The sequence below is a fragment of the Nostoc commune NIES-4072 genome (genome assembly GCF_003113895.1).
Taxonomy (GTDB): domain Bacteria; phylum Cyanobacteriota; class Cyanobacteriia; order Cyanobacteriales; family Nostocaceae; genus Nostoc; species Nostoc commune.
Genome location: NZ_BDUD01000001.1, coordinates 4,103,513 through 4,161,183, shown reverse-complemented (window position 1 = coordinate 4,161,183; position 57,671 = coordinate 4,103,513). Strand labels below are relative to the sequence as shown.

The 57,671-nt window shown below is 41.1% G+C and carries 52 protein-coding genes, 1 pseudogene and 1 riboswitch (1 of these 54 cut by a window edge); of the genes and pseudogenes, 24 read left to right on the top strand and 29 right to left on the bottom strand.

Features of this window, described 5'->3' with window-relative positions:
- The 9 genes and pseudogenes from CDC33_RS18315 to CDC33_RS18275 all read right to left on the bottom strand — a co-directional run.
- Positions 1–812: the 5' portion of a galactose oxidase early set domain-containing protein gene (locus CDC33_RS18315; RefSeq protein ID WP_109009692.1), read on the bottom strand. 448 nt of this gene lie to the left of the window's left edge; the window shows 812 of its 1,260 coding nt (coding positions 1–812); its start codon is at positions 810–812; its stop codon lies beyond the left edge, outside the window.
- Positions 813–1,060: 248 nt separating this feature from the next.
- A complete protein-coding gene (locus tag CDC33_RS18310) occupies positions 1,061–2,068 on the bottom strand; it encodes a sugar phosphate isomerase/epimerase family protein (protein ID WP_109009691.1) in 1,008 nt (335 codons plus the stop codon).
- 95 nt (positions 2,069–2,163) lie between these two features.
- Complete coding sequence (locus tag CDC33_RS18305) at positions 2,164–2,568, bottom strand: DUF4904 domain-containing protein (protein WP_109009690.1); 405 nt, start codon at positions 2,566–2,568, stop codon at positions 2,164–2,166.
- Between the two features lie 34 nt (positions 2,569–2,602).
- Positions 2,603–2,995, bottom strand: a complete 393-nt coding sequence (locus CDC33_RS18300; RefSeq protein WP_109009689.1) for a YybH family protein — start codon at positions 2,993–2,995, stop codon at positions 2,603–2,605.
- Positions 2,996–3,212: 217 nt separating this feature from the next.
- Positions 3,213–4,298, bottom strand: a complete 1,086-nt coding sequence (gene iolE, locus CDC33_RS18295) for a myo-inosose-2 dehydratase (protein ID WP_109012626.1) — start codon at positions 4,296–4,298, stop codon at positions 3,213–3,215.
- Positions 4,299–5,109: 811 nt separating this feature from the next.
- Positions 5,110–5,778, bottom strand: coding sequence for a pentapeptide repeat-containing protein (locus CDC33_RS18290; protein ID WP_109009688.1), 669 nt, complete (start codon positions 5,776–5,778; stop codon positions 5,110–5,112).
- 54 nt (positions 5,779–5,832) lie between these two features.
- Positions 5,833–6,030, bottom strand: coding sequence for a ferritin-like domain-containing protein (locus CDC33_RS18285; protein WP_244919266.1), 198 nt, complete (start codon positions 6,028–6,030; stop codon positions 5,833–5,835).
- A 167-nt stretch (positions 6,031–6,197) separates the two neighbouring features.
- Positions 6,198–7,757, bottom strand: coding sequence for a GMC family oxidoreductase (locus CDC33_RS18280; protein WP_244919265.1), 1,560 nt, complete (start codon positions 7,755–7,757; stop codon positions 6,198–6,200).
- Positions 7,758–8,162: 405 nt separating this feature from the next.
- Positions 8,163–8,365: pseudogene (locus CDC33_RS18275) on the bottom strand (IS1 family transposase); the annotation flags it as partial.
- 410 nt (positions 8,366–8,775) lie between these two features.
- On the opposite strand from CDC33_RS18275, the gene CDC33_RS18270 reads away from it, so the two are divergent.
- The 3 genes from CDC33_RS18270 (at position 8,776) to CDC33_RS18260 (ending at position 12,819) form a co-directional block, all read left to right on the top strand.
- Positions 8,776–10,626 carry a tetratricopeptide repeat protein gene (locus tag CDC33_RS18270; RefSeq protein WP_109009686.1) on the top strand — a complete coding sequence of 617 codons (1,851 nt, stop codon included), beginning with the start codon at positions 8,776–8,778 and terminating at the stop codon, positions 10,624–10,626.
- A 341-nt stretch (positions 10,627–10,967) separates the two neighbouring features.
- A riboswitch (TPP riboswitch) is annotated at positions 10,968–11,064 on the top strand.
- 7 nt (positions 11,065–11,071) lie between these two features.
- Positions 11,072–12,445: a phosphomethylpyrimidine synthase gene (gene thiC, locus CDC33_RS18265; RefSeq protein WP_109009685.1), complete on the top strand. Its 1,374-nt coding sequence runs from the start codon at positions 11,072–11,074 to the stop codon at positions 12,443–12,445.
- 65 nt (positions 12,446–12,510) lie between these two features.
- Positions 12,511–12,819: a hypothetical protein gene (locus CDC33_RS18260; RefSeq protein WP_109009684.1), complete on the top strand. Its 309-nt coding sequence runs from the start codon at positions 12,511–12,513 to the stop codon at positions 12,817–12,819.
- Between the two features lie 346 nt (positions 12,820–13,165).
- Here the strand turns inward: CDC33_RS18260 and CDC33_RS18255 are convergent, their stop codons facing one another.
- On the bottom strand, positions 13,166–15,154 hold the full coding sequence (locus CDC33_RS18255; RefSeq protein ID WP_109009683.1) for a S8 family serine peptidase: 1,989 nt from the start codon (positions 15,152–15,154) through the stop codon (positions 13,166–13,168).
- Positions 15,155–15,607: 453 nt separating this feature from the next.
- Between CDC33_RS18255 and CDC33_RS18250 the strand changes: the two genes are divergently transcribed.
- Positions 15,608–16,228 (top strand): hypothetical protein, encoded by a 621-nt coding sequence (locus CDC33_RS18250; protein WP_244919264.1) that lies wholly within the window; start codon positions 15,608–15,610, stop codon positions 16,226–16,228.
- Between the two features lie 153 nt (positions 16,229–16,381).
- The gene (locus CDC33_RS18245; RefSeq protein ID WP_109009681.1) at positions 16,382–16,741 is read left to right on the top strand and encodes a Rieske (2Fe-2S) protein; all 360 of its coding nucleotides are present in this window, start codon (positions 16,382–16,384) and stop codon (positions 16,739–16,741) included.
- A gap of 512 nt (positions 16,742–17,253) precedes the next feature.
- Here CDC33_RS18245 and CDC33_RS18240 read toward each other — a convergent pair.
- On the bottom strand, positions 17,254–17,787 hold the full coding sequence (locus CDC33_RS18240; RefSeq protein ID WP_109009680.1) for an Hsp20/alpha crystallin family protein: 534 nt from the start codon (positions 17,785–17,787) through the stop codon (positions 17,254–17,256).
- 500 nt (positions 17,788–18,287) lie between these two features.
- Between CDC33_RS18240 and CDC33_RS18235 the strand changes: the two genes are divergently transcribed.
- From CDC33_RS18235 to CDC33_RS18215, 5 genes are all read left to right on the top strand, one after another.
- Complete coding sequence (locus CDC33_RS18235; protein ID WP_219930044.1) at positions 18,288–18,509, top strand: hypothetical protein; 222 nt, start codon at positions 18,288–18,290, stop codon at positions 18,507–18,509.
- Positions 18,510–18,626: 117 nt separating this feature from the next.
- A complete protein-coding gene (locus tag CDC33_RS18230; protein ID WP_109009679.1) occupies positions 18,627–19,979 on the top strand; it encodes a histidine phosphatase family protein in 1,353 nt (450 codons plus the stop codon).
- Between the two features lie 254 nt (positions 19,980–20,233).
- Entirely contained in the window at positions 20,234–21,556 is a 1,323-nt protein-coding gene (locus CDC33_RS18225) for a dihydroorotase (RefSeq protein ID WP_109009678.1), read from the top strand.
- Between the two features lie 319 nt (positions 21,557–21,875).
- Positions 21,876–23,078 carry an FtsW/RodA/SpoVE family cell cycle protein gene (locus CDC33_RS18220; RefSeq protein ID WP_109009677.1) on the top strand — a complete coding sequence of 401 codons (1,203 nt, stop codon included), beginning with the start codon at positions 21,876–21,878 and terminating at the stop codon, positions 23,076–23,078.
- 483 nt (positions 23,079–23,561) lie between these two features.
- Positions 23,562–27,830 carry a DUF4347 domain-containing protein gene (locus CDC33_RS18215; RefSeq protein WP_244919263.1) on the top strand — a complete coding sequence of 1,423 codons (4,269 nt, stop codon included), beginning with the start codon at positions 23,562–23,564 and terminating at the stop codon, positions 27,828–27,830.
- Positions 27,831–28,020: 190 nt separating this feature from the next.
- On the opposite strand, the gene rpiA is transcribed toward CDC33_RS18215, so the two are convergent.
- Positions 28,021–28,731: a ribose-5-phosphate isomerase RpiA gene (gene rpiA / locus CDC33_RS18210; RefSeq protein WP_109009676.1), complete on the bottom strand. Its 711-nt coding sequence runs from the start codon at positions 28,729–28,731 to the stop codon at positions 28,021–28,023.
- Positions 28,732–28,922: 191 nt separating this feature from the next.
- Here rpiA and CDC33_RS18205 point away from each other — a divergent pair, with 191 nt between their 5' ends.
- Both CDC33_RS18205 and CDC33_RS18200 read left to right on the top strand, forming a co-directional pair.
- On the top strand, positions 28,923–29,402 hold the full coding sequence (locus CDC33_RS18205) for a hypothetical protein (protein WP_109009675.1): 480 nt from the start codon (positions 28,923–28,925) through the stop codon (positions 29,400–29,402).
- Positions 29,403–29,555: 153 nt separating this feature from the next.
- Positions 29,556–30,236 carry an S-layer homology domain-containing protein gene (locus tag CDC33_RS18200; protein WP_181374223.1) on the top strand — a complete coding sequence of 227 codons (681 nt, stop codon included), beginning with the start codon at positions 29,556–29,558 and terminating at the stop codon, positions 30,234–30,236.
- Positions 30,237–30,266: 30 nt separating this feature from the next.
- Here CDC33_RS18200 and CDC33_RS18195 read toward each other — a convergent pair whose 3' ends face one another.
- Entirely contained in the window at positions 30,267–31,526 is a 1,260-nt protein-coding gene (locus tag CDC33_RS18195; protein WP_109009674.1) for a hypothetical protein, read from the bottom strand.
- Positions 31,527–32,003: 477 nt separating this feature from the next.
- On the opposite strand from CDC33_RS18195, the gene CDC33_RS41690 reads away from it, so the two are divergent.
- From CDC33_RS41690 to CDC33_RS18180, 3 genes are all read left to right on the top strand, one after another.
- Positions 32,004–32,612: a hypothetical protein gene (locus CDC33_RS41690; RefSeq protein ID WP_369694314.1), complete on the top strand. Its 609-nt coding sequence runs from the start codon at positions 32,004–32,006 to the stop codon at positions 32,610–32,612.
- 295 nt (positions 32,613–32,907) lie between these two features.
- Entirely contained in the window at positions 32,908–33,879 is a 972-nt protein-coding gene (locus CDC33_RS18185; RefSeq protein ID WP_109009672.1) for a DsbA family protein, read from the top strand.
- A gap of 509 nt (positions 33,880–34,388) precedes the next feature.
- Positions 34,389–35,009 carry a CP12 domain-containing protein gene (locus tag CDC33_RS18180; protein ID WP_181374222.1) on the top strand — a complete coding sequence of 207 codons (621 nt, stop codon included), beginning with the start codon at positions 34,389–34,391 and terminating at the stop codon, positions 35,007–35,009.
- Between the two features lie 265 nt (positions 35,010–35,274).
- Here the strand turns inward: CDC33_RS18180 and CDC33_RS18175 are convergent, their stop codons facing one another.
- The 5 genes from CDC33_RS18175 to CDC33_RS18155 form a co-directional block, all read right to left on the bottom strand.
- A complete protein-coding gene (locus CDC33_RS18175) occupies positions 35,275–36,390 on the bottom strand; it encodes an LptF/LptG family permease (RefSeq protein WP_109009671.1) in 1,116 nt (371 codons plus the stop codon).
- Positions 36,391–36,608: 218 nt separating this feature from the next.
- Positions 36,609–37,337 (bottom strand): LPS export ABC transporter ATP-binding protein, encoded by a 729-nt coding sequence (lptB, locus tag CDC33_RS18170; protein WP_109009670.1) that lies wholly within the window; start codon positions 37,335–37,337, stop codon positions 36,609–36,611.
- Between the two features lie 30 nt (positions 37,338–37,367).
- Positions 37,368–37,865: an LptA/OstA family protein gene (locus tag CDC33_RS18165; protein ID WP_109009669.1), complete on the bottom strand. Its 498-nt coding sequence runs from the start codon at positions 37,863–37,865 to the stop codon at positions 37,368–37,370.
- Positions 37,866–38,215: 350 nt separating this feature from the next.
- Positions 38,216–38,608, bottom strand: a complete 393-nt coding sequence (locus CDC33_RS18160) for a DUF309 domain-containing protein (RefSeq protein WP_109009668.1) — start codon at positions 38,606–38,608, stop codon at positions 38,216–38,218.
- Entirely contained in the window at positions 38,605–38,970 is a 366-nt protein-coding gene (locus tag CDC33_RS18155) for a ferredoxin thioredoxin reductase catalytic beta subunit (protein WP_109012622.1), read from the bottom strand. Before CDC33_RS18155 ends, CDC33_RS18160 begins: the two co-directional genes overlap by 4 nt.
- Before the next feature lie 577 nt (positions 38,971–39,547).
- Here CDC33_RS18155 and CDC33_RS18150 point away from each other — a divergent pair.
- Positions 39,548–39,826 carry a PEP-CTERM sorting domain-containing protein gene (locus CDC33_RS18150; protein WP_109009667.1) on the top strand — a complete coding sequence of 93 codons (279 nt, stop codon included), beginning with the start codon at positions 39,548–39,550 and terminating at the stop codon, positions 39,824–39,826.
- A 146-nt stretch (positions 39,827–39,972) separates the two neighbouring features.
- Here CDC33_RS18150 and CDC33_RS18145 read toward each other — a convergent pair whose 3' ends face one another.
- From CDC33_RS18145 to CDC33_RS18135, 3 genes are all read right to left on the bottom strand, one after another.
- On the bottom strand, positions 39,973–41,160 hold the full coding sequence (locus tag CDC33_RS18145; RefSeq protein ID WP_109009666.1) for a DUF58 domain-containing protein: 1,188 nt from the start codon (positions 41,158–41,160) through the stop codon (positions 39,973–39,975).
- A 63-nt stretch (positions 41,161–41,223) separates the two neighbouring features.
- Complete coding sequence (locus CDC33_RS18140) at positions 41,224–41,469, bottom strand: ribbon-helix-helix domain-containing protein (RefSeq protein WP_109009665.1); 246 nt, start codon at positions 41,467–41,469, stop codon at positions 41,224–41,226.
- 139 nt (positions 41,470–41,608) lie between these two features.
- Entirely contained in the window at positions 41,609–42,196 is a 588-nt protein-coding gene (locus tag CDC33_RS18135; RefSeq protein WP_109009664.1) for a Uma2 family endonuclease, read from the bottom strand.
- A gap of 134 nt (positions 42,197–42,330) precedes the next feature.
- Here CDC33_RS18135 and CDC33_RS18130 point away from each other — a divergent pair, with 134 nt between their 5' ends.
- The 3 genes from CDC33_RS18130 to CDC33_RS18120 all read left to right on the top strand — a co-directional run bounded on the left by CDC33_RS18130 (position 42,331) and on the right by CDC33_RS18120 (position 43,696).
- Positions 42,331–42,774: a DUF29 domain-containing protein gene (locus CDC33_RS18130; RefSeq protein WP_109009663.1), complete on the top strand. Its 444-nt coding sequence runs from the start codon at positions 42,331–42,333 to the stop codon at positions 42,772–42,774.
- A 260-nt stretch (positions 42,775–43,034) separates the two neighbouring features.
- Complete coding sequence (locus CDC33_RS18125) at positions 43,035–43,328, top strand: DUF433 domain-containing protein (protein WP_109009662.1); 294 nt, start codon at positions 43,035–43,037, stop codon at positions 43,326–43,328.
- Positions 43,325–43,696, top strand: coding sequence for a DUF5615 family PIN-like protein (locus CDC33_RS18120; RefSeq protein ID WP_109009661.1), 372 nt, complete (start codon positions 43,325–43,327; stop codon positions 43,694–43,696). The genes CDC33_RS18125 and CDC33_RS18120 overlap by 4 nt, the downstream gene beginning before the upstream one ends.
- 30 nt (positions 43,697–43,726) lie before the next feature.
- Here the strand turns inward: CDC33_RS18120 and CDC33_RS18115 are convergent, their stop codons facing one another.
- The 3 genes from CDC33_RS18115 to typA form a co-directional block, all read right to left on the bottom strand.
- The gene (locus CDC33_RS18115; RefSeq protein ID WP_109009660.1) at positions 43,727–43,987 is read right to left on the bottom strand and encodes a hypothetical protein; all 261 of its coding nucleotides are present in this window, start codon (positions 43,985–43,987) and stop codon (positions 43,727–43,729) included.
- A 145-nt stretch (positions 43,988–44,132) separates the two neighbouring features.
- Positions 44,133–44,363 carry a YgiT-type zinc finger protein gene (locus CDC33_RS18110; RefSeq protein ID WP_244919262.1) on the bottom strand — a complete coding sequence of 77 codons (231 nt, stop codon included), beginning with the start codon at positions 44,361–44,363 and terminating at the stop codon, positions 44,133–44,135.
- Positions 44,364–44,709: 346 nt separating this feature from the next.
- Positions 44,710–46,500, bottom strand: coding sequence for a translational GTPase TypA (gene typA / locus CDC33_RS18105; RefSeq protein WP_109009659.1), 1,791 nt, complete (start codon positions 46,498–46,500; stop codon positions 44,710–44,712).
- Between the two features lie 711 nt (positions 46,501–47,211).
- Here typA and CDC33_RS18100 point away from each other — a divergent pair.
- Together CDC33_RS18100 and CDC33_RS18095 are read left to right on the top strand one after the other, a co-directional pair.
- Positions 47,212–47,883 (top strand): hypothetical protein, encoded by a 672-nt coding sequence (locus CDC33_RS18100; protein ID WP_219930043.1) that lies wholly within the window; start codon positions 47,212–47,214, stop codon positions 47,881–47,883.
- Positions 47,884–48,218: 335 nt separating this feature from the next.
- Positions 48,219–49,271 carry a hemerythrin domain-containing protein gene (locus CDC33_RS18095; RefSeq protein ID WP_109009658.1) on the top strand — a complete coding sequence of 351 codons (1,053 nt, stop codon included), beginning with the start codon at positions 48,219–48,221 and terminating at the stop codon, positions 49,269–49,271.
- 81 nt (positions 49,272–49,352) lie between these two features.
- On the opposite strand, the gene CDC33_RS18090 is transcribed toward CDC33_RS18095, so the two are convergent.
- Positions 49,353–50,537 carry a M20 family metallopeptidase gene (locus CDC33_RS18090; RefSeq protein ID WP_109009657.1) on the bottom strand — a complete coding sequence of 395 codons (1,185 nt, stop codon included), beginning with the start codon at positions 50,535–50,537 and terminating at the stop codon, positions 49,353–49,355.
- 173 nt (positions 50,538–50,710) lie between these two features.
- Positions 50,711–51,274 carry a pentapeptide repeat-containing protein gene (locus CDC33_RS18085; protein ID WP_109009656.1) on the bottom strand — a complete coding sequence of 188 codons (564 nt, stop codon included), beginning with the start codon at positions 51,272–51,274 and terminating at the stop codon, positions 50,711–50,713.
- Between the two features lie 1,021 nt (positions 51,275–52,295).
- On the opposite strand from CDC33_RS18085, the gene CDC33_RS18080 reads away from it, so the two are divergent.
- The 3 genes from CDC33_RS18080 (at position 52,296) to CDC33_RS18070 (ending at position 55,372) form a co-directional block, all read left to right on the top strand.
- Positions 52,296–52,988, top strand: a complete 693-nt coding sequence (locus CDC33_RS18080; protein WP_244919261.1) for a hypothetical protein — start codon at positions 52,296–52,298, stop codon at positions 52,986–52,988.
- 325 nt (positions 52,989–53,313) lie between these two features.
- On the top strand, positions 53,314–54,081 hold the full coding sequence (locus CDC33_RS18075) for a DUF1350 family protein (protein ID WP_109009654.1): 768 nt from the start codon (positions 53,314–53,316) through the stop codon (positions 54,079–54,081).
- Positions 54,082–54,235: 154 nt separating this feature from the next.
- Positions 54,236–55,372 (top strand): PP2C family protein-serine/threonine phosphatase, encoded by a 1,137-nt coding sequence (locus CDC33_RS18070; RefSeq protein WP_109009653.1) that lies wholly within the window; start codon positions 54,236–54,238, stop codon positions 55,370–55,372.
- Here the strand turns inward: CDC33_RS18070 and CDC33_RS18065 are convergent, their stop codons facing one another.
- The 3 genes from CDC33_RS18065 to CDC33_RS18055 form a co-directional block, all read right to left on the bottom strand.
- Entirely contained in the window at positions 55,373–55,699 is a 327-nt protein-coding gene (locus CDC33_RS18065) for an STAS domain-containing protein (protein WP_109009652.1), read from the bottom strand. It abuts the gene before it with no gap.
- A 669-nt stretch (positions 55,700–56,368) separates the two neighbouring features.
- On the bottom strand, positions 56,369–57,043 hold the full coding sequence (gene grpE, locus CDC33_RS18060) for a nucleotide exchange factor GrpE (protein ID WP_181374062.1): 675 nt from the start codon (positions 57,041–57,043) through the stop codon (positions 56,369–56,371).
- A gap of 106 nt (positions 57,044–57,149) precedes the next feature.
- Positions 57,150–57,641, bottom strand: coding sequence for a Dps family protein (locus CDC33_RS18055; protein WP_109009651.1), 492 nt, complete (start codon positions 57,639–57,641; stop codon positions 57,150–57,152).
- Between the last annotated feature and the right edge of the window lie 30 nt (positions 57,642–57,671).

The following is a 57,671-nucleotide window of genomic DNA, read 5'->3' as shown; positions in this document are numbered from 1 at the left end:
AATTCCTTTACCTTCTCACCTGATTTGTCTGTCAGTTTAGGAAACTTATAATAATATTTCAGAGGATCTCGCTGGATATCAACATGAAGTGTGCCATCTTTTTCCCGTGCTGTTCGATTGGCATTTCCGCCAATAATCAAAATACGAGCATCCGGTAACAAAATTGCCCCATTATGATAAAGCCTGGGCAATTTAGCCGGATTCATAGATATTTTCCCATCAGCTAGGGAAATTAAACTAGGATACCAACGTCCTTCTTTGAGTTGTCCGGCAGCAGACCACTTACCTGTTTTCCAATCATAAAGGTTGACCTGTCTAGAGCCTGTAAAAGCTCCTCCAGGATAGTATCGTCCAGTACCACCCACAAAAAGAATATTACCATCGGCTAATTGCAAATGACCCGAACAAAATAAATCGTTGATTTCTGCATATTGCTGGACTGGTGGCGAAGCAATGCGTTCAAATTTCCCAGTTTCAGGATCTAAAAGGGCAGTATTGTTGATGACATCATAATCTGTGACATTGACTCCTTCTATAAAGGTGGGATTGGGTTCTCCATTGTTAATAACTACGGTATTGCGAAAACTACTACCACTGACGCTCAACACCTTGCCATTGGGAAGAAGTAAAGTATGGACAGATTGCATCAAATTTTCTTTAGCTGCCAGAGGGATGGTTTCCCATTCACCCATTTCTTCTTTAGGGCCGATTATTGACTGAGCGATCGCCTGTTCCCAGCCACAGATAGTAATAGCTACAGCCAAAATAAAAGCCAGAAAAACTGAGACGATCCGATTTTTATTAAATAGCATAAGAATCGAGAAATCTTAAGTACCCGCGCGAAATGAATTGCCCAAGATAGAAGAGGTTAAATGATATTTAAATGAAAAATCTTTTATTTATTATTTAACCCTTTATATTCCCTATGATGGCAAGGAAAAGATAAATAATCGGATTCACAAGTAATGAAAGTCAGTATCTAAATATTTGACGATTGCTCAAAAAAGATAAATCTTTCGATAATTTGGACAGAAATATCTAAGTAATTTAGGATAACTACTTAACATAAATACTTGAGTTTATCCAATTCTGTTCGAGTAACTTTGATGGCTTCGTTGGCAATATCATAGGCACTTGGATATTTGTTTTCAGGATCTTCTCCAGGAATCCAAAACTTACGCCGAGTCAAACGAAGTGAGTTAATAAAAGCAGGAATAGCATTGAAAATTTCTACCGCGATCGGGCCATCATAGACTTGTAAAATTGGTTCTAAAAATGATTGCCAAGGAATCCAGCTTGTATGAAGTGCCCCGCGATCGGGAGGAGAGACTTGTACATAATGAAGTCTTTCTTGTTCGGCAAGATATGCCACTTGTTCTTTGAATATCTCAGCCCCATCACCATCAATAATTTCGTGAGCGCTATCAATCACTACTCCTACTTGTTTACTATCAACTCCATCTAAAAACTCAATTAATTGCGATAATTTGTTAGGGCCAGGGGTTTCCCAATGAGTAATTGGTTCAATTGCTAATTTAACATTTTGTTGCTCTGCGTATTGACCTAACTCATCAAATATTGTCTGAGCATTGCGATAGCGAATTGCTAAATGTTCCTGAAGTTGATCGCTCCAAATTGGAACATTAAAGTCAGTAGTTGGAAATACACCATAAGGAATGACAATCGGCCCCATCATAATTTCACCCCTCAGTGCAGCTGTTATATCAATCCTTGACTTGAGGTACTCTAGTGCTGCTTGTCTTTGTTCATAGTAGGGAGAACTTAGATCGAGGCTACGGGTAGCCCCAACATTAGTAGCAATTTTTACATTTTCTAACCCTTCTGAGTCCAGACTATATCGCAAACTAGCATAATCTTCAATGTCTTTTTCGTAATTTTTATCTTCATTAAATGCAATAGGAAATTCAAAGCCAGTGTAACCAAATTTTTGAAGCTCTTTTATATGCGTTAGAATTGTTTGCCGATATTCAGAATCACTAGGATTCAAATTGGCGGTAAACAGGAAGAAGCTCAGATAAATATCAGGCAAAGATGATGAGTTACTCATGTTAAAATTTGCGTTTATTGTTGGTTAAATCCAAAAATTATGAACTTTGAATTAATAAGTTAAAGCAATTTTACTACCTATTAATTCTCGTCAAATTAGTATCCGTTGCCTGTAAGCCACTGAAGCAAACCTTCAGGATTATCTATGATAGCTTTGGGATCGAACATAGGCCATATATACACAATCCCTTCCTCATCAAGACGGAAGAAGTTGTGCAGAGTATATAGAGTTCCTTTTGTTGTCTTCATCTGCCATACACCGCTTGCTCTCGGATATTGAATAGTAATAGATAGTACGTTCACCTCAGAAACACGAGTTGCAACACCGCTAACAAAACGCACAACTTCTTCACGCCCATTGATAGTCCTTTCACTAATCGGGCTAAGAAATTGAATCTCAGAAGAAAACTGTACCTTTAAAAAGTCACCTGTTCCAAAGGAGCGGAAATAATAGTCAATAATCTCGCGATATTCTTCTTTGCCCTTTTTACATTTGTTCATTTTACAATTCTCCAAAAGTTGTAAAATCGAAGTATTACAAGGGTTTATTATTCCAAATTTGACGACTAATTTTCCAGTTATTATCCTGTTTTTTCATTAACCATAATGCCCGAAATTTAACCAGTTTTGATGGACTACCATCTTTTGGGTGAATTGTGGCAATAGAAATTCCTAAGACATAACCAAAATCGCCAATGACTTCAATTTCTTCGGCAGTGAAAATTGGATCGATCTTGTTGTTAGCAATCTGTTCGCTAAAGCCTTCAACAATGTCATTAATCCCAACGCGATCGGCGACATTCGGCGCCATCCAAAGAGCATCTTCTGTATACATTTCGCCGTAACCACATAAATCTTCAGATTTAACATTAGCGGCATATACTTCTTCAAAGACACTTCTGATCTTTTCTTTATCACTCGATTTCATTCCTATTCTCCGTTGAAATAATGTTTAATTATCTTATTTGCATCTATTGGGCAAATTCCATCATATTTCGCTCTTCGCAATAGAGAATATGACACTGCAAAACGAATTTGCCGATGAAATAACTATAAAAGCCCTAAGGATGTAGTAAATCAATTCAAAATTCATAATCTTTATCTTTTGAATTTTGAATTGACCTACTGATAGTTGCTGAAATAGCTTATAAACCAGTCACATCACGTAGATAACTACGAGCTATTAGTGCGTTTTTCAAAGGATTTGTTTTGTTAGGATCTTGTTCTGCTTCCACTATGAGCCATCCTTCATAGTTGGCATTAGCAAGCTCATTTAAAATTGGTTTAAATTCAATTGCACCTTCTTTAGTGTCTCCTGGAACAGTAAACACACCTTTTTTGATCGAACCTAAAAAGCTCCAACCTTTTTTGATGGACTCATCTAAAACAGGCTGACGAATATTTTTTAGGTGAACGTGCTTGATGCGATCGGCATATTTCTTTGTTACTTCCAGAGGATCAACTCCTGCGTAGTATAAATGACCAGTATCGAGCAGCAAATTAACATATTCGGGATTGGTATTTGCCATCAAGCGATCTATATCAGCCAAGTTTTCTACTCCTGTACCAATATGGGGATGGTAAGATATTTGCATACCTTCCTCCTTTGCTTTTTTACCAAGTTGATTCAACCCTTGAGTCAAAGCATTCCATTGCTCGTCAGTAAACTTTGGTCTGTTAGGCAAAGGTGCAACTGGCTGTTGATGAACTGCGTTACCCAATTCCGCTACCACAATACTTTTGCTACCACCAATTTGTTTCATAAATTGCACCTGTTTCTTGAATTCAGCCCAGGTTTCATCTGTCTTTCCTACAGTGAATTCAGTCCCTACCCAAGGTTCAGAAATAGTCAAGTTACGAAGTTTTAACTCTCTTTTCAAAACTCCGATATCTTCTGGATACTTACCTGATGTTTGCGACCCTTTGAAGCCGGAGAGTGCTATTTCACTCAGAATCTGCTGATAAGGAATACGAGGATAGAGATCAATACTAGGATCGTCACCATTGCTCCAACCCGTGGGCGTAATGCCCAAAGAAACTTTTGCTGGATCGAATATAGGTGTTGTCTTTGAAGGCGGAACTAAAGACACTAAATATGAGTTTTTGTCCCTATTTGTAGCGGCAGTGGCAGGATAATTAAAGTAAGTCATCCCGAAAAATACTAATGCCACTAACACAACTAATAAGCGACCAATATACTTGAATTGATTACAACCTGTAGAGTTACTCATCTTACGTTTTCCTTGTTGTTTCAACATAGTTTAGTTATCCCAAAAAAATATTAGTTTTTTCGATTTTTGCAAGTTAATACTGTGTTTACAATGAGCAGCTAAAACAAATTAAACTTGATTATTGCTCGTTAAAGTGAAAAAACTATTTACCAAATCTTAATTTGAGAAATCATCTTATTATTGGAGATGAAAGTGCTACTGCTGAAAGTACTAAAATTCTCTAATATTTAAAATCACTTTAATTTATACTTTCATAATCAGTTAATAGCTTAATAAAATTTTTAGCATCTTACAAAGTTCATTTTTTAAAGTATTGAGTAACAAAGAATTGATATAGATAAAAATTAGTATTTTTTAACTAAACTTATTCCACAGTAAAAATATATCTTGAATTGGAATTCAGATATAGATTTGGCGTCACGTTTGCAAAAAGATACTTAATTGATTACATAGACAGGAACGATCGCACTAGCTCAAGAAGATGAATAAATTGGGACAATTTTTGTCTAGGAATGGCAATGATTAACAAAAGTTTATTGTGGAAAAAGTTGCAGAAGAATTTTGGCGATCGCCATGCTCTTTTCCTTTACATCAGTTTCTATATTTTTAATCCCTTATCAAGATTCTCTTTGGGTTAATGAGAATTCTTTTTTTGAGCCAAACTTCCTTAAATTTGCCTTCTCATAAGAGCAAGTTTTGGCAATGCTTTACAACAATGTTCGCGCATGGTGGGTTACGAAATTGTACTAACCCACCCTACATTTTTTTGAATTTTCAGGTTTTCAACTCACGCTAAAGCAGGACTCAAGTCTCACTGCAAAGCACCAAACTTAGTGACGTCTCCATTATAGGTAGTTCCGTCAGGCATCAAAGAATTAGATAAATCTGCCCCAGATAGCTTAGTTCCATTCAGCTTGGCTTGTGATAACTTTGTATTTCTCATGAAGGTATTGGACAAATCTGCTCCCGATAGAATAGCTCGAGAGAGAATTGCTGCCCTTAACTTGGCATTTTTCCCTACAGCATTAGACAAATCTGCATCAGAGATAATGGCTTCTGTTAAATCTGCACCCGTTAAATCCGCATTTAACAACTTTGTCTTACTCAGAAGGGCATTATATAAATCTGCTTGAGAAAGATTAGCCTCCGTTAGATCGGCATCTGACAAGGTTACCCCCATGAGTATGGCTCCCGATAAATTGGCTTTTTTTAAATTAGCTCCTTTGAGTTTTGCGTCATTGAGTAGGGCGCCAGAGAGATTGGCTTCTGATAGATTTGCTCCATCAAGTGCACTGGCATACAAATCTTTACCTGATAAATCGGCTTTCGATAGATCGCAATTAACACAGGCGTTTGTCAAAAGCAACTTTTGGTAATCTGTCGCAACGAAAGCGTTAGCGGGCAAAGTAAAGATCGTTAGGCTAACGATAATCCCGATGGCAATAGTAGAGAGTCTACGAAACCAAGATGTAATACTCATGTTTGGTCTTAAAACTAGGAATTGTTGCTATTTTGTCAGGCTCAAAGATGAGTCTTATTTTAGAGGTTTTTCTTCTACAGCAACCGCCCGGATAATATGGAAAGCTTCTAAATTTGTTCCGGGTTTAATGGAATAAAGCGCTGTCATATAAGGGGGAATGGTTGCATGTTCTATCTTCATTGCCTGTATGAGATAGTACTTTAATTGATCGACCGTTGTAATCAACTTTAAGCTATCGGAGACTGTAGTCATAATGTCTACTCGCAATGTTTTTTCGACTGTGTAAGGGGTACTAGGGCGTATCATCAAATAGCCGTAGAACACTATTTAGGGCTGAATTTCAGCCCTCATAAATTTTGCATTCAAACCGCGCCCAAAGCCTTTCTCTGATGAACGTAATCTTAATTGATAACACGCCCTTAAATAGCTTGCAAATTACTTGTTTGCAAATTACTGGTTTGCAAATTATAAGAATTTAATTCTTTAAGCATCTGCTCGGCAGCTCTAAAACTCAGCGCGGCAACGGTCAATGTTGTATTTGAACTACCAATGGTTGGCATACTTCCTGCGCCGACTAGGTAAAGATTTTGATGATCCCAAGAACGCAGATAACTATCAACAACTGAATTGGATCGCGTTGTTCCCATAATATGAGTTCCCGAAAAGTGGTTTCCGCCTTTGTATACGTAACCTTCACCCTCAAACTCAAAATAGGCGGGGTCTTTAGGATCGTAGTTAGTAAAATCTTCTGCTCCTAAACGCCCGAAGATTACACGAGAAACTTTTCTGGTGTATGCAAGGGTTCTGCGACTGTAGTCGGGTAGGTTGAAGTTAATAACGGGACGATAATTACCCAGTTTATCCTTGTGCCTTGGATCTATGGTTACTCGGTTACCGTACTCGGGGAGTAATTCACACATGAAAGCCAGCAGCAGTTGTCGTGAAATTCGACTAATCAATGTCTGGCGAAGTTCTTGGCCATATTTGTTTTTATTGTCAACTGCATCTTCGACTTCACCCTTGGGCGATCCTGTTGCCCATCCCCAACCATCATTATGAATATCTACCGCGAAGGCAGATTGTAATTTACGAAAATCGCCTTTACGAAATGTTCCAATTCCTGATGTCACCAGAGGCCCTCGCATAGTGCCAGTCACTTCAGGCATCAAAGCCCAAGCTAACGTGAAAGGGTGATCCATTAAATGTCGCCCGATCATTCCACTGGTGTTAGGCAACTCAGAGCCGAGCAATAGGCGAGCGTTTTCGACCGCATTAGTCGCTAAGACAAATAATGTTCCTCTAGCGATTCCTGTAGTGTACTCACTAGAATTGGAATTCTCATAATGCTTATAGTGAATGGCACTGATGTGACCGTTTTCGTGGTTATATTCTACCCGATAAGCTACCGCTTGGTAGAGTACATGAACCCGACCGGTTGCAAAGGCTTTACCTAAAGTTCTGCGAGCATCATACTTCGCTTGAACCGGACAGATAGGAACACAGTTAGCGTTTCCTTGGCAACGTTCTCCAAACTGAACAGGAGGGACACTGGTTACTCCGTCGGGAACGAAGCGGTTACCAGCATCGTATTTAGGATTGGGTACTCCATTGCGAGCTTGAGGAAAAGTAGAAAAGCTTAATGTATGGGTTGTGCCATACAGTTCAACTTTAGTCCCATTAACTTTCTCAATGACTTTTTGATCCAAGTAAGAGGGGGGAAGCTTTTCCATAGGAAAAACATAGCCATCTGGAAATTCGATGCCTAGTTGTTTTTGCTCATCTACGTCCCCACAAACCCCCATTTCGTACTCGGCTTTGCGGTAGTACGGCTCAAGGTCTTGATACTCAATTGGCCAGTCAAGACCCTGGCCGTAGTGAGTCAATAACTTGAAATCTTCCGGTAACATCCGTGGGGTTTTTGCTTCCCAGTGCATGGTTGTCCCGCCCAGAACCCTTGTATAGGAACCCGAAAGGGGCATGGGACCTAGCTCTATAAAATAGTCTTTGTAATCAGTGGGGCTTTGAACATTGGAGTTAGCGGGATAAGGAGAGTTGGGATTTTTCTCCACCGCTTTATAGAAGGTCTCGACGTAACTTTGAAAGCCTGCAAGGGTGAAATCTTTTTCTACTGTTTAAGGGAGTAGGAAGTTGTCCCACCCATAATTTAATAAAGTGATGGTTATAAGCTGCGATCGCTACCATCAAGATTTATTTGCAAGAATCAGTGGATTGGATGCAATCAGCTAATTTTGTATTGAAATTCCTTTACTAAGTCAAAAATTATAAAAAAAATCAGCGCAAAAGAAAATCTTAGAGATTGAGCAATGAGGCAATTGAGCGATCGCACAACAAAGATTTACGGCGTTGCTGAATCCAAGTATGAATCATGCGATCGCTGCAATCCGACAAGTGCCGCACATGTTGAGTGGCACGGAACCATACTTGAGATAATGTAAACCAGTCTAATAGAGTGTTTCAGCATTTCTTCTGACTTAGAGTAACAAAAAATTTTACGATGTAGTCTAGCCAAATAATGCCGAAAACGGCTATTTTCGCACATCACGAGTGTCATATAAGTCTTATTTATAGTATTTAAGTACTATATCAAAGTGGCGTACCCAAAGGACATTGCTGAAACTAATAACAGTAATTGGCTGTGTTAAGTATTTTTCAAATCATGAGAAAATGAGTTGAGTATTCATAAAATAAATCTTGTGATTAATAGCTACACCTGTAACCGCATGATATCTAAACTTGCGTACATCGTGAAGAAATTCTACACTCCCAAAAGCTGTATCAGCTAAAATAATTCTATTATATTTTTGCACTCCTTATTTGCCTTTTACGGGTTTGTTCGGTCAGGTGCAAGATGTGAGGTGTAGCATCTAAAGGTATAGTGACAACAGATGAAATAGAAAGAATGTTAAAAGACGCATCTGAAGATAACGGTGATTTAAAACCTGAAGGCTTAAAAAGACTGAAGAACCAAAAAATTATATGAATACTGAAGAATTATTAAACCAAGGATTAAACCACAATTTGCAAGGGAATTATCAAGAGGCGATGCCTCCGGCAACCCCAGAGGGTTACGCAGCTTACACCGAAGCAATCAAGCTCAATCCTAACTATGCGGAAGCTTACCATAATCGGGGGATTATTCTAAGTAGTCAACTCAAAGATTATCGTGGTGCGATCGCAGATTTTAATCGCGCTATAGAAATCAATCCCAATTTTGCCACAGCCTATTATCACCGAGGTAATGCACGTTACTTTTTAGCTGATTACAAAGGAGCAATCGCAGACTATAACCAAGCATTACAAATCGATCCCAATCTCGCCCAATCTTACCACAGCCGGGGTAATGCTTACTTTGCCTTAGAAAAATACGATAAAGCGATCGCTGATTATATCCAAACAATAGAAACTAGTACCCAGTTAGCTGATAATATCAATGTTGATATTGCCAATGCTTATCATAATCGAGGTGTCGCTTGTTTTGAAAGCGGCGATCATCAAGGTGCGATCGCTGATTTTCAACAAGCTTTACAGTGGCATCCCAATTTTGCCGCAGCGTACAGCAATCGGGGTAATATTCACCATATCTTAGGAAATTTTCACGAAGCGATCACTGACCACGACCGAGCATTACAATTAGATCCAAACTTGGCAGAGGCTTATCATAATCGAGGTAATGCCTACTACTCTTTAGCAGAGTATCAAAGTGCGATCGCTAATTACAACCGCGCCCTAGAAATCAATCCTAAGTTTGCCGGAGCATATTACAATCGGGGACTGGTTCTTGCTCATCTCAAAGAATATCACCGAGCAATTGAGGATTTTAACCAAGCATTAAAGTTCAATCCTGATGATGTGCAAGCTTATTCTGAGCGAGGTCTAATTCGTAGTACCCTTGGGGATTATGAGGGTGCGATCGCAGATTATGATCAAGCGTTAAAAGAAAATCCGACTCTAGCTTTAGTATACGGCTTTCGGGCGAATGCTCGTCGCCGACTGGGAAATTATCAAGGTGCAATTGAAGATAGTAATCGCTTATTACAACTCAATCCTAATTTAGCAGAAGGATATTGCGATCGCGCGGCGGCTCGTCGTTCTTTAGGAGATCATAAAGGAGCAATTAAAGATTACGATCGGGCATTGCAATTAAATGATAACTTAGCCGCAGCTTATTACGGTCGGGGGATTGCTCGTGAAGCATTGCAAGATTTACAGGGAGCAATTGATGATAACACCCAAGCAATAGAGTTGGTTCCGGAATTTTCGCAAGCGTACTGCAATCGAGGAAATGCTCGTCGTCTTTTGGGAGATGAACAAGGAGCGATCGCAGATTATAATCAAGCATTAGAAATTAATCCCGATTTAGTTGAAGCATATTACAACCGAGGTTCTACCCATTACGCTTTAGAAGAATATGAAAATGCGATCGCAGATTACACCCAAGCATTACAAATAAATCCCCAATCTGCTGCATTTTACAGCGATCGGGCTAATGCTCACTATGCCCTAGAAGATTATCAAGGGGCAATAGAAGATTATAGTCGGGCGATCGCGATCGACCCTAGCTTTGCTGAAGACTGGTACAATCGGGGTCGTAGCCGTTCTCTATTGGGAGACTTACAAGGGGCGCTTGCAGACTTAAACCAAGCCTTGCTACGTCAGCCTAATTGGGCTTCAGCTTACATTCTTAGGGCAGATGTCTACCGCAATCTAGGAGACTATCAACGAGCAATTACAGATTTCCAGAAATCAGCAGACTTGTATTATCAAGAAGGAAATATCCAGTATTATCAACAAATTATTGAGTTAATTGAACAACTTTGTAATTCGTAATTTTTGTGTTAAATTTCCCTGCTTCATCAAGCAGCGTGTTTTGATGCCCAAATCTAAATCCCCGTCACAAAGCGTAATTGCGTTAGCGAGGAACGAGCGTCATTGCGTTAGCGGAGCGTTAGCCCATTGCGAATTGCGTTAGCGTAGCGGGGCGAAGCCCATTGCGAATTGCGAATTGTTTTAACAAACTTCGGCGGGTTGAAGTCCCCGGCTTCTAACAAGCCGCAAGTTTTGTGGCGGGGTCTAAATCCCCGTTACAAAACGTAATTGCGAATTGCGAATTGCGAATTGCGAATTGTTTTAACACCCTTGCCCCTAGATATAACGAAGGTGGTACACTACATCCATGCTAGGGGTGCCTACATAACCAGGCTGAGATCACACCCTTAACACCTGAGTCTGGGTAATACCAGCGGAGGGAAGCTGTTTATTGAGGAATTACAATATGCGGACAGAATGGGTTGCTAAACGACGTGGGCAGAGTAATGTATCTCAAATGCACTACGCCCGCCAAGGTGTTATCACCGAAGAAATGCACTACGTCGCCCAACGCGAAAATCTCCCTGCTGATCTGATTCGTGAGGAAGTGGCGCGGGGACGAATGATTATCCCTGCTAATATTAATCACACTAATTTAGAGCCGATGGCTATTGGCATCGCTTCTAAATGTAAAGTAAATGCTAATATCGGCGCTTCTCCCAACTCTTCTAATCTTCAGGAAGAAGTTGATAAGCTGAATCTGGCGGTAAAGTACGGTGCTGATACCGTGATGGATTTATCCACAGGCGGCGGTAATTTGGATGAAATTCGCACCGCCATCATCAACGCTTCCCCAGTTCCCATTGGTACAGTGCCAGTTTACCAAGCTTTAGAAAGCGTCCACGGCACAATCGAAAACCTGACTGCTGATGATTTTCTCCATATCATCGAAAAGCACGCCCAGCAAGGAGTAGACTATCAAACTATCCACGCTGGGATTTTGATTGAGCATTTGCCTTTGGTGAGAAGCCGCATCACTGGTATTGTCTCTCGCGGCGGCGGTATTTTGGCGCGGTGGATGCTGCATCACCACAAACAAAACCCGCTTTATACCCACTTCCAAGATATTATTGAGATTTTCAAAAGATATGATGTCTCCTTCAGTTTAGGAGATTCCCTGCGTCCTGGATGTACCCATGATGCCTCAGATGAAGCACAATTAGCTGAATTGAAAACCCTTGGACAGCTAACTCGCAAAGCCTGGGAAGATGATGTACAGGTAATGGTGGAAGGGCCTGGACACGTCCCAATGGATCAAATTGAATTCAACGTCCGTAAGCAAATGGAAGAGTGTTCTGAAGCACCTTTCTATGTTTTGGGGCCATTGGTAACAGACATTGCTCCCGGTTATGATCACATCACTTCAGCCATTGGAGCAGCAATGGCTGGATGGTACGGTACTGCGATGCTGTGCTATGTAACACCGAAAGAACATTTGGGTTTACCAAATGCCGAAGATGTGCGGAATGGGTTGATTGCCTATAAAATAGCGGCTCATGCGGCTGATATTGCTAGACATCGCCCTGGTGCAAGAGATAGAGATGATGAACTTTCTAAGGCGCGTTACAACTTCGATTGGAACCGTCAGTTTGAATTATCACTCGATCCAGAAAGAGCTAAGGAATATCACGATGAAACTTTACCAGCAGATATTTATAAAACTGCTGAGTTTTGTTCGATGTGTGGGCCTAAGTTCTGCCCAATGCAAACTAAGGTTGATGCTGATGCACTGACAGAATTAGAGAAGTTCTTGGCGAAAGAGGCGGTGACTCACGGCTAATAGATTGTCTTCTGTCGTTAGAATAGTTTTTCATCCGCAAAACTAGACGTGCTTTGGGGCAATTCATGAATTGCCCCTACCTCAAAACCAGAGTTTCGGCTCTTGTGTACGAACTTCCGAGTAAAAAGGCTCAACTGTCAAGTAAAAAGGCTCAACTTCCGAGTAAAAAGGCTCAACTGTCAAGTAAAAAGGCTCAACTGTCGAGCAAAAAGGCTCAACTGTCGAGTAAAAAGGCTCAACTGTCGAGTAAAAAGGCTCAACTGTCGAGTAAAAAGGCTCAACTGTCGAGTAAAAAGGCTCAACTGTCGAGTAAAAAGGCTCAACTGTCGAGTAAAAAGGTGGGAATGAATACAAAAATCACCTTGATAGGCTAGGAATTGGGTGGGTATTTTCCCAGGTAATTTAAATTATGCGATCGCTCACCCAGCCTATAATTATCCTTAAACCAATACCCTCAATAGGGTTCGGTTAAGGTAAGAGACGCGATAAATCACCGTCTCTACAAAGGACTGAATTATTGTAAAGACGGCGATTTATCGCGTCTTTGCGTGGCGTGTTATCAAAAAATCGGCGTTGCTGATTCCATGTATGAAAATGATTTTGCATAATACCAAAATCCTTGTAGAGACGAAGAAAAGCTACGTCTCTACATCCAGATTCATACTTCAATTCAGCAACGCCAAAAAATCTGATCCGAACCGTATTGCCAATATCCTTGGTCTAAAATCCAATTTCAATGGTGAAACTGCGAATCTTTCCTGTATCTGCGTCAGCTTTATCTGAAACTTCCAAAGTCCAGGTTCCTTGGGGATTTTTACCTTTAAAAGCAGCAAGTTTAAGGGTATTTATCTCGTCATAAGTAGTTTTAATATTATCTGTAGCTCCACCCTGGCGATCGTGCAGAATTACAGGAAGTACGCCTGTTTGCGCTGGGGGAAGCAGAGTAACTATAAGATCCCCAATAAAAGTATGCTCGATGTCTACATTAACTTTGATAGATTTTATCAGGTTAGTACTAGCGATCGCCAACGACAATGTTGATTTTTGTAAGTCGTTAATTGGGACATCTTGCACTGCCTGAAATCTGCTGATGGGTGATATTTCCGGTGGCTTGGCCAATTCTACAGCTTTCAGAGCATTCATGCGGCCGTAACCGTAGAAGGGACTACGACCATTAGGATCATATTTACCTCCAGCTTGATCAATGCGATCGCAAGAGCGTTTAATAATATCTCGCACTTCGTCCCAACGCAGATTTGGGTTTTTGGCAATAATTAGGGCTGCTACACCAGCCGCACCTGGACAAGCACTGGAAGTTCCGCCGAATTGGTTTGTGTAGTTACCTGGAACGTCACCCAGATTCCGATTACCCGAATTATACCCAACTACACCAGAGCGATCGGTTGTCCAAATTCCAGTGGTTTGAGAACTATCGCCATTGTTGCTGGGGAAGGTACACCAGACCGCCTGACCAAAGTCACTGTAAGCGCTTCTCGTGCCGTAGTCGTTACAAGCTGCCACAGCAATCACCTTTTGGTAGCTGGCGTAGCCATCATTATCCACGCTTTCGTTACCATTGCCAGCCGCGAAGAAAATTACACAGCCCTTGCCGTTGCGTCCTTTATTAATAGCAAACTCCATAGCAAGGCGTGTGGAATCAGGCAGAGGTACTTTCTGCTTGTGTACGGGATCGTTTGGCTCATACCAAACACCATCTGCGGGCCCCCAGCTACAAGAAATTACATCAGCACCATTTTGAGCCGCCCAAACAAAAGCATCTGCTTCATCCTGCGACCCCAGCGCCGAAGCTAAACGAATCGGCATCAGCTTTGCACCCGGTGCTACACCAGATGCACCAAAGTTGCCGTTTGCACAAGCTACTCCTGCACAGCCTGTCCCGTGGTTATTGTCGTTTCCGGGTCTTGGATTGTCAGTTTTACGTGTGACATCACGCGGAGCAACAATTTTTCCAGAGGAACGGAACTCTTCATGATCGAGATCCACACCGTCGTCAATAATTGCAATAATCGTCCCAGTGCCATCGCTCAACTTCCAAGCTGCCTCAACGTTGACATGGGCGTTAATTACCTTACCATTAATTGTTGTTTGTTTTAAGTGCCACTGCTGCCAGAAAACCTGACGTTGGCGTAACTCCCGCACTAGTTCAGGATGGCACAGATCAACTGATTCTTCATTCAAAAGTCTTTCGGCGATGTCAAAGATGGCTATACCAGTATTTGCAGATGCACTGACAAAGTAAGCATTTGGTGTATATTCCAGTTGGCGTTTAATTGTTAAGTCGTAACGTTTTAAGACCTCTTGGCAGACCGTTAACTCTTCTTCGCTATGGAATTTAAGGAAGAGGTTTTCGGTGTAAATTATAGGCTGTTGGGATATTGGATCGACAAGAACACGTCCGGCAAATTGGACTTCAGGCTCTTGGTTGAGAATATCACGGGCGCGATCGCGCAAAGCAACACCTTCAGTCGGAACTTTCGCCCGCAAAATTTCTACACCCGCTTGCCGAAACCGTGTTGCTAACTCGAATTCATTTAGGATACTGCGAGCTGTAGGTGATACTGGTGCGACTTCAAAGGGTCTTGCACCAATAAGAGCGCTGCGGCTTTCGGTACGCACTACAAGATGTTCGTCACTAATAGCAAGTTCATATTGTTGGCCATTCTGCCCACCATAACGAACTTGAACCATAATTTTATCTCCTGGGATATTTGGAATATTACTATCTTAAAAATTGGGCATTGGAATGGGCAAAACCGCATCATGCGTTGTGTTCTTGCAGCGTGCGCTTAATATTTACGTTTAGTTTATCGATGCTTCTGATTTCATGTGTTATATGTGTATTACGGTTTAAAAAGATACAAATTAAATAGAATTTAATCTATCTAATACCAAATTATTGTGAAGCTGCATGAAACTACAGAAAGCTGGAATGATTGCCAAGCATAGTTTATAGCCTTTTGATTCTATTAGGACTTACGCACACTCTACGAATTCTCGGCGCTCTTGGCGTCTTGGCGATTCGAGAAATTAAGCTTTTTAGCAATTTTTGCGTAAGTCCTATCTATGCAACTTCATACAAAATTGGTATAAGTTCATACAAGCCTTTGATTCGTCTTTCCAGAAAAGAGGGATTTAAGGTCATTGAAAAACGCTATAACATCATTAGAACTTGAAAAAATGTTTTATTTTCCGGCAGAGTATTTTCTACAGGTCTACTCTTTACCCCTGATTCCTGAAGTGACATTTCAAAAAGATTACTTTTCTGAGTATCCTGAACAAATTCGCGTTGGCAGCGATGCCTACACCGGGCTACACCTACGCACTGCTGTATCTTACACTCGTAAGCCTGGATATTATGCAATACATTACAATCAACCCAAGACCCTGGTAACAGGAGCAATTTTACAACTTAACGATGGTAAAATAGCAGTTTTTCCAGGGGAACCCAATCAATCAGAACAGGGAACACTAAGTCCAATTTACACATTACAACCAAATGGTTCCTTAGCAGTACCAACCGGGCTTATTTTCATCCGCTTTGCTGAAAACGTTGATGTGAAGTCGCAGCGCGAGGTAATTAATCGAGCCGGTTACGAAATAGTAGAAAGCCTTCCTTATGCACCTCACACCGCTTGGTTGCGTGCCCAATCAGGTAATATTGCAGATGCGATCGCCCGGATTCCTCAGTTAGAAGCGATACCTAAAGTTGAGAATATCGAACCTCAGATGCTTATGGAAAGAGGCTTGAGGCTAGGGCATTGATTTTCTTAGAAATGAGCCTAATATTTGCATCTATCTGATTTTATTTTTGAATTTTGAATTGTTAACCTTTTGCACTCTCCAGTATTGAAATGCGATCGCAGTGGTTACAATTGCGAGAAACTAAAAACAGATTAATTAGGAGAGGAGAACCTAATGAGTTGGACTAAAGTTCTTGCAGTCGAAGCACTTTCCCCAGGTACGCGACAAGTAGTGAAAGTTGGCAACCGGAAAATTCTGGTTTTGAACCACGAAAATCAGCTTTATGCAGTAGATAACAACTGTCCCCACTTAAAATTACCGTTGAAAAATGGGAAAATCACTGAAGATGGAGCAATAGTTTGTACCTTCCATCGCAGTGCTTTTGACCTACAGACTGGTGAGGTAAAAGGCTGGTGTTCCTGGCCACCTGGTGTAGGTAAAGTACTCTCAATGGTTTCGCCACAAAAAGTATTGCCAGTATTTCCTATTCGTGTAGAAGAAGGTAGCATCTGGGTTGATGTACAAGAGGAATAGCGCCATCTATTTTTTAGAAGTTAATACCAATTTAAAAAAAGAATGCGACAAATAGATCATTTGTAGAGACGCGATTCATCGCGTCTTTACCCAAGGATGTGTTGCAATCATCAATTGAAATGGTATAAGCGACAAAAACCCCAGCCGATAAGTTTAGCTGGGGTTTTTCTCAAAATGCAACTATTTCAGAGATATAAGAACTATTCAGGGTAAGCGCATCTAATTTTGTAGCTCTTGATACAGACAAAAAGCTTAAAACTCTATCTGAATATCAGTTTTTCATTCAAAATAGGACAAATTGTCGTAAATGATTGAAAAAACATGGGTCAAATAGCTTTTTATGTTTTTTGACCACATAAATACGAAAATGTCAATCCCACCCCTTGGCTCAGTGTAGTAATTTTGAACTTATTTGTGCTTTGGTTGAACCCCAAAACCACCGTGTCAATAGGGTTTGAGATGCGCTAACCCTGAAGAACTATTGAATCAGAGAAAACATTTTCTCAAGTAACTTAAACACTTTGTTGTGATGTAATGTTGGGTTGTGTATTACCATTACCAGCTTCTATAGAAGCTGTAGCATTTTGAGATTGACCTAAATTCACTTTGAATACCTTGTTTTGCTCTTGCTCCAGTTTAGGTAAAGTTAGAATTAAAATCCCATCTTTCATGTCTGCCTTAACTTGTTGATTCTGAACTTTGCTTGGTAGAGGAACTACTCTAGTAAAGTTGCCATACCGAAATTCAGAATGAACTTTGGCGTTAGATTCGGAATGTTTTTCGTAACGATGTTCACCAGCAATCGAAACTGCATCTTGAGTAACTTGAACATCAAGGTTTTTAGCTTCTACGCCTGGAATCTCAACTCTTAATACGAACTCTGAACCATTGTCAGATAATTCAACAGCAGGAACCCAGGCTGTTCTCGGTGATGCAGAAATTTCAGAGTTGCCGCGCTCGGCTGCTGTAAGCTCAGAGAAGAGTTGATCCATTTGACGACGTAAAATCTCCATTTCACGGAATGGTTCCCAGCGAATGAGTGCCATATCTCAATCTCTCCTTAACTTTCTAATTGACTTTTAAGTAATCAAACTAAGTTTTAGGGGGATGTAGAGGTTTCAGATATTTAATCAATTATTGAACCTCTACGTTTTGAGAGAGAAGCTTTGTTTGGTTTGTTTCTTCTCTCTAGAAACTAATTTAATAAAAGGAAAATCTAAAAAAAGTTGGGTAAACCGTACAGACATAAGTTGGATTTACCGTATCAAACAAAAAAAGGATGAAAAGCTTGAGAATAGTTGATGTTAAAGTATCTTCTTACCGTAGCAATTGACTTATGCACAAGAACGCACAGCAAATTCTCCATTCATGAACAGTGAATGCCAAACTGGGAGCGATACTGGATTGTTGATGCCCAGAAAGGGTATCTTTAAAAATTAATGCGACGATAGATTTCAGTCAGGGGAATTTCTACGTTTAAACTATGTGCGATCGCTAAATACTAGGGAAGCAAGATTTGTGAACCGCCACCAGCTACGACGCAGTATTGGTTTTAAGCAAAGCCTTGACGGCAAATCCTACCCGCATCGGCATTCAGAAAACACTTGCAAAGCCTCTATTCTCCGTTAAAGGTGCAACGGGAGTCATTCAATTTCAAGGGAGCGATCGCCTCAATGGCAAAATTACAATGGTTACAGTGCGCCGCAATTGTAATTCTAACAATTTTGTGCCTATAGTCAGCACTTACAAAGCTATCGGGTGCTTTTAAATCCTTGAATGGGGCAGAGGTAGCTTTCGTACCTAACTAAATCTGCCTTCTTGAATTGCTAAATATGCAATCATTTTGCAGTAGAATTAATCGTCTAGATAAGAGGAGGGCTTTTAGATGACTCGTGTCATCATTGTGCGCCACGGTCAAAGCGGTTATAACACCGAGCGGCGTATTCAGGGACGCACTGATGCGTCAACATTAACCGAAAAAGGTCGTAACGATGCCAGTATTGTTGGCAAAGCCCTCAGCAATATTTTATTTAATGCGATTTACAGCAGCCCCCTGCAACGAGCGAAACACACAGCAGATATTATCCATAATGAGTTAGCTACTCATCCTGAACAGTCTGCTGTAATCCAAGTTTCTGATTTGCTGCTAGAAATTGACTTACCTTTATGGGAAGGACTGCTAACTGCTGAAGTTAAGCAGAAATTTGCCGAAGACTACCGCACTTGGCATCAACGCCCCGACGAACTGCGGATGCTGCTAAATGATGCACAAGGAACAAGAGAACATTTTCCTGTTCTTGCTTTATACGAACAAGCGCAGCTCTTTTGGCAAGAAACTTTGTCCCAACATCAAGGCGAAACTATTCTCATAGTGGGACATAACGGCATTAATCGCGCCCTGATTAGCACAGCCTTGGGAATCCCCCCAAGTCGTTACCATTCAATACAGCAATCTAACTGTGGCATCAGCGTACTAAATTTTGCTGGAGGATTGGGGGAACCAGTTCAGCTAGAATCCTTAAATCAGACGCAACACACTGGAGAAAGTCTACCCTCATTGCGACCGGATCATCAAGGAATACGCTTATTATTAGTGCGTCACGGCGAAACTGAATGGAATCGCCAAACCAGGTTTCAAGGGCAAATCGATGTCCCCCTCAACGACAACGGTAGACAACAGTCGCAAAAAGCAGGCGAATTTCTCCAAGGCGTAGCGATTGATTATGCTGTAAGTAGTCCAATGCTGCGCCCGAAAGAAACAGCAGAGATCATCCTAAAACAACATCCTAATGTAAAGTTAGACCTGCAAGATGGTTTAAGAGAAATCAGCCACGGACTCTGGGAAGGAAAATTTGAAGCCGAAATAGAACAAGAATTTCCCGGAGAGTTGCAGCGCTGGCGATTAGTGCCAGCCCAAGTGCAAATGCCTGAAGGAGAAAATTTGCAAGAGGTGTGGGAACGTAGTGTTGCAGCTTGGCAATCAATTGTAGAAACTGCATCAACTAATCAATTCAAAACTGTATTAGTAGTAGCTCACGACGCAACTAATAAAACCTTACTTTGTCACGTTTTAGGTTTATCGCTGGAAAATTTCTGGAATTTCCGTCAGGGTAATGGCGCAGTTAGTGTTATCGATTATCCTTGTGGAATCGATAGTATACCAGTATTGCAAGCGATGAACATCACCGCTCACTTCGGCAGAGGCGTACTAGATAAAACAGCAGCAGGGGCGTTGTAAAAAAGAGACGCGATGAATCGCATCTGTACAAGAGAGACGCGATGAATCGCATCTGTACAAGAGAGACGCGATGAATCGCGTCTGTTAGGAATAAAGTTAGGAGTGAAAAATTATGAGTGATGAATAAAGTTAGAAGTGATGAGTGAGGAACAAATAACTCTTGTACAGACGCGATGAATCGCGTCTCTACCTCTAACTCTTGTACAGACGCAATTAATCGCGTCTCTACCCCTAACTCATAATTAAAAACTTTTATGATTGAACTGCTGCAAAAAGTACGGGTAATTGACCCAGTTTCTAAAATCGATGAACTCTTTGATGTGCTGATTGCTGATGGTTATATTCAAGAAGTGGCTTCGCACATTACTGATATTAGCCCCGATACTCCAATTAGAGATTGTCGGGGATTAGTTATCGGGCCGGGGTTAGTGGATTTGTACAGCCATTCCGGTGAACCAGGATTTGAAGAACGAGAAACCTTGTTGTCTCTCTTACAATCTGCTACTGCTGGCGGCTTTACTAGAATTAGTATCTTACCCAATACATCCCCAGCTATTGATAACCCTGCACTTGTGGCACAGTTGCAGCAAAAGAGACACTGGAAAATGAAAGAGAGCGAAAAAATTAATTCAGCTCCCTCTACCTCCCCTGCCTCCCCTGCTCCCCCTGCCTCTCCTCTCCCCCTGCTTCATATCTGGGGTGCTATCACCCTAGATGTTGCTGGCAAGCAAATGACGGAATTGGCAGATTTAGCGTCTGCTGGAGTTGTTGGTTTTAGCGATGGTAAGCCTTTAGAGAATTTGGCGCTGGTGCGGCGAGTGTTAGAGTATGTCCAGCCGTTGGGTAAACCAGTAGCATTTTGGCCTAGCGATCGCCAGTTATCAGCAAATGGTGTAATGAGAGAAGGAGCAGATGCTCTGCGTTTCGGTTTACCCCCAATACCCGCCAGCGCCGAAACTACTGCGATCGCTGCAATAGTTGAATTGGTTGCAACTATAGGTACACCAGTCCATATTATGCGCGTTTCTACATCTCGCAGCGTGGAACTCATTGCTTCAGCTAAGGCTGCTGGTTTACCCATCACCGCCAGCACCACCTGGATGCATCTTTTACTTGATACAAAAGCGATTAAGAGTTATAACACTAGCTTGCATTTAGACCCACCGTTAGGAAATTCTAGTGATGTGGCAACGTTACGCGCAGGAGTGCGTGCAGGTGTGATAGATGCGATCGCTATTGATCACACACCCTACAGCTACGAAGAAAAAGTCCAAGCCTTTGCCGAAGCACCTCCAGGGGCAATTGGTTTAGAGTTAGCATTACCTTTGCTGTGGCAATATCTCGTTGAAACTGAAGAATTTACAGCTTTAGAATTATGGCGGGCATTGAGTACTAGTCCAGCAGAGTGTTTGGGGCAAAAAGTTAGTGCGATTCTACCTCATCAACCAGCAGAACTTACTTTATTTGATCCCCAGCAAACCTGGAAAGTCGAACGGAAAAATCTTTATACACTTTCACAAAATACACCTTGGCTAGGACAACAGTTGAAGGGTCATGTTGTGCAAACCTGGTGTTGAAAAATGCAAAATACTCTAAGAGCTATGACTTTTTAGAGGATGTCTGATTGAAACAGTGCATAATTAATCAGAATACCATAAATTGATAACAATAAATGACTACTATAAATACCCCGACGGGGATATTGCTACGCCCAGCGTCTTGTAGAGAAGCGTGGCCTTTGTCAACGCAATTTGTCAAAAATATTGAATTAGCGGTGTACTGAAGTTAACAACTCTAAAATTTATGGTTGTGAAGTCTATTTATGAGTTATAAGTTATGATTTATGAGTTTTATTTCTAACAACTCCTAATTTCTAACTTTTTACCTGTACTACTCGTGAATCTACGCCGCCTGATTCCTATTTTTGATAGTTCAGTTTCCAACTGGGCATTAGAAGCGCGGCTGTTGCGCTGGTTAACGTTGATTTGGCTGTTCGTCGGCTTAATCATGCTATTTTCAGCATCCTATCCTGTCGCTGATGCCCGTCATGAAGATGGATTGTACTACTTTAAGCGTCAACTCCTTTGGGTCTTAGTTTCCTTAATCGGATTCAATATTATTGTTAATTCGCCATTGCAGAAAATTTTGAGAGTATCCCATTGGTTTTTATTAGTGTTTTTGACGTTAATTTTTATTACATTAATCCCAGGATTAGGAAAAAAGGCTTTTGATGCAGCGCGTTGGATTGCGATCGGGCCTATTCCGATTCAACCCTCAGAATTAATTAAACCTTTTTTGGTGCTGCAAAGTGCGCGGCTTTTTGGTCAGTGGGAACGAATCAGTTGGCGGGTTCGCTTGGCTTGGTTGGGTATTTTCGGTCTGGTACTTTTAGGAATTCTTGCTCAACCTAACTTGAGTACAACAGCACTTTGCGGTATGACTATTTGGCTAATTGCTTTAGCAGCTGGCTTACCTTACAAGTACCTGGGAGGAACAGCAATTGGCGGAGTGATGTTGGCACTACTGAGTATTAGCATCAAAGAGTATCAGCGTAAGCGGGTGATGTCATTCCTCGACCCGTGGGCAGATGCGACAGGAGATGGCTACCAGTTGGTGCAAAGTTTACTAGCTGTGGGTTCTGGTAAAACTTGGGGAGCTGGATTTGGGCTTTCTCAACAAAAGCTGTTTTATTTACCCATTCAGGATACTGATTTTATTTTTGCGGTGTTCGCTGAAGAGTTTGGCTTTGTTGGCAGTATGGTATTGTTGGCACTTTTAGCTACATTCGCCACTCTTGGATTAATCGTGGCGCTGAAGGCTAAAAATACAGTACATCGATTGGTGGCGATCGGCGTGACGATTTTGATGGTAGGACAATCATTGCTTCACATTGGTGTTGCTACAGGTTCTCTACCTACTACTGGCTTACCTTTGCCCATGTTTAGTTACGGTGGTAATTCCATGATTGCTAGCTTAATAGCTGCTGGGTTGCTGATTCGGGTAGCACGCGAGAGTAGCGAAGCTGAGGTCGTACCGTTGCAAAAACCCTTGTTGGAAAATGGCCGCAGACGCCGGAGTTTTCATAACAATAGGAATTAAGCTAACAAAAGCGGCATCGCAGGAATTAAATAAATTATGGAAAACCTCAAACATTTATAAGGTGTATCAAAGTTCATCACAATTCTAGCAATTACATACTCCATCTATTGACCGATATGAAGACCAAAAAAACACAAGAATATATCTTGAGACAATTAAAAAAGATGGTCATTGATTCGGGCAATTTAATGATTTGATATCTGGATATGGCAAGCAGGGGAAGCAGGGGGAGCAAGAATAGTAATTTAGATCCATAATTTTGTGTAATGGGATAAAACACGCTTTCTACTTGGATGACAGACTTAGCTCGTGTACCTCAACAACTTGAAATCTGCTGGAATTCGCATCACAAATACTGAAGAACCAAATATTTTAAAAAATCCGAAAAGCAGCAAATTCTGTTTGAAGTTAAGTATGTATCATCTACCAAAATGAGATGCACTCGTTTGAGTTTCCCTCATTACCTGAACTAGAAGTAAAAAAATGGCAACACTACATACCTCACACTTCCAAGTAAATCCTGCAACTTCTACCTCCTATACCCATAGTTTAGTCTTCATCGACATGGCGGTTGAAGACTATAGCGATTTAGTAAATGGCGTGGTTGATAATGCCGAAGTGTTCGTGCTTGACTCTACACAAAACGGTGTTGAACAAATTACAGAAATTCTAGCAAGTTGCGTAGACGCGCAGCGGCTTGTCGCTAGACATCGCCCGAATTTGACTAATATTCATATCGTGTGCCACGGTGCCCCAGGTTGCTTACAATTGGGCAACACCCATTTAGGACTGGATACCCTAGACAAATACAGCCAGCAACTGCAACTATGGCAAAAGATATTTTCAATTGGCAAGAGTAATAACCTTTGGAACTTACTCATCTATGGTTGCAATGTGGCTTTGGGTGATGCAGGGACAGAATTTGTAGACAAACTGCACCAACTCACTAAAGCAAATATTGCCGCTTCTCGTGGGCGAATTGGCAATACAGCATTAGGTGGTAACTGGAAGTTAGAAGTCCGCACCACTGATATGGAAGCGAGTTTAGCATTTGCAGAAACGACCCGCCAGACTTATGCAGGGGTACTAGCGACATTCACGGTAAATAATACTGGGGACACAGATGATGGCGATCGCAATAACGGCATCACAACACTCCGGGAGGCAATTAACTTAGCCAACGCTACTCCTGGGGATGATACGATCGCCTTTGGGGGAATATTCAAAGATACTACCCCAGATACCATCACCCTCACCTCTGGGCAACTGACGATTACTGATGATCTAAGCATCTTGGGGACTGGGATATCTAAGTTGACTGTGAGTGGAAATAATGCCTCTACAGTATTCGAGATATCGGGACTAGGGACAGGTGTCAATATTAATGGAATAGCGATCGCTAGCGGCAGTATTAAGGTTAATAGAACTTCCATCCTCAATCTAGCAAAAAGCAGTGTGTCTGGTAATACAGCAGGAAATGGCATCTCTAATAGCGGCATCCTCAGTCTTACTTACACTAGCATCTTTGGTAATACGCAAGGTGGTATCTATAACAGTGGTACTCTCAGCCTAAATAACAGCAGTGTTTATGGCAATACCGGGGCAACCAAGATTTTTAATAGCAATACTGCCGGAGGCGGCATTTTTAATGACGCTTCCTCTGGTAAAGCTGGGATTCTCAGCCTAATTAACAGCAGTGTCTCTAGCAATACGGCAAACTCCGGTGGTGGCATCTATAATCAAGGCGGTACTCTCAGGCTGACCAATAGCACTGTCTCTGGCAATACTGCAACCTCCGGCGGTGGCATTTTTAACGGAGATGATGGTGGTTATTCTGGCGGTTCAGTTACTGTAACTAACAGCACTGTCTCTGGCAATACAGCCTTAGAAGATGGTGGTGGCATCTATAATGGCTTTAGCTATGTGAGAAACACCACGCTCACCCTAATCAACTCCACAATTACCAATAATACAACGGACTCAGATGGTAATGGTACTGGCAATGGTGGAGGAGTTTTTAACGGTGATTACACGGGCCCGGTCAATGTTAGTAATACCATCATTGCAGGCAACTTCGACAAGTCCACCTCCGGTGATATAGACCCCGATTTAAGTGGTGAGGTGGTTGACTCCGGCAATAACCTGATTGGCAATAATACTGGTAGCACTGGCTTTACCACCAGCACCCTCGTTGGCACAAGTGCTAGCCCCATTGACCCCAAACTCGGACTGCTGCAAAATAACGGTGGTGCAACCTTTACCCAGGCGTTACTTGCGAATAGCCCCGCTATTGATGTTGGTAATAATTCCCTAGTTCCTATTGGTGTTACCACTGACCAACGCGGCACTCGATTTAACCGGATATTTAACGGTGTTGTTGATATTGGCGCTTACGAAGTCCAATCCCCCATCACCCTGCCACCTGTTAATACTGGCACATTTGTGGTGACTAATACCAACGATTCTGGATCGGGGTCATTACGGCAGGCTATCCTCAATGCCAATGCAACCGTTGGGGCAGATACGATTACCTTTGCAGGCGTGTTCACCGATGCCACTCCAGATATCATCACCCTGACCTCTGGCAAATTAACCATTACCAATGATATTACCATTTTGGGAACTGGGGCATCTAACCTGATTGTCAGTGGAAATAATTCATCAGGCGTGTTTGAGATATCGGGTTCTGGGACAGATGCCAACATTGATGGCTTGAAAATTGCTAATGCTAATGATCCTTTAGGCAGTATTTTGCTCAATAGCAATACCAGCCTCAGCCTGACTAACAGCACTGTCTCTGACAATAGAGGGGAGGTAGGGGGCATCTTTAATAGAGGCACTCTCAGCCTGACGGGAACCACTGTTTTTGGCAATAGGGGATCGTCCTTAGGCGGCGGTATCTTTAACAAAGGCAACCTGAGCCTAACTAACAGCACTGTCTCAAGCAATAATGCAAACGTCGGTTACAACACAGCCTATGGCGGCGGTATTTATAACTTAGGCAAAGTCAGTATAAATAACAGCACTGTCTCTAATAATAATGCGTTTGCCAGTGGTCTGAATCGGGGAGGCCCTGACCCCTACCCATCCTACGGCGGCGGCATTTATAACTCAGGCACTGTCGATATCATTAGCAGCACTGTCTCTGGTAATGGTGCGGCAGATGGTGGTGGCATTTATAACTCAGGTACTTTTAGCCTGATTAACAGCACTGTCTCTGATAATAGTGTATATTATACCGGCGGTGGCATCTTGAACAGTGGCACTCTCACACTCACCAATGACACCATTACCAATAACACAGCAGAGGGCTTTTACGATGAGATTGGCAACGGTGGGGGTGTTGTCAGTAATGGCGGCACTGTTATCGTTGGTGATACTATCATTGCAGGCAACTTCTACCTAGGGCCGCGCGATTCTGCTAATTCCCCCGACGTTTCCGGCAACTTCACCGACGCTGGTAATAACCTAATTGGCGACAACACAGGCAGCACTGGGTTTACTACCAGTACCCTCGTTGGCACCCAAACCAACCCCATTGATCCAAAACTCAGCCCCTTGCAAAATAATGGTGGTACAACCTTTACTAATGCCTTAATTGGGGATAGTCCTGCTATTAACACTGGTAATAATGCTCTGATTCTGGCAGGTATCACCACCGACCAACGGGGTGGTCAATTTGACAGAATATCTAAGGGTACAGTTGATATTGGTGCATTAGAGTTTAACGGGCTGAATGGAACCAATGGCGCTGATAATTTAGTAGGCAAGAACTACAGTGACATAATTAACGCTCAAGCCGGGAACGATACCATCACAGGTAATCAAGGCAACGACATCTTAACTGGTGGCGGCGGCAAAGATAAATTTGTTTACAACTTAGGTGACGGTGTTGATACCATTACTGATTTTGGTGGGTTAGGTAAAGGCTCAAACCCATCAGCAGCAATCATTGCCGAAGTAGATACCCTCAAATTCCAAGGTGCTGGATTAACAGCTCAAAATCTACTACTAACCCAGAATAGTAACAATCTGGAAATCACCTTTGAAGGGGTGGCTGATGACAAAGTTATCCTGCAAAACTTTCCTCTGGAAAACCTAGAAAATGCATCGACAGTAGGCAATATTCTGTTTAATGGGCAAACCAGTATTAGTGAAAGCTTTGATGTCTTCGATGCCAATTCCACCGAAAACGCTGTCTTCAACAAGAACACAGTTACCTTTCTCAATGACCTGAACAACAATGTTAATGGGTTTGACAACTCAGCAGATGTGATTAATGGTCAAGGGGGCGATGACCGCATCGACGGCAAGAGTGGTAACGACCTGCTGCGTGGTGGTGCTGGTAAGGATACCCTGCTTGGTGGTGATGGTAATGATACCCTGCTTGGTGGTGATGGTAATAATAGCCTCATTGGAGGTGGTGGTAATGACATCCTCATTGGCGGTGATTTTAGTGATACGCTGACTGGCGGTAGCGGTAATGACCAGTTCATCTACCGAACCCTTAGCAATGGTGATACAATCACTGACTTTAATAAAAGCGAGGATAAATTAATTCTTACAGACTTATTTAAGAGTCAAGGCTACAGTAGCAGTAATCCCATCTCAGATGGTTATCTGCGGTTTGTGCAATCGGGTACTTCTACACAGGTTCAGTTTGCCTACTTTGGTAACAGTCTTTATACCTTTGCTACTTTGAATAATTTCACCGCTACAAATCTGGTAGTCGGTACTAACGTCATCGTCTAGCGCTCAATTCTAGTCTGTAGCTACTGTCTTAAAAATAAATATTAGACATTTGCTGAAAAAGAACGTAGAGATGTAGCACTGCTACGTCTCTACAAGGGTTCTGGATAACGCATAATTAATTTGTGCAGATATCATTGCTTAATTTTGGATTTTAGATGTCTGTGAAATCTAAAATCCAAAATCTATACTCTTACAGTTGCCGCACTAATGGCTGACCATCTTTGACTTCACCAATCAAAACTAAATCGACACAGTTAACGAAAATGCCATTTTCCAGAACACCAGGAATGTTATTCAATGTCTTTTCTAGATTGACTGGATCTTGAATAGAGTCAAATCTGACATCTAAAACAAAATTGCCTTGATCGGTAATCACTGGCCCAGCTTTTTTTACACCCATGCGGAGTTCTGGTTTGCCACCGAGTTTTTTGATGGCATTAGTCACAGGAGTAATTGCCATTGGAATCACTTCCACAGGCACAGCGAAAGTAGAACCTAAGCGATCTACTAACTTACCACTATCTACCACAACGATAAACTGTTCTGCCAGGTAGTCTACGACTTTTTCGCGGGTATGTGCTGCACCACCGCCTTTAATCAAATTCTTCTGCGGATCGACTTCATCTGCGCCATCAATGGCAATATCGATGTGGTCGATAGCATCCAAAGTGGCAAGAGGTACACCGTATTGCTTTGCCAGTACTTCTGACTGAAATGATGTCGGTATACCAATGATATCTTGAAGTTCACCAGATTTGAGGCGATCGCCCAAAAACTGAATCGTATATGCTGTTGTTGACCCCGTACCCAACCCCACAATAGAACCCGACTTTACTAAGGCGGCGGCGGCTTTGCCAACTTCTTGCTTCATCAACTTTACGGGATCTGCTGCTGCGGTCATTGCCAAAACTCCTGAAAAACTGACTATAGTCCATAGTAGTGGGCAGATAACCTCAAAACATGAAAGGTAAAAAACAAGTTTTTGCTTATCGCTACTTCCTTGATTAGGAAATTTTAAAAAATAAAATATTTTAGTATCCGGAACAAAGGAGATGACTAATGTAAAATATTGTATCTTAATATACGAAAAATATGAGAAAATCTCAGTACATTGATCCTACTTTTGAACAACTTCTCGCTAATATTAACCCGAAAGTAGCAAATACCTTTACCTTAGAGCAATTAGAAGCGATAAAAAGGAGTTTTGCATCTCGTGCTTGGACACGTCATTCTTTAGACATAAGAGTTTCAGTACCAATTCCCGGATTAAGGTTTTATCTGGTGTTGCTAGCAGGTTCAGAACGTCGCTCTAAAGTGCGTTTACGCTCTGAAAGAGGTTTATATCCTTTTTGGACTCCTGCCAATATCTTGTTCCTTTTAGGATTTCTAATCATTCTATGGATTTGTAGCTACACTATATTTTCTTCTGCATTGTCTTCACTTACTCCTACATCTAGCTCCTATTACCCTACTTCAATTCCTTGGATTAACGATAAATCAGAATGTGAACACACTGGTAGAATCTGGAATCATGGGAAGTGCTGGGATTTTGAACAAAGTCCTAATTTTTAAAATTTATAGCCACACCCTATATAGTTAGAGCAACATTACCCAGCGTAAATTCGTCATTAGCTGAGTTACAGGTTATTAAAAACACCAAATTTTGCGTTAGCCTCAGTAACGTAGTTTTTTAAATTCACTTACCAGCTAAAAGTGGTGATCATGATGCGTCAGCTTTCAATTACTCTATCTTTAGTGGCACTACTACAAAATTTACCAGCAATTGCTCAGGTTCCAGTGCCAGAAAATACTTCTGGAGTCCCATCTGATGCCATTCAACAGGTAACTGCAATCAAATGGATGACAAACTATTCTGATGGCAAGTTTTATCCAGAAAAGTTACTCAGTAGGGCCGAATTAGCATCAATTATGGTAAAAGCATTTGGGCTAAATAAAAGACAAGCTGTTAGCAAAGAAAATTTAGCTATTCCAGATGTTCCTCGTTCTCATTGGGCATTTAATGATATACAGACAGTCTTAAAAACTGACATCATGAAAGGCTATCGGGGCAATGAATTCTTCCCTAACCAAAAGGTGACAAGGGCTGAAGCTCTTGCTATTTTCGCCCAGGCTTATGGTGTATTTCAGTTTCCCGATGATGCTGTAAATGATATTCTGGCTTCATATCCAGATGAAAAGTCTATCCCAACTTGGGCTAGAAAAGCGATCGCTACAGTAGCTACTGAAGGATTTCTCAATACAGATGCTCAAGGCAATATTTCTCCATTAAAACCTGTAACCCGTGGAGATATGGCTTATGTATTGAGTAAATATTTACAACGACAACAGCAACAACCCGAAACACCAGAAGTTCCGATTATTCCAAATAGCCCACAAACACCTTAGCTGGATAAAGTCCAGCTAAGGTGCTTAAAATTACCTTTGATTTGAACCTCTATACCTGTCTAGAATCTGGCGAAGATATAAGGAATTAGACTGTGTTGGTTGCTGCAACACATAATTAGATTGTGGTGGTTGCGTCGGTTGCTGCAACCCATAATTCCCATAAGTAGATTGTGGTGGTTGCGTTGATTGCTGCAACCCATAATTCCCATATCCTACAGGATTTGTGGGGGTCACAACGCCTTGATTTGGAATCTGGCTAGAGTAAGGTGCAATATTACTTGGTACTGCATACGTGCCTGGGGGTGTTACTGGTGCTACATTAGGCACTACCTGACCGTTATTTAAATTATTATAGGGACTTTGCGGTAAGTTCGTACCCGTTGATGTATAACCTGTACCAGTATTTAACCCATTATTAGGCAATACCTGACCGTTATTACCGTTATTTAAATTATTGTAGGGATTTTGCTGCAAGTTCGTACCCGTTGAGGTGTAGCCTGTCCCAGTAGTTAACCCAGCATTTGGTAAAGAATTCTGACTGGGTAAGCTGTTAATGGGTGGCATCAACGTTGTTCCTGGCTCAGAGGCTCGACCCAAGCCATTTGTTTGAATTGCAGTCCCATCGAAGCTAGAATATTGCTGGTTTGTCGATTGGTTGAGTGCTGCTTGCACAGGGCTGGTGGAGACAGAATTTTGATTCTTGTTGGTTTGATTCGTCAATCCAATACTCAGAGTAGAAGATGGTTCCCTCTCTGTTGGTTGAGACGCGGTAGTTAATGGCTTAATACCTAAAAACTGGTTATTATTATCAACCGTCCCAGTCCGTAATAAATTTTCTGTTTGTACAACAAAGGGATTTTTCACGCTTAAGGAGGTGTCGGCATTAACGCCTAAGCCAGGATTTAATTTGGTATCATTAGCAGAGTTTTGTTTGTTAATTAGATCATCTAAGGAGTTTTTAGTATTTTTTGCCTCAGCATTTTCCTTGGGGTTATTTGGCGTTACTAAAGGAGTTGCTTGGTTAAAGTCATTAAATAAAACTGGCAAGTTATCAATATCTGCTGCAATCGCTTTGTTTTCTTCTGACAGCGAGGAATCAGCAGGCTCTTGTGAGGCGACTTGACTTTTTTGCTTATAAACGAAAATATCTGGGTTTGACCAGTATTCCCAAGTTCCTAGACCGACTACAGATAAAAAGATTGCAGTGCCCCAAAAACCAGGTCGCCCTAGATTCCATAACCTGGCTTTGAGATAGCGTAAGTAGGCGGGAGGATAATGACGATTTGGCATGGGATTAATAATTGAAATTTACTAGAAATCTGTAAAACTTGATGGAAGCTGAAGGCGTTGCTGTTTAATTCTTTTGCTTTCCTCAACAGGAATATCTCAACTAAAGTTGGATAGTAATTTTATCCTAACTTCTCCATCAGTTATTAGTCATTATTGGACTTTGGACAAAAATTCAGGCATAGCCATCAGTATTTCCCCAAAGACACTTTGTCGTTGATATTACTATGCGTTAGGGATCTGGTGGCTATCTTTTTTGCCTCTTGCGTTGTTTTTATGGTGATTGAAGATTGATTATAACAAAACCCTTATGGGGCAAAGGTTACAAACAATTATGCCTTGATTTTGAGATAAATGCCTACGGAATAAGGCTTTCAAGGATTTTGAACCTGGTTTTCCATAAAAAGTACCGAAGAGCCTCCTTTTTTTGCCCGTGCGAAGGCAAGCTAAATTAATACGCTTTCCTGACAATTTTCGACCATGATTATAACTAGGTGGGCGCTAAAAAATACAACTAGATTAAGAAATGTAAATTGCTTAAAAGCTTATATTCAAAGCGTTTATGGCGCTTTACATAAATTTACACAGTTCGGTTTAATTGTGCCTACTGAACTTATAGTACGATTTTATTGGATAGTACAGTGTTGTCACGCTGACCGATTGTTGCGGCGTAACCCATTTGCGGAGGAAAATCATATGACACGATTTAAGAAGTTTGCGAATTTGACCGTTCTGGCTGTTCTGACCCTGGCTTTAAGTCTGACCTTGGCTTTGAGTCTGGCTCCTGCAGTGGTGCAAGCTGGGAGCGGCCCGACCTACTGCTGGAACGAGGCCAACAACCCCGGCGGACCGAACAGGTGCTCCAACAACTCGCAATGCGACGGGGCGCGGACCTGCAGCAGCTCCGGTTTTTGCCAGGGGACGGCGCGACAGCCCAATCCTGGTCCCAAGGGACCGACCTACTGCTGGGACGAGTCCAACAACCCCGGCGGATCGAACAGATGCTCCAACGACAACCAGTGCGACGGGGCGCGGACCTGCAGTAGCTCCGGTTTTTGCCAGGGCGAAGCCGGTCATGCTGCTAGCTAGCGTTCTTTTAGGGATCTCTGAGGATTCTTATAGAATCTAAACTCTAGCTCTCTTGTAGATTAGGCATTCAATTGATCGCGTGCCTAACAGAAACTACAATGATACCAATTTAGTATGAAGTTGCATAGGATAGGAGCCATAAAATGCACCATTTGGACACCCCTCTATTCTATGCAACTTCAGATAAAATTGATATTGCACTGAGATGCCTGTAAAAAACATGAAAATTTTTGTAAATCACCTAAATTAAAATCTTACCATTATTCAGTGTTTCAAATTGATAAATATGATAAATATGCAGTGCGAGTTAAGGAACTTCCAAATAAAAAAATACCCAAATTATTTATTGTGGGATGGGCTTCCAGCCCGTCCTTATCTAGGGACGGCTGGAAGCCCATTCCACAAAATTGGAGAATTTTTTTCTTGGAAGTCTCTAAGTCGTTGCTTGAGGCGCTCAGTCCTGTTAGCAGGAGTTTTATTCATTTGCGTTACATTGGTTATTTGGTCAACGCCTGTGCAAGCCGATACCATTGTGAATCAAGCAGACAATAGTAATCTGATTAATCCAAAGTTAGAAACTGAAGTTTTACAGATTATTCGCAATCATCCAGAAGTAGTTAAGGAAGCTTTAGAAGCTGAATATCTGCAAAAAAAACAGCAGCAGCAACAAGCTCAACACTACATCAAGCAGCAAATTAGAGAAAATCCCAGCAGTGTAATTGGTGAATCTCCTGTGACTGGTGCAACACAGCAAAAGATTGTGTTGATCGAGTTCTCAGATTTTCAATGTCCTTACTGTGCCAATGCTCATCAAACATTGAAGCAGTTCATGGCTCGTCATCAAGATGAAGTTACATTAGTGTACAAGCATTATCCCTTGACCTCAATTCATCCTGAAGCCATACCTGCTGCCAAAGCTGCTTGGGCTGCTAATAAACAAGGAAAGTTTTGGCAATATCAAGATGCTTTATTTGCCCAGCAAGACAAATTGGGTGAGAAACTATATGTTGCACTTGCTAAAAAACTCAAACTAGATTTGTCAGAGTTTAATCAACAACGTAATTCACAGGAAGTAAGTGCTGTGATTGAAAAAGATCAACAGATAGCTGAAAAGTTGGGAATTGAAGGTACTCCTTTCTTTTTCATTAATGGTGAGACTTTTGCTGGTGCTGTGCCGTTATCAGAAATGGAAAGTGTACTGTCTCGTGTCAAAGTCGATTATAAAACAGCGTTAGGCAATCCGAAAGATTTTGATCATTCGCATTAAGTAGGTTGGCTGAAATAAACCGAACTATGTAACAAAATGTAAAAACTAGTTATAAATTTTCCCACCCACCTACTTAAATGCTTAATGTAGACCCGCTTTTGGCTCACCTGTTGATTGAAATCCTTTTGCATTTGGGTGAGTTGACCACCCCGTGGTTTCTTGATCAGGGTTGGGTATTGGGCGTTTGAGTAGCATCTGTGTTAGAAACTCCGTTAAGAGATTTGTATCTCTGTACCAGTTACGGCAATTTTCAGGTATAGCGGCTGCCAAGTATTTTTGGTAACATCAAAGCCACTTTTAGAAAGTTATGGCAATTTATGCTTATTTTTGGGTATCGGTCACATTGGATAACATCAGGAGTTGACAACTAGTCTAATTTATTGTTGTAGCTGGACAAAAGTTCGACTTTTTTATTTTCTAGTTAGGAAATTAAACTGTGTGCTGCAATGCTCCGATATGCCTCTGAAGGCACTGTGCTGCACCGTACTATTAACCAGGAGACTACAGCAATGATGAAAGCTGAAGATATCATGACCAAAGATGTAGTAACCATTCGCGGTTCGGCGACTGTTGCTGAAGCAGTGGGGCTGATGAAGGACAAAAAATTGCGGGCGCTAGTTGTGGATCATCGCCATGAAAATGATGCTTATGGCATTGTCACAGAAACGGATATTGTTTATAAGGTAACAGCCTACGGTAAAGACCCAAAGCAAGTGCGGGTTTACGAAATTATGAGCAAGCCTTGCATTGTGGTCAATCCTGATTTGGGTGTGGAATATGTAGCGCGGTTATTTGCCAACACTGGTATTCATCGAGCGCCTGTGATTCAAGGCAAGCTGTTGGGTATCATTTCGATTACCGACATTTTGACTAAAAGCGATTTTGTGGAAGCGCCAAAAGCCCTATTGCTGGAAGAGAGAATTCAAAAAGCCATTGAGCATTCTCGCGCTATTTGCACTGAACAAGGTGCTTATTCTAAAGCCTGTGCAGCCGCCTGGGATGAGGTAGAAGAACTTCAAGCAGAAGCCGCTCATCAGAAAGCTGAGGGTATGGTATCAGCCAAAGTCTCTTTTGAAGAATACTGTAAGGAAAACCCAAATGCACCAGAATGTCGCAATTATCATCCGTAATTGAAGTGTGGGGATGAAGAGGCAGGGGGCAGGGGGCAGGGGGCAGGGAGCAGAGGGGGAAGAGGTAATTTTTTATCAGAAAAAGCTAGGTTAAAAACCTCGCCCCTGGTGGGCGAAAAAATCCAAGTTTTCTCAAGGTAGGTAAAAACCCCACCCCGGAGTGTCTGTCTGAATTAATTGCGAATTGCGTTAGCGGAGCGGGGCGTTAGCCCATTGCGAATTGCGAATTGGTTTTATTCTTCCCCCTACTTCCTGCTATCTCGATTTAACGTTTGGCAACTCGTATCAATAAGAATAGACCTATTCCCAAAAAAATAAAGTTGGGCAACCAAGCCCCTATAAAGGGAGAAAGGGCGCCTGCTTGGGCGATCGCACCACTAATAAAGAAAAGTAAGTAGTACGAAAAAATAACTACGACACTAATCCCAAAGCTTGTACCTCTTCCAGTTCGTTGGGGTATGCTTCCCATTACTGCACCTACTAAGCCAAAAACTACGCATACAAAAGGCAAGGAGATTTTTTGTTGAATCCGCACTTCAAGTTTACGAATTTTTTGGCGATCGCCACCGAGAAGTTCTACTTGTAGTTGATCTAGTGCTTCAGCAATATTCATCTCACCATAGTCCCGACTTTTTTCTGCCAGACTTAATGGCGTGCGCGGTAGTTGCAGTTGTTGGTGTTCAAATCTGACGATGTTGCGATAGGAGCGATCGGCAGCGACAAAATATATAGTACCGTTGTAAAAATCCCAGACATTTTGAGATGGATTCCACTGGGCAGTTTCTGATACCACAATTTGATTCAGATTTTTTGTTGAACGGTCTATAATCGTCAAACCTGACATCCGCTTACCGTCAAATTGGTCGGCGTAAAACAAGCGTGTCAATATCTTATTCTTAGAGCCATCCGGCTGTGTAACATCCTGGTATTCAGGATAGAAAATATTTTGCTGTTTTAAAGTTGGCTTATCTGATTTAAGGGCATTATCCAGAGTCATCGCCGCTTGGTAATTTGCTGCTGGTGCAATTTGTTCGTTAAACACAAATGTCATTCCTGTAACCAAAAGACTCAACAGCACAGCAGTTAGCACTAGCCGATAGACACTCACCCCACAACTACGTAGGGCAATTAGTTCGCTCTCACTAGAAAGACGACTGTAAGTCATCAAAGTAGCCAGCAGCGTAGACATGGGGAAGGCTAAAACAATAAAGTTAGGAAACTTTAACAAAAAAACCTGAATGGCAATGTCTATGGGTAGCCCAGATTCTACAATTTTTCTAACTAAATCAAATACAGCATCAATGGTAACGCCAATTGATGAAAAAGCTCCGACACCAAAGAAAAACGGCGCTAACAATTCGCTAGCAAGGTAACGATCCATGATCGTAAAAGGCAGCAGCGAATAGAAGTTGTAGAAAGACGTAAGTTTCTTTGATATCATGTCTAGCTTGAAAAGTTCAATGTTAGCAACCCTGGTAAAATAAATGATATCTACATTTAGGATTAAAATTTAATTTTAAATACCTAAAAATTAACTAATAAATTTATATTTAATATTTTAAAATAGCGTTTTCACTTATTACCTAAATAATGATTAATTTAGACTTGAAAATTATTACCTAAATAATATTGTCGCACTAGGGGGTTGCCGTAGAGTTCGTCAGCAGCGCCAAAAGCGAGAATTTGTCCCTCGCGCATTATATAGGCGCGATCAGTGATAGCCAGGGTTTCACGGACATTATGATCTGTAATTAAGATTCCCATGCCGCGATCGCGCAGTTGTGCGACAATTTGCTGAATTTCTGAGACTGCGATCGGATCAACTCCTGCAAATGGTTCATCTAAAAGTAAAAATTTTGGCCCTTCTTTTCCCGCAGCTAAAGACCTTGCTAATTCCGTCCGCCGTCGCTCACCACCAGAAAGTTGAATTCCTTTGCTATTAGCTAATTTTTCCAAGCGAAACTCCCGCAGTAAAGTTGTGAGTCGTCTTGACCATTCCCATCGTGGCACATTCGTTTGCTCTAGCACCAACAGAATATTATCCTCTACCGAAAGCTGGCGAAAAACACTTGGTTCTTGTGCTAAATAGCCAATACCCAGCCGCGCCCTTTTGTGCATTGGCATTTCTGTAACGTCTAGATTACCCAACCAGACTTTTCCTTGATTGGGTTTTTCTAAACCTGTGGCAATGTAAAATGTCGTCGTTTTACCAGCCCCATTGGGGCCTAGTAAACCAACGATTTCGCCCTGAGCAACAGAAAGATTGACACGATTGACAATTACTCGCTTGCCGTAAGATTTGTGGATATTCTCTAAAACAATTTTCACGCTGGAGCCGCCCTTTGTTGGTGGTAAATGCTAATTAGAAGGCTTCAAAGGTGGTGTTTTTGGGGCAGGTGTTGCAGTTTGTCCGTCATTATCTGATTCCTGAACCATGTAGATCGACTCTACTTGACGGTTGGATTGGGGTAAGGCAACAAATCGCCCTTCGTCAATTAAATAGGTTACTTTCTCCGCCCGGATACTGTTACCGCCCTGTTGCAAAATATAGACGTTCCCACTGAAATCAATTCGGCGTTCCTTACTAAAGTACTGTGCTTGGGCAGATGTTGCTTGAATCTGGCGAGACGGATACAACATTTGCACATTACCGCGAGCAGTGATTACTTGGTTTTTCGCGTCATATTCTTGCACATCAGCACGGATAGTGAGAGGCCGATTTGCCTGAGATGTTTGTGCAGTAGCGGTTTGCACTTGAGTAGGGAAGACAAAAGCGCCCAAAAGTGCAACTGGCAGCATTAAAGCTAGTCCAAAGCGACGTATCTGGGATATGGGCAATTGATAACAGGGCATCATAGCAATTAGGGATTCAGGATTTCAGCTTGCATTCTAATTATCTCAAGTACTTTATCCAGATATGAAATATACAATCTGGAGTGATTTCCGATAACTACTGGCTGAAATAGTGACGCTACCCCCAACCTCAAGGTTTCAGAAAATTGACATCCGAGTGAAAATAACGTAAGCACAATACCCTTCTGTAGGTTTCCTGCGGGACGCTGACGCGCAGCTTGCTTCCCCAAAGAGGTACGCGCAGCGTGTTGCAGACAGATGCTTTGCGTAGCTTGCCTCAACCTAGAAGTATGCGTCTAAATGAATTGTGCCTACCGAGGATTTCGGGCAACGCACAATTAATCACCAGATGTCTAATCACTAGACAGCACAATTCTAGGCAAAGATAAGACTTGATTTTCACCCAAATCACCAGATGCAATCAAGTCTGGCCCTATTTGTTGTAATGTCGTTAATAACACTGCGCTCTGACTCAATAGCTCATCTACGTCAACGCCACTGTAGCTAGATGGGTAACGGCGAAGGCGATTACTGCCTTCTCCCAATAGAATTACTGCACCTCGCCAGTTGCGATTCTCCAAATGATATAGCGCCACAGAAATTTGGAGAATGCCTTGATAAAAGCTTTTTTCCGGTTCACTGGCTTCAATCCACAAAGCCTCTAAAGTGTCATGACAAGCGTAAAACTGACCAGAATTGAACTGTTCTACGCCTTGCCAAAACTCTTGGGGGATGGTTTCGCTCATCCCATGCTGTCTCGTACTTCTTTAATTGTTGCGAGAGAAATTTCTTGTTTTTCCCCAGCAAACTCGTTGTCAGGGGTGAGGAACAACATGCAATGGCATTCTTTACGTTCTCTCATTGGCACACAGGGGCAGTTCCAATATGTGGCGTGAACCTCAGCCTCTTTATCTTCGTAATGGCGACAGGGACATAAAGGCGCACCTAGATCATCTTTATGTTTCGCTAATCCTTCAATGACAACTGCGGTAACAGAAGGTTCCGAACAAAAGTATGTTCCAGTACGCTTGGCGTATTGTTCGGAAAAATGCCGCATTGCCTCTAGGCTTTTATCGCTGGATTTTGTGTTATTTTCTGATGTGATCATGTCGCTCATAATTTAAATATTTCTTTGCATTGTACCTCAGCCTCACTAAGGGATTATGGTTGTATTTCCCTAACTTTACCCGTTTAAGTTATTTTACCTTTGCTCAAAGGCTGATATGTCTGGTGTGCTGGGATCACGAAAAAATCTAAAAACCACACAAGCTTAACTTTTAGGCTAATCAAAATTCAAGTTGCATCTTGAGGCAGAATTTAAAAGTCAAGAGGTTGATTTATTACAATCAAAAAACGACACTGTGACACGTATAACGGAAGACACCGAGTGCGATTTTTTTATCAGCCTTATGTCAGGCTTTGTTTATTTATACATTGTGCTGAATTCTCTTCATGATAACTTTATCAGACTTTATGAAATTACTAAGTAGTAATACTTGTTACTTATTGAAACTTAGTGTAATACCAAATTATTGTGAAGCTGCATAAAACTGTATAAAGCTAGAGTGCTTACTAAGCAAACTTTTTAGCCTTTTTATTCTATGCAACTTCATCCAAAATTGGTATAAGGTCTAAAATGTGTAACAAAAAGCACAAATTTTTCAAGAGTTACAACTACTACCATTATGAGTATTTCAAAAACTGTGGTTGTAGATACAACACAGCCAACTTTAGTTAATTTTGATTATTTTGGTGTTGATGAATTAAAGTTTACGTCATTTGGTGGAGTTGAGCCAGATTATCTTAAAGAGAAGGGTGACGGCACACAGTTTGCGCTAGATAACTTTACCTTTAATGAAAAAGTTACATCTGTTCCCGAACCCACATTGCTACCAGCGTTATTAGCAGTAGGTAGTTTAAGTGTTGGTTCAGTATTAAGACGTAAACAGCTAAAGCAAAGTTAACTCAAATTTTGCACTTTACCTGAAGGACTAGAAGTTGCGGCTACACAAACAAAGTTTACCTCCGTAGGCTAAAAGTTTTATATTCTGTAAAGGTAGGCTTTGTTTGTATAGCCCTTCTAGGATGTGTTTCTTGCCGAAAGTATTGATTAATACGAATTTAATGTTTTTTGCAGTTGGGATTGCAGTAAGCGTAGGCGTAGCCCGTCGGAGACATCGCTTTGTAAAACTATACCAGGATGTTCCCAATTAATTACCTCTTGTTCTCCTGGTGAAGAAATATTTGGCCACAAAACCCAGCGACTGCCTTGAGAAAGAGTAGCAAGACTCAGAGGGTTTTGAGTCAGCCAAATCAAGGGATAGCTTTTAGGAACTACTGAACTGGCATCTTCTAATGCTCTGGTTGCTGCTAAGGTTTCTAGAACAACATAGGCATCGCCTTTGATTAAATCTGTTGATGCTGTCCATAGTTGTACCTGTAATTGCTGTTGTTGTGCATAAAAATACAGTGATGCTGCGGCAATTACTGCTTGTTCAAAGTTTTCTTCTTCCCAATTGCTAGCACTGTCAAGAGCAATAACTATTTCTTGTCCACCTGTGACCATTTCTAACTCCCGCACCCTTAATTCTCCATAGCGGGCACTAGTTCGCCAGTGAATCAGACGGGTGGGATCTCCGATGCGGTAAGGACGGAGCGATCGCACCAGCCCGGTTGTCGCTGTCTGCAAAGGTTTACCACGAGGATCGCCCCTTTTGCTCTCTTCTTGCCCCATTTCATCCACTAGGGGGCAGGTAGCCAAGGGTAACACTGTGGGATAAACGATCGCAGTAGCAGCACAATCACGCTGACGGCGACACCAAAACAACCCCAAAGGCGCACCAGAACCTAGTTCGACTGTATGCCAGCGATAAACGCCCCGGCGCTGGGTAGGGTGGTAATATACCCAACGGTAACTACCTTGGCGAGGAATTGTTTCGATTGCCTTTTGTACTGGTTTTCCTAAGACGAAGGGTAGTATATCCTCAACTTGCAATAAGCTTACAGGCTGCTGTGTCTGATTGCGGATTTCTAATTCTACAGTCAGATCGTCGCCTGCTGACACAGGTTGAATGGGACGGCGGGTGATGGATAGATTTGTGAGCGATCGCGGCGGTAAGATGGCTGCTACACCCAAAAGGGCAAAACTAATGCCGCTAATGGCATACAGCCAACCAGCCATCGTATTGATACCTGCGCCAAAAAAACAAATAGCCGTTGCTGCTAGTACCCAACCGCCATAAGCAGGGGCACTGGCACGGGTTTCTAACCAATTAGTGATGGGTTTGATGATTTTCATGTTTCTTTTTTAACCCAACACCATCCCAAATTCACAGTGTCTCACGGGTTGCGCCTGATGTCCTTATCGAAACCGCTTTAGAATTTGGTTTACGAATGTCTCTCCGTCAATAAGAGGCGTTTGGTCTGAAGCTAAAATCGCCGCATCAATTTTTTTTCGCACATCTTCGACCCATTTAGCATCGGCGCGATCGTATTCATCAAGCGACCGTAAGGCAATTTCAAGGGCTTCTTCTGCGGAGCTATATTTCCCTGACTGGAGCTTGGTTTGAATAAAGCGTTCTTGATCGGGTGTCAGACTGATGCTCATAGAAAACCTCTATTCAGATTATTCACCATTTTAAGTTAAAAAGCTCACTTTGCTTTTTCGTTCAATTAGGGTTTATTTGGGAAACACACTAAGTCATATTCACACAAGATGCAGATTCTTTTATGATTGCGAGTTGCTGTCAAACTTTACGCTGTAACCAAGCAAAGACTTCATTAACAGAGAGCGTCAAATTCAAATCTTTTAACACTGGTAATATATCTTTTCCTGCTAACAAATCTGGTAAAGAATTAGGCTGATAAACTAAAATACAGCGTTCACTTGGATCAATTAACCATCCTAGCTGACTGCCATTTCTCAAACAGTGTAAAATATTGCCAGTTACTTTCGTTTGACTTTGAGCAGGGGAAAGAATTTCGATGACCCAAGGGGGTGCAAAATCAATACCGTTGCTAATAATATCACCGCTCTCATCCAGTGGTATTTGATTGCTAGAGATCACAACCACATCAGGAACTACTGAACGATTACCACAGGTACAGCGCAATTCAGGAAAGGCTTCATAGTTACTGCCCAACTCATCAATCACTGCAACTAAACGTTTTTGCAATAAACTGTGTTTAGCCCCTCCCATAGGTTTCTGAATTACCTCTCCGTTAATATATTCCCAAGCTGGTGACTCTTCAATGTATGGAAGTTTTAAGAACTCTTCTAGAGTCGTGCTTTCTGGAACTGTAATTTTTCCTTGCGTCAACCCAATATTTTTCATAACTTGGTTACAAGTGGAAGCAGGTCAGTTGTTGGAACAAGTACCATACAAGTTATCTGGATTTTGGTAGTTTGTATCTATAAATTTATAATTGTATATGATTAGATTATGGAATGTAAGTAGAAGGTAAAAATATGACAATTACTACAAAATTAAAACAACTCTATGAAACCGATGAGGATTTATGGTTGGAAGAAACTATTGAATTATTAAAACAAAAACAATTTCACAAACTTGATTTAGAAAACTTAATTGAGGAATTAATCAGCTTGGGAAAAAAAGATTTAGCTAAAGCCAAAAGTCTTTTAAGGCAAATTATTATTCATATATTATTACTCCAATATTGGCAGGTGGAATATGAAAGAAACTCTCGTCATTGGATTGGAGAAATTAAAACCTTCAGATATGACTTAAATAATCATTTAACGACAAATTTAATAAACAAGTTACAGGACGATTTAGAGAATATTTATCAAAGTGCGGTTGAGTTTGTGAAAATTAAAACCGATTTAACTATTTTTCTAGAAAAGTGTCCTTACACTCTTGTCCAATTATTGGATGAAAATTATTTACCTTAAATATATCAGTCTTACCTGATTTTGGGGAAATGAAAGCAGTACAAAGAGGCGGTGTCTACGAGGAGCTACGCCTACGCACTGTAAATCTATGGTTTGGCGATCGCTTTCTGTAAGAATGCCTGATGGCAGGGTTCAGGCAGGTCGCTTAAGTAGGTTGATCTGGCTGCGTCTATAACTTTCTTAGAGCCAGAACTGCTAATGTATTATTAAACTATGAAAGAAATATAAAAGATTCATTGATTCAGTTAGAGTGGAAAAAGATGGTGGCAATAGTTGATATTGGAACCCTAATTGTGAGGACACCTCAAATTATTGGAGGTCGCCCTTGCATTGCTGGTACGCGCATGACGGTTCAAAACATTGTAATGGATTCTCAAGCAGGCTTATCTCCTCAAGATATTGTTACAGAATATCCACATTTATCTCTAGCGCAAGTTTATGCGGCGCTTGCCTATTACTATGCTAATCAGGAGGCAATGGATAGAGAAATTGCTTTATATCAAGCAGAATGTAATGCGCTGGAAACGAAGTGGATGTCAGGTAATTGTACGTGAGTCAAATTTGCTTTTATTTAGATGAAGATGCTGGCAAGAAATCTTTAGCTAATGGCTTACGCAATGCAGGGATTGATGTAATGACAACGGCTGAAGCAGATAGATTAGGATCATCTGATGCTAGCCAATTAATCTGGGCAATGGAACAGAGACGGGTTATTTATAGCTTCAATGTTGGTGATTTTTGTCGATTGCATAAAGCTTATCTCGAACAGCAACAAAAGCATTCAGGTATTGTACTTGCTCCCAAGCAGAGCTATTCAATTGGAGAACAATTGCGAGGATTGTTGAAGTTGGTAGAAAGTATGAAAGCCGAGGATATGGCAAATCAATTAGTGTTTCTGAGAAAATATATTGAAAATTTTTAACCTGCTAACTTTTAACTGCATCCCACAAGATCATAGCTCTAGCCCTTGTTGCCGATACTTGTTGAGTAGGAGTTGCTGATAATTGCTGGCTGGTTCAGGTGGACATACCTCTAGGGAATCCACAGCCTCAAACCATTGTGACCATTTTTCCACAAGTGGTTCATCAGGCTGAGTGTCAGCAATTTTAACTTGATGTTTGTGGATCACAAAATCAATGAAATCGGTCACTTCTTCCAGGAGTGGTTCGGAAAGTTGCTGCAATTTTGCGATCGCAGTTTCACGAATAGTCATGATAATTGCCTTTTTCAGTCCTCTTCATTTTGACTCAAAAATTTGACTAAATGCACGGCAAGGGCGATCGCTTTCTGTAACAATCCTGCTGAATAGCGATCTGTCTTTACCAATAACTTGAAGATATAACTTGACGCGGTATCGATTATGCTGATTCTAGATGAGTGACCGGAATTTGTTCGGTTCTTTCAGGGGGTTTCGCTCCAGTTGCAACAGCATGAACCGCATGAAGAATATTGGCAGAATAGTACCGATTGCCACAGGTATCACAAACACCAATCGTCACATCTTCGAGGATGACAAATCCATCTCTATGTTTAAATGCTCTGACTTGGATGAAGGGAGAGTCTAATATTATTTCAGTTGATTTTCTCAAGGGATTGTCTACTGAAGAGAAAATAGAGGTACTTCGTACCCGCATTCAGGAGTTAGATAGGACTTACGCACACTCTACGAATTCTCGGCGCTCTTGGCGTCTTGGCGGTTCGAGAAATTAAGCTTTTTAGCAATTTTTGCGTAAGTCCTATTAGAAACTCAAGAGCAAGTTATAAATGAGGAAACCTCCCAGATTTTAATGCAAGCTAGAAAGATGGTGGCAAGCAAGTAAGCAGTGATACTCAACATAGGCTTTAGGTTAAGTTCTAAGCGATAATCTAAGCCACCTTCTAACAAACCAAAAAGCCCGCATTAGCGGGCTTTTTGAATCAATTAAATAAATTGACTTACCGTTTCGCTAACTTCTTCGACATCTTCCGCAGACGAATTGATTGAGGTGTAACTTCCACCAATTCATCGGGGCCAATGTATTCCAAAGCACGCTCTAGGCTCATGTCTATCGGTGCTTGCAGTTGCACTAATTCATCGCCACCAGCAGCCCGGTGGTTGGTTAACTGCTTGGTCTTACAGATATTCAATTCCAAATCTTGGGAACGATTGTGTTCTCCGACAATCATACCTCTGTAAACTTTTGTGCCGGGAGTAATAAAGAATGCTCCCCTATCTTCGGCATTTCTCATGGCGTAGAAAGTAGAAACGCCTTCTTCAAAGGAGATTAAAACGCCTTTGTTACGAGCTTCAATATCACCACTGATTGGACGGTAGTCTAAGAAGCTGTGGTTCATGATGCCTTCGCCACGAGTCATCCGCATGAATTCACCCCGGAAACCAATCAATCCACGGGCGGGAATCACAAACTCTAACTGGGTGCGATCGCCACTACCTGGTTGCATATCTTGCATTTCGCCTTTGCGTTGTCCCAAGCGTTCAATACAGCTACCCACACCATCAGCAGGAATGTCTAACACCAAGAGTTCGTAAGGTTCGCAAGGTTGACCGTTGATTTCGCGGTAAATTACCTGTGGCTGAGATACTTGAAACTCGAAGCCTTCCCGGCGCATGGTTTCAATTAAGATACCCAAGTGGAGTTCTCCACGACCGGAAACGAGGAATTTATCAGGAGAATCGGTTTCTTCGACACGCAAAGCAACGTTGGTTTCAAGTTCGCGGAATAGGCGATCGCGTATTTGTCTTGATGTTACCAACTTGCCTTCTTGACCAGCAAAGGGCGAATCATTCACCCAGAAAGCCATTTGCAAGGTTGGTTCATCCACTTTAATTAGTGGTAAAGCTTGCGGTTCATTGGGATCAGTAATCGTTTCCCCAATATAAGCATCAGCGAAACCAGCCACCGCCACAATATAACCTGCGGTTGCTTCTTCCATGTCTACGCGCTTGAGTCCTTCAAAGCCCATCAACTTGGTAATTTTACCCTTGACAATAGTGCCATTTTCTGTAACTAAAGCTGCTTGTTGTCCTGAACGGATAGTACCGTTGTGAATTCTGCCAATTACAATCCGTCCCAGATATTCAGAATAATCTAGGGTTGTGACTTGTAATTGCAGAGGCTTATTGCGATCGCCTACTGGTGATGGAACGTGTTTCAGAATCGCGTTAAACAGGGGTTGCATGTCTACCGATTCTGCTTCTAAGCTTTCTTTAGCAAAACCTCCCATCCCAGAAGCAAACAGATAAGGAAAATCACACTGGTCTTCATCTGCCCCTAATTCCAAGAACAGATCCAATACTTTATCAACAGCAACGTGGGGGTCAGCTTGTCCGCGATCGATTTTGTTGATTACAACGATGGGGCGCAGCCCTTTTTCTAAAGCTTTTTTGAGAACAAAGCGTGTTTGGGGCATGGGGCCTTCATTGGCATCGACAATCAGAAGACATCCGTCAACCATGCCGAGTACGCGTTCAACTTCGCCACCAAAGTCAGCGTGTCCAGGAGTATCAACAATATTAATTAGTGTTTCTTTGTAGCGAACCGCCGTATTTTTAGACAGGATCGTAATACCCCGTTCCCGTTCTAGGGCGTTGGAGTCCATAACGCAATCCGGAACGTCTTCGCCTTCGCGGAAAATGCCGGATTGTTTGAGGAGTGCGTCAACCAGCGTGGTTTTGCCGTGGTCAACGTGGGCGATAATGGCGACGTTGCGAATTGGGAGCGTCATAGAAGCTTTTAGTGAACTCTAGAGGGTGTTTATAAGATTTACATTTGGATGCTAGGCTGTTTTAACAGAATTGGGGATGATCAGCAAATTCTGTAAAGAACCTTTAACAATTCTAGCGTAATCGTCACAATTGCGGTGAGGTTTGTAAACGCCGCATAACGCAAAAATTTAGGCAGCCTGAATCATCTGCTCAATGTTGAATTATTTACCCGATCAACTTAGAAAACTTAACTCAGGTAGTTGAAGAGTAGGTAAATGTATGGTTAAAACTTCTAAATACAGCTTTGCCTAAGTTCCTAGCAAACAAACTCTGCACCCCTCTGCGTTTAAACTAAACCCTCAATTAGTCACGAATTTACGAAAATGTGTACTCAGATATCTTCTATTGCGTAGATTTATTGAATTTAACCAATAATTGACATCAGTATTTGGAATTTTGAATAATTGCTTAAGCATTAGGACAGCAATTCCAAAGTAGTAAATACAGGTCTTAAAATTGTATTTTCTACACCGATTTTAAGTATATTTTAAGCTTTATTTATTTCTTAACCAGATAAAAATTTACATAGATATTTGTGTGGCAGTGAATTTCGATATCTTCAAAAAAACCTTATTTTGTAGGTATTACAGCCTTTTTGCATCTCTCCTTTGTTTAACATTGCTAGTATGATAAAATACTTAAGATTAATATCAAGCTAAGAGGATGCTTATATGTTTCGTAATTGGTCTGGGCGTAGAGTCTTAAAAACTTTTGGTGGTTTGGCTGTTGGCATCGTAAGTACTAGTATAGTTAACTACTTAACCACTAACCATCTAGCTTTAGCGACATCAAATTCTTCTAAACTCCAGAACAGCAATCAGTTAAGTATTAGCAAAAGCAAAAGTAGCCCAGAAAATATACTAGTTGCTCAGAATCCAGTTCTCTCAAGTCCTATTACTCGAACAATTAATGGTGCAGAAGTTACGGCATATTCATTTTACCGTTACTATAATCCATCAATTGGTGACCATTTCTATACAGTTAATTTTGCTGAATTAGGAAATGGTAATGGCGGATATATCTCTGAAGGAATTGCCGCCTATATATCTACACAACAATACCCTGGAACTATTCCTCTATATCGAGCTTATAGTGGATCAGCAGGCGATCATTTTTATACAACTAATCTTAGTGAATTGGTTGCTGCTGGTGGCTTAGGCTATGTCTATGAAGGTGTTGCAGGTTATATCTATTCTATGCCGTTCACAGGTACTGTTCCTCTATATAGATATTACAGTTCCGCAGGTACAGACCACTTCTACACTACTAATTTTGGTGAGTTGGGTGGTGGTAAAAATGGGTATGTCTTTGAAGGTATTACTGGTTACGTTATTCCTAGCTAAGGCGTAACTGTGCCAATTATTATATGTTGTATATGTTGAATTAAAATTTTGATGCCAAAATCTTAATTCAACATATAGTTTTAACCCTTGAAAAAGGAATCAGACGGAAAAATTTAATATAAAACTAGCATTTAAAATTTATCTATCCGGGGATAGAACACAGATTTAAATATTATCTATCTAAAAGTATAACAATAGAATTTGTAACGAAAATTGTTGTTTCTCTACCCAGAGTTGTGAGCGCGATCGCTCAAAAGTAAGATGAAATATCCCCCATCCCTATGTCAAGGTTATATCAAGTAATAATGATGAACACTTTGCCGAGGAGAACACGGATGGTAACTACTTTAGATGATACGAAACGCAATGCTATTGCTATAAAATTGGCAAGTATCAAAGCACTTCAACAGTTGGTTATCGAAAATGAGAGATTGCTTTTGACGCAAGGACTTGATGCCGAAATTGGCGATCGCATCCGCAATTTCCTCAACGATGACGAAAAAAATCTTGGCATTCTGGAAACTGTAATTGGTCAGTATGGCATTCAGGCTGAACCCAAAAAAAATGTTACACAATTCATTGAGAAAGCTCGTGAATTGTTCAAAGGTTCTGAATTGAGCCTGTATGAAAAAGTATCTCAGCATGAATTGCTGAAACATCAACTAGTAATGAGTGGCTTGATAGTTCACAAGGCTGCTCAAAAAGTTGGTGCTGATGTTTTGTTAGCGATCGGGCCTTTAAACACCATTAACTTTGAGAACCGCGCTCACCAAGAACAACTCAAAGGTATCCTAGAAATCTTGGGTGTTCGTGAATTCACTGGACAAGATGCAGATCAAGGAATTTGGGCGCGTGTTCAAGACGCTATGGCTGCGGTAAGTGGTGTAGTAGGTAGTGCTGTTACCCAAACCAGTGACAAGAGCGATCTGAATATCCAGGATGTCATTCGTCTGGATCACAACAAGGTAAATACCCTATTTACCGAACTTCTGCAAAGCGACAATCCACAGAAGATTCAAGAGTACTTCGGTCAAATTTATAAGGATCTAACTGCTCACGCTGAAGCTGAAGAGGAAGTAGTGTACCCAAGAGTACGTCCTTTCTATGGTCAAGATAACACCCAAGAATTGTTTGACGAGCAAGCTGAAATGAAGCGGGTGTTAGATCAAATTAAAGCTATCAGCCCTTCGTCATCTGAATTCAAAGATCAAGTTAGAAAGCTTATGGAAGCTGTTGGCGACCACATTCGTCAAGAAGAAAGCACAATGTTTGCTGCTATTCGTAACAACTTGAGCAGCGATCAAAGTGAGCAACTGGCTACTGAATTCAAAGCCGCTAAGACCAAAATTCAAGAGAAATTAGGCGTTGTTAGCGAATCGAATGTGTAGAATGCTTTGGAGCTTTCTATATCCTCTAAAAAAGGTTAGTTAAATAAAGACTCCCAGTGCTGATGTACTGGGAGTCTTTGTTTACGAGTTTTGCTGACAGTATTTATAAGCGGTGTATGCCATTGTTACAACCCCGGTGATAATTGCAGATTCATCAACTTCAAATTGGGGATGGTGTAAGGGGTGGTTAATCATTCTTTCTTTATAGCCGACACCCAAGCGAAACATAGAACCAGGAACGTGTTCCAAATACATAGAAAAATCTTCAGCACCAAGGGAAGGTTCGGGTAAGACTTGAACGCGATCGCTACTCCAAGCTTCTTCTGCGGCTGATTGTAACAATTGCGTTAGGGTATAATCATTTTGGACACTGGGTACACCCTGGCGATAATTGACTTGATATTTTGCCCCGTAGGTATGGCAGACATTAGCTACAATATTTTCAATCCAGTTTGGTAGATGGGCCCGGGTTTCGGGATGGAGCGATCGCACGGTTCCCAATAACTGCACTTTATCAGCAATTATATTCGGCGCTCTGCCACCATTAATCTTACCTATGCTCAATACTACAGGACGCAAGGGATTCTGCGTCCGGCTGATGGCTTGTTGCAGTGCAGTAATTACTTGACAAGCAATCCAAATCGCATCAATCGCCTCATGGGGACGCGCTCCGTGCCCAGATTCTCCCATAATCAGAATCTCTAAATCATCAGCTGCGGCTGTTAATGCCCCGTAACGCACGCCAATAGATCCTGCGGGTATAGAAGGGAAAACATGAACCCCTAATACAGCTGAGACATTTTCCATCGCCCCATCTTTTACCATCCAGCTTGCCCCTTGAGCAATTTCTTCAGCTGGTTGAAATAAAAATCGCACTTTCCCACCTAACTCTTCAGCGATTTGGGACAGTACCATTGCCGTTCCTAAGCCCACGGTGGTATGGACATCGTGACCACAGGCGTGCATAATACCATCTGCACGAGAAGCATATTCTAAATTAGTCCCCTCTTGAATTGGCAAGGCATCCATATCGGTGCGAATTGCCAATAAATGGTCATTTTCGTTAGTGCCTTGCAGTTCTCCAATTACGCCCGTTTTGCCAACTCCTTCTTGTACGTGCAGACCACTGGAAGACAAAACACCAGCCACAAAAGCTGCTGTTTGGTACTCTTGGCCGCTGAGTTCTGGGTGAGAGTGGATGTGGCGGCGAATTTCAATTAAGCGAGGCGCTAGTTTTGCTGCTAAGTCTTTTATACGGGTAAGCATCAATTTAATTAATCTATAGGCTTTTTTCCCATGATAAAGAACTGTTAACAAACAAAATGCTTTTGCTATACAAGGATAAGTCAAGCAAGAAGCGAAGGAGCAGGGAAAGATAGGTACATAACGGAGAAATAATTAATGCTCTGTTCCCTACTCCCCATTCCCTACTCCCCAGCTTATTTTGAATAACAGGTTGTGCCTGGAGTATTTTCGGGTTGAAACTCGTTACATTCTCTAGGATTCTGACGCTCTAACGACCAGCCATAAGGTTTGTCGGAGGTAATGACACCATTAGCCAAAGTTGTTAGTCGGAAGTTAGCCCCCCGAAAATTGGTAAACTGCAATTTGGCGTTTTTTAAGTTTGCTGCTTCCAAATTAGCGCTGATGAAACCGGCATTAGACAAATCGGCATTTTCCAGAGATGCTGATTTTAAATTTGCACCTGTTAAAGAAGCACCACTGAGATTGACCCAATTTAAAAGCGCACTTTCTAAATTTGCACCAGTAAGATCGGCATTCGTAAGATTAGCTTGAGATAATGTAGCACCACTCAAGTCAGCCCCTCGCAAATTTGCTCCAGTTAGATTCAGTTTAGTTAGGTCAGCACCACTCAAATTACATCTAGGACAGGCACTTGTTGCCTTCAGCTGATCCAAATCTAGCTGATTTAATGCAAGGGCTTGCTCTGCAAACCCAAAACAAGCTAACAGGGCAACGGTAGCGACAATCTTGAGTTTCATATTTTTTAGAGATATCCACAAAAATGACAAGTAACGCATATTGCGTATTGCCATAGTTACATATCTTTTTACAGATATCCACAAAAATGACAAGTGACGCATATTGCGTACTGTCATACTTACATATACTGCCTCTCCAAGGAAGAACAGGGATGAAGCATTGATTAAGAAGGTGTAAAAATACTATAAATTCTGATGGTAAGACTACTCAAACTCAAATATTGGCTATAGAATCAAGTCGTAAGGAACTATACCGAACCTCTTATAGACTACCACATATGTGATCCCCCTAGCTCGATGAAAAACACGGCTAGGGGGATCTTGTTTTTGGGCATTAACAGCATAGGCAGAAGGCAGAAGGGATTTATAACCAATACGCCTGGTATTACTGTAAGTTAACTCATTTTTGACGGGTGTTAGGAAATTAGACCTCTTGCACTGCTTGGAGTGTGTCTGATAGCGAGATACTAGCTAGCGTTTTTATAAGTTAAAGGATCGAGTTGCTTAAGTCATTTCTAGGTTTGTCAGCTAGTTTGAAGTGTGCAGTTTGAGCCTGATTGATGCGTCGCTGTTGACCACAGATGGCAACTAATGTAATAACAGAGAGTGAAGAAGAGTCAACAAAGGTTTTAGTCTACTTGAGTGGACAGTAGCTCTAATCCGCTAAAATTTATTTCTGGGTAGGCGATGATACTAATCGAGAATGCTGCAAAATATCTGTTTTTGCGGTCTTTTATATTATTGTTTCTTGTAGCTGCAAATGGCTGTTGACCAGGGCAATAAAGTCTTAAATTTTCATTGCATTTACGGTCAATTGATTTATTTTCGTTATTGTTACTCTTATAGTACAAAAAAAGTATCATATTGTACAAAAAACCTTAACTTGGCATAACAGTATTAACTTATCTGAAAAAGTTTAGACAAAATGCCAGCATTCCAGAAAATTGATTGCTATATTAGATTAAATAACTATTCTGGCAAGGATTGAAAAGCTGTGCGGGATGATTTACAGGGCTTGGAAATGAGTCAGGATGAACTGCAAAAACTGACTAATTTACCTGTCAATGATCAACTTTTAATCATTACGAATCCTCTAAACAAATTAGTAAAAGTATACATTCAAAAAATTCAAAGCTCGGAAGGAGCAACTGTAATTTTTATTGGGTTTGCTACATTTGTTTTTACTTATATTTTATTTGATATATTTATAAAAATATTTGTAGCATGGGTAAGGATTCCATCCTGGATATTATTAATTGTCTTAGGTATTTGGATTGGCGGTTTTACACAAAGTATATTATATTTAATATGGAAAAGTAGAAGTAAAATTGTCAAATATCACATGACAAATTCTCTGCAAATCCTGTTAAATGATGTTGAAAGATATAATACTGTTATTAGAGCAATAGATATCAATGACCAAATAGAAGAAGCTGGTAATCCAGAAGTACTTATAAAGGAAAGAGAAAGTGTTATTGAAGCGCTAAAACTCACTAAATCAGATTTAATTCGGGCTTTGAAGACAGAAAGAATTTTGAGAGAAAATAAGAATTTTATCCTTAGTAATACAGAGCTATTCGTCAACAATTTAGCCACTTTAACAGCCATGCAAGTAAATGAACAGGCTACTGAGCATGGAAGATTACTCAATGAAGCATTACAAATTGCATTAGATGTGCAACACGAAATGAAAAGATTACAGACTCAGCGCTAAGATGCTTCGTAATTCATAATGACCTTTCTATACAGGAAAGCATGGGAAAGATATTTAAATTAACCTACCACAAAGATTTCAGAGCAAATAAATTTATTTATATTTATTTCGAGATGTGTAATACGAGAAATAATACATCCTTAGTTCAGCAACGCTAAATTTATATATGGGGATTCCTCTGCTTTCAGCAAGAACTGCCTTTTTTCCTTTTATTGACTTCCAACCTACTCACTAGATACACTTAGTCGCTTTTTTCATAATCTTTCCCACAGTTGCGATCGCCGGTCTAACATAAAGAATATCAAGAAAGCGATCGCTTATCAGCATGGACTGGAAAGAAGTCAGAGGCAACTGGGTAATCATTCCCCGAAATCCCATAGGTATCATCCATTTTTTAGGAGGTGCATTTGTCGCCACTGCACCGCACATCACTTATCGCTGGTTACTCGAACAATTGGCAAGTAAAGGTTATGTTGTAATTGCTACGCCTTTCGTCAACACCTTGGATCATACTGCGATCGCAAAATCTGTGCTGCTAAACTTTGACCGTACCCTCGAACGTTTACACGATTCTGGGGCATTACGCAAGCTTTACTACCCCATTTACGGCATTGGGCACAGTATGGGCTGTAAACTTCACTTGCTGATTGGTAGTCTCTTTAAAGTAGAACGTGCAGGCAATATTTTAATATCCTTCAACAACTACGCCGCTAAAGAAGCTATCCCCTTAGTAGAACAGTTCAATTCTACTTTTGCGATTGAGTTTACTCCCTCACCATTGGAAACCAACCAGCTTGTTCAAGAGCGTTATGACATCAGGCGCAATTTATTAATAAAATTTAGCAATGACACCATTGATCAATCCCCAGCTTTAACCAAAATCTTACAAGAACGCTTTGATCAGATGGTGACAACACAAACGTTACCAGGAAATCATACAACACCTCTAGGTCAAGACATTAAATGGCAAACTGGAACATCTTTTACCCCCTTTGATGCCTTAGGGCAATGGTTCAAACAAGAAGCATACCGCGACTTGAACCAGCTCAAAAATACTATCCTCTTGTGGGTGAACCCTCTTGCACCCCCATAATGTTTTATGACTATTGAAAAGTCATGAATTCGACGGAAAATAGAAATGAGTTAGTAGTATTACTATACATATACTACTAACTCATTAGTCCATAAAATATTTTTATTTTATATTTTTACAACAATTTATTAATTAGTGTCTACTAAAATTTTTTATGTTTCAAATATTAATAATTGATGATGATTATTCAATAAGAATACTTCTGAAAAGGATGCTGGAAAAGCAGGGCTATCAGATAGTTACTGCCAGTAGTGGTGAAGAAGGGATAGAAAAGGCACTAGTTTATCGTCCAGCACTAATTATTTGTGACTGGATCATGCCAGGGTTAACTGGTCTGGAAGTCTGCCATCATATTAAGAAAGATTCCAAATTTTCCACCACATTCTTTATTTTATTAACATCTTTAGATTCAGTTGCCGATTGCGTCAAAGGTCTAGATGCTGGTGCAGATGATTTTATTTCTAAACCTATCGAGCATAATGAATTACAAGCACGGGTAAGAGCCGGATTACGTCTGCATCAATTGAGTAGAGATTTGCAGGCTCAAAAGTTGCTTTTAGAATCAGAAATGTCAGAAGCCGCAGAATATGTGCGATCGCTACTGCCTTTTCCCATGACTGAACCCTTCAATATAAATTTCCGATTCATTCCTTCGCGGCAACTTGGCGGTGACTGTTTCGATTACTATTGGCTTGATGATGATTATTTGGCAATTTACTTACTTGATACTGCCGGACATGGACTCAAAGCTACTCTTCCGTCTGTTTCAGTGCTGAATCTGCTGCGTTCCCGTGCGCTCAAAAGCCTAAATTATTATCAACCTAGCGATGTGTTGAAGGCTTTGAATGATACTTTTCAGATGAATTATCAAAATGACAAATACTTTACGATTTGGTATGGAGTTTACAATCGAACCAACGGTCAATTAATTTATGCTAGTGCAGGTCATCCACCAGCAGTTTTAGTAACTGGCACGTCTCCAAGAAAGTCTGAAGTTAAACTCTTGAAAACCACCGGTATGCCAGTTGGGATGTTTCCAGAAGCAAAATATGTTGATGGATTTTGCAATATTGAAAAATTCAGTACTCTTTACATTTTTAGTGATGGTGCTTATGAAATAACTAAATCCGATGGTACACTTTGGAGTTTAGATGCATTTATTCAACTACTAGTTAGCTTACAAAATCCGGTTGATTGCCAACTCGATCAGGTATTGAGTTATTTAATCGCCCTAAACTCCAAAGATGCTTTTGATGATGATTTATCTATCTTGCAAATTAAGTTTGATTAATTAAGTCTTTGAGACTAAAACCTGATTAAATGCGTCTTGGCTAGGAAATATTTCAAAGACTTTATCCATATTAGTCAGTTCAAATAAAATCCTGACTTGCTCATTAATTGAGCATAGAACAAGCTTACTATCTGCTGCCCGCAAGGTTTTAAAAGCTAATACTAAAGCCCCTAAACCGGAACTATCCATAAATGTTACATCTTGGAAATCAACTAACACAATTTTTGTACCAAATTTTAAACTTTCAGTAATATTTTGTCGAAAAGCTTGTGAAGTTGTGGCGTTTAAATTTCCAGCGAGCTTAATAATTTTCACTTGTTCTATCATAATTATGATATGCTGATTTGTCTAAATGATACTTTGATTTTGCTATTATATACCCATCATAGAAAATTAAAAATGCTTACAAGTAAAAATCATAAATTGCTGCTGAATATTTATTTATAAGTGATACCAGAAGAATAAGTAAGGATAAACTATAAACATCTTTAGCTTGTTGTTAATCAAAAACTAATTTTTATTTAACTAAATATTGCCTGACTACTAGCAAATTACTAACTAAGAATAACGGATATACATCTTTTTAGAGGTTAATATTGAACTACAAGTAAAAATTTCAGCTTTTCGGATAATTTGCTAAAGATTTTTGCCAAACTGAAATTTGTTCAATAAACATTATCAGAATAGCCTGCACAGGTAGACTTGGTTTATATAACCTCAGATTTCCAGTTTGAGGTAATTAATGGGCAACTTTGTATGATAATAATTAGCATTTACATTTATTTATGTCCGATTACTTACATAATTGCAATAATTCCTGTCTAGATGAAGAAACTTTAACAAAAAAACTTGGTTTTAGCAGCCATACGGTTCAAATAAGCGGTTTTGTAGCTGAGGTAGGGAGGCGGCTACCTGGCTTTCGCACGGGGGAATTACGCCAACAAATATAAGCCTTTAAGGCTTTAAGGGCATTCGAGGAAGGCGAAAATTTGCCTTCTAGCTCTCTGTAAGAGGACTGACTTTAGCTCGATAAAGCAGCTTCTCACCTTGAAGGTAGCCGGTGTAGCGCACCTTGACTAATTCTCCAGGTTGTGCAGTTCCCTCCATCAATTGGTGCAGTTGGGGATCATAAGGTAATTTTGCCCCCACGGGTGCGATCGCTTCTACCCCCCACGCGTCTAAAAGCTTTTCTAGGGGTTTTTGCACCAACGGTACTATTTTGATTGCTGGTAGCTGGGGATTTTCCTGCGCTTTCTGTGCTGCGGTTGGCCATTGCAATAATAAAGACTCCAGCAGTTGCAAACTCGACTGCTGGAGTTCTTGTAGTAATATTTCTCGCTGTTGTTCTAATTGAAGTTGCGATCGCTGGTACTCTTTTCTTAAATCTGCAATTTCTTCTAATAATTCCTGAGTAGGCGCTGCTTTCTCTTGTAACAACTCTACGGTTGAAAAAGTTGCGATTAATTCATTCAATGAAATCTGTAGCACTGGCGACAGCTTAAGCAGTACATCTACCCGCATCTGCTCTAGCTTTCCTTGGCGTAACCGCAAAAGTTGACGCTCTGAGACACCAGCAGCGCGACTCAGCGCTTTAAAACTAGGAATACCCGCCTGCTGCATTAAATCTTGCAACTTTTGGGAATTGGGCATTGGGAATTGGGAATTGGGCATTGGAAATTGGGGACTGGGTATTGGGGATTGGGGACTGGGTATTGGGGATTGGCAAAAAAATTAAGTCTTTATTAGTCCCCAGTCCCCAGTCCCTAGTCCCTAGTCCCTATTCTTCCAGTAAACTTCTCAACATCCAAGCTGTCTTTTCGTGTACTTGCATCCGTTGAGTTAATAAATCAGCTGTAGGTTCGTCGTTAACTTCCTCTACCACGGGGAAAATAGACCGTGCAGTTCGGACTACGGCTTCTTGTCCTTCCACTAATAAACCGATCATTTCCACAGCTTTTGGAACGCCAGGAGTTTCTGGAATCGAACTCAGTTTGGCATATTCGCTATAGGTGCCTGGTGCAGGATAGCCAAGCGCTCTAATCCTCTCGGCAATTAAATCAACTGCTAAAGCTAATTCTGTATACTGGGTCTCAAACATCAAATGCAATGTTTGGAACATCGGCCCCGTTACATTCCAATGGAAGTTATGAGTTTTCAGATAAAGTGTATAAGTGTCAGCCAACAGGCGAGATAAACCCTCGGCAATTTTAGCCCTACTCGCCTCGTCAATGCCTATATTTACATTTTTGACTGTTACTTTCGATGACATAATTTTCTCCTAATTAGGTTATATGTTATT

Excerpts from the sequence above, each read along its gene's own strand:
- CDC33_RS18310 (WP_109009691.1), bottom strand. The coding sequence starts at position 2,068 with ATGAGTAACTCATCATCTTTGCCTGATATTTATCTGAGCTTCTTCCTG.
- CDC33_RS18305 (WP_109009690.1), bottom strand. The coding sequence starts at position 2,568 with ATGAACAAATGTAAAAAGGGCAAAGAAGAATATCGCGAGATTATTGAC.
- CDC33_RS18300 (WP_109009689.1), bottom strand. The coding sequence starts at position 2,995 with ATGAAATCGAGTGATAAAGAAAAGATCAGAAGTGTCTTTGAAGAAGTA.
- iolE (WP_109012626.1), bottom strand. The coding sequence starts at position 4,298 with ATGAGTAACTCTACAGGTTGTAATCAATTCAAGTATATTGGTCGCTTA.
- CDC33_RS18290 (WP_109009688.1), bottom strand. The coding sequence starts at position 5,778 with ATGAGTATTACATCTTGGTTTCGTAGACTCTCTACTATTGCCATCGGG.
- CDC33_RS18285 (WP_244919266.1), bottom strand. The coding sequence starts at position 6,030 with ATGACTACAGTCTCCGATAGCTTAAAGTTGATTACAACGGTCGATCAA.
- CDC33_RS18280 (WP_244919265.1), bottom strand. The coding sequence starts at position 7,757 with ATGCCCCTTTCGGGTTCCTATACAAGGGTTCTGGGCGGGACAACCATG.
- CDC33_RS18270 (WP_109009686.1), top strand. The coding sequence starts at position 8,776 with ATGAATACTGAAGAATTATTAAACCAAGGATTAAACCACAATTTGCAA.
- thiC (WP_109009685.1), top strand. The coding sequence starts at position 11,072 with ATGCGGACAGAATGGGTTGCTAAACGACGTGGGCAGAGTAATGTATCT.
- CDC33_RS18260 (WP_109009684.1), top strand. The coding sequence starts at position 12,511 with ATGAATTGCCCCTACCTCAAAACCAGAGTTTCGGCTCTTGTGTACGAA.
- CDC33_RS18255 (WP_109009683.1), bottom strand. The coding sequence starts at position 15,154 with ATGGTTCAAGTTCGTTATGGTGGGCAGAATGGCCAACAATATGAACTT.
- CDC33_RS18245 (WP_109009681.1), top strand. The coding sequence starts at position 16,382 with ATGAGTTGGACTAAAGTTCTTGCAGTCGAAGCACTTTCCCCAGGTACG.
- CDC33_RS18240 (WP_109009680.1), bottom strand. The coding sequence starts at position 17,787 with ATGGCACTCATTCGCTGGGAACCATTCCGTGAAATGGAGATTTTACGT.
- CDC33_RS18230 (WP_109009679.1), top strand. The coding sequence starts at position 18,627 with ATGACTCGTGTCATCATTGTGCGCCACGGTCAAAGCGGTTATAACACC.
- CDC33_RS18225 (WP_109009678.1), top strand. The coding sequence starts at position 20,234 with ATGATTGAACTGCTGCAAAAAGTACGGGTAATTGACCCAGTTTCTAAA.
- CDC33_RS18215 (WP_244919263.1), top strand. The coding sequence starts at position 23,562 with ATGGCAACACTACATACCTCACACTTCCAAGTAAATCCTGCAACTTCT.
- rpiA (WP_109009676.1), bottom strand. The coding sequence starts at position 28,731 with ATGACCGCAGCAGCAGATCCCGTAAAGTTGATGAAGCAAGAAGTTGGC.
- CDC33_RS18205 (WP_109009675.1), top strand. The coding sequence starts at position 28,923 with ATGAGAAAATCTCAGTACATTGATCCTACTTTTGAACAACTTCTCGCT.
- CDC33_RS18200 (WP_181374223.1), top strand. The coding sequence starts at position 29,556 with ATGCGTCAGCTTTCAATTACTCTATCTTTAGTGGCACTACTACAAAAT.
- CDC33_RS18195 (WP_109009674.1), bottom strand. The coding sequence starts at position 31,526 with ATGCCAAATCGTCATTATCCTCCCGCCTACTTACGCTATCTCAAAGCC.
- CDC33_RS41690 (WP_369694314.1), top strand. The coding sequence starts at position 32,004 with ATGATTATAACTAGGTGGGCGCTAAAAAATACAACTAGATTAAGAAAT.
- CDC33_RS18185 (WP_109009672.1), top strand. The coding sequence starts at position 32,908 with ATGCAGTGCGAGTTAAGGAACTTCCAAATAAAAAAATACCCAAATTAT.
- CDC33_RS18180 (WP_181374222.1), top strand. The coding sequence starts at position 34,389 with ATGATGAAAGCTGAAGATATCATGACCAAAGATGTAGTAACCATTCGC.
- CDC33_RS18175 (WP_109009671.1), bottom strand. The coding sequence starts at position 36,390 with ATGGATCGTTACCTTGCTAGCGAATTGTTAGCGCCGTTTTTCTTTGGT.
- CDC33_RS18165 (WP_109009669.1), bottom strand. The coding sequence starts at position 37,865 with ATGATGCCCTGTTATCAATTGCCCATATCCCAGATACGTCGCTTTGGA.
- CDC33_RS18160 (WP_109009668.1), bottom strand. The coding sequence starts at position 38,608 with ATGAGCGAAACCATCCCCCAAGAGTTTTGGCAAGGCGTAGAACAGTTC.
- CDC33_RS18155 (WP_109012622.1), bottom strand. The coding sequence starts at position 38,970 with ATGATCACATCAGAAAATAACACAAAATCCAGCGATAAAAGCCTAGAG.
- CDC33_RS18150 (WP_109009667.1), top strand. The coding sequence starts at position 39,548 with ATGAGTATTTCAAAAACTGTGGTTGTAGATACAACACAGCCAACTTTA.
- CDC33_RS18145 (WP_109009666.1), bottom strand. The coding sequence starts at position 41,160 with ATGAAAATCATCAAACCCATCACTAATTGGTTAGAAACCCGTGCCAGT.
- CDC33_RS18140 (WP_109009665.1), bottom strand. The coding sequence starts at position 41,469 with ATGAGCATCAGTCTGACACCCGATCAAGAACGCTTTATTCAAACCAAG.
- CDC33_RS18135 (WP_109009664.1), bottom strand. The coding sequence starts at position 42,196 with ATGAAAAATATTGGGTTGACGCAAGGAAAAATTACAGTTCCAGAAAGC.
- CDC33_RS18130 (WP_109009663.1), top strand. The coding sequence starts at position 42,331 with ATGACAATTACTACAAAATTAAAACAACTCTATGAAACCGATGAGGAT.
- CDC33_RS18125 (WP_109009662.1), top strand. The coding sequence starts at position 43,035 with ATGGTGGCAATAGTTGATATTGGAACCCTAATTGTGAGGACACCTCAA.
- CDC33_RS18115 (WP_109009660.1), bottom strand. The coding sequence starts at position 43,987 with ATGACTATTCGTGAAACTGCGATCGCAAAATTGCAGCAACTTTCCGAA.
- typA (WP_109009659.1), bottom strand. The coding sequence starts at position 46,500 with ATGACGCTCCCAATTCGCAACGTCGCCATTATCGCCCACGTTGACCAC.
- CDC33_RS18100 (WP_219930043.1), top strand. The coding sequence starts at position 47,212 with ATGTTTCGTAATTGGTCTGGGCGTAGAGTCTTAAAAACTTTTGGTGGT.
- CDC33_RS18095 (WP_109009658.1), top strand. The coding sequence starts at position 48,219 with ATGGTAACTACTTTAGATGATACGAAACGCAATGCTATTGCTATAAAA.
- CDC33_RS18090 (WP_109009657.1), bottom strand. The coding sequence starts at position 50,537 with ATGCTTACCCGTATAAAAGACTTAGCAGCAAAACTAGCGCCTCGCTTA.
- CDC33_RS18085 (WP_109009656.1), bottom strand. The coding sequence starts at position 51,274 with ATGAAACTCAAGATTGTCGCTACCGTTGCCCTGTTAGCTTGTTTTGGG.
- CDC33_RS18080 (WP_244919261.1), top strand. The coding sequence starts at position 52,296 with ATGAGTCAGGATGAACTGCAAAAACTGACTAATTTACCTGTCAATGAT.
- CDC33_RS18075 (WP_109009654.1), top strand. The coding sequence starts at position 53,314 with ATGGACTGGAAAGAAGTCAGAGGCAACTGGGTAATCATTCCCCGAAAT.
- CDC33_RS18070 (WP_109009653.1), top strand. The coding sequence starts at position 54,236 with ATGTTTCAAATATTAATAATTGATGATGATTATTCAATAAGAATACTT.
- CDC33_RS18065 (WP_109009652.1), bottom strand. The coding sequence starts at position 55,699 with ATGATAGAACAAGTGAAAATTATTAAGCTCGCTGGAAATTTAAACGCC.
- grpE (WP_181374062.1), bottom strand. The coding sequence starts at position 57,043 with ATGCCCAATTCCCAATTCCCAATGCCCAATTCCCAAAAGTTGCAAGAT.
- CDC33_RS18055 (WP_109009651.1), bottom strand. The coding sequence starts at position 57,641 with ATGTCATCGAAAGTAACAGTCAAAAATGTAAATATAGGCATTGACGAG.